Here is a 55,604-nt window from a genome sequence, read left to right on the forward strand (position 1 = left end):
GTGAACCGCTTCGACGCCAAAACAGAAGCGGACAGATCATGTGCTACCAAACCGGACAACTTGATTAGCTACCGACATAGCAGGCGGCAATCCCGGATGTCGCAGGGCCAGAAAAACCGGCATGTGCGGCGATAGGACTCCGTGGTTCCCGGAAACCAGGCCTTAACCACCATGACAGGTTGTATGGGGTTGCGGCCCCGGCATCAACCGCCGATTCATCATGTCTGGCGCAAAAAGCGGCATCCCGCTGTCAGCAACGGGCTAGGCATTTCCGGGGGTAAGGATGCTTCTCAAGAAATTCTGGCGCTCGAAAAGCGGCAACTTCGCGCTTTTGCTCGGGATCGGCTTGCCGGCCATCCTGTCGGCGGTGGCCTTCGCAGCCGATGTCTCCACCATCATGCGGGCCAAGAGCAACCTGCAGAATGCGCTCGACGCGGCAAATCTCGCCTCCTCGCATCTCGGCGATCTGGACATCACCCGCACCGACGCCTTCAACCGCTATTTCCAGGCCAACGTAGCCGGACATGGCGAACTCACAAATGCGCGGGCCACGTTGACGGTCGACAGGGGCGTCAACTTCGTCAAGACGAAGGCCGTCGCCTCGGCTGACGTCGATTTGAACTTCGCCTTCCTGCTCGGTGAGAGCAGGCACATCGTGGTCGATGCCTCGGCGGTCGAATCGAACAACCAGCTCGAAGTCGTGCTGGTTCTGGACAACACCGGCTCGATGGCCGGCGCCAAAATTGCTGCCCTCAAGACAGCGACGGACAATCTGCTCAAATATCTGGAAGCGGCGCAATCACCGACGCGCAAGGTCCGCGTGGCGCTGGTACCCTTCGTCACGGCTGTCAATGTCAACGGCGACGGGTTCGACCCGTCCTGGATCGACATGGACGGCAAGTCATCCACCAATGGAATCAATTTCCCCGTCATCAACGACAAGCGTCCCAATCATATGGCGCTGTTCAGGCAGTTGATGAAAGATCCGGCCTCTGCCGCCAAATTGACGGGGTGGAAGGACGGCAAGGGGGAGGATACGGGTTGGAAAGGCTGCGTCGAGGCGCGGCCTGGTGTCCTTAATATCGCCGATACGCCGCCTGATCCACGTTACCCTGACACTCTGTTCGTGCCTTATTTCGCGCCGGACAGTCCGGGAAAGGGGACGAGACCTTCCAGCGGCTATTCAAACGATGCCTATCACTACAACAATTCCTTTATCGACGACGCCCCTGATGAGGCCAAACTTGCTCGGAATGGCGGACTGAATATTCTCGGAATAGACCTGAGCGGCTTGCTTGGAAGTGCTGCCGGGCTTTTGCGGGGTGATCTTGAAACAGTCGCCAAATATGTGGCGCCGCAGAACACCGCCATTGCCACCGCGGTCACAAACGATCCAAACGCCTTGCAATTGACGGTGGGGCCAAACCGGTCCTGTCCCTCGCCAATCGTCCCCTTGACCGAAGACTTTACAAAACTTCGCAACGAGGCCGCCAAGATGCTTGCATGGGCGGGGTCCGGCACCAATGTTTCCGAGGGCCTGGCCTGGGGCCAGCGGGTGTTGTCGCCGGGTGCGCCATACGCCGAGGGTACGCCTTGGAAGACGCCTGGGGTGAGCAAGATCGTCATGTTGCTCACCGACGGCGAGAATGTCGTCTACGGCGCCAGCAACGAGACGACCAAGTCAGACTATACGTCCTATGGTTTTCTCGCGGGCTCAACCTATGGCGCTGCCGGTCGGCTTGGATCGGACAATCAGACCACCGCCGCGCGCAATGTCGACGGATGGACCAAAAGCGTCTGCACGCAGTTGAAGAAGCAGGGCGCCGAAATCTACACGATGGTGCTGCAATCCGATACCGCCGCCAACCGCACGCTTTACAGCGCCTGCGCCTCGGATCCCAGCGACTACTACGCCGTCAACGATCCAAACAAATTGCCGAACGTGTTCCAGCAGATCGCCAACAAATTCTCGAAATTGCAACTGACGAATTGAACGCTCGACCCCGCTGGGCGGCATCCTGGAAGGATGCCGCGAATTTCAGCTCATATGGGCGACGACCTTGTCCACCGTTTCGGGGAAGAAGTCGGGCGCCGCGTGGCGTTTGCCGAACATCATGTCGTATTGCAGCAGCCGGAAGTCGCGGATCGCCGGGTCGATCTGCTTTTGCCGCGCCCAATCGGGCGTGGCTTCTCCCGCCGGCGTCAGCAGCAGATTGCGGTCGACCACGCGGTAGCGTTCGCGCATCTCGCCCAGGAAGCCGGTATAGTAGGGGTGGGTGATGCCGGCCGTTTTCAGGATGTGATAGGGCAGGAAGGCGGGGCTGACGGCGCCCATGTCCTTGGCAGGGCCTGTGCGGTTCGACCAGATGACCAGTGGCGTCTGATGATGCTCCAGCGCCGCCTCGGCGGAAGCCTCCTTGCGCGGCGCGACATTGTCCTTCATGAACCCGGTCTCTACATAGACCGGCCCAAGCGGCGGCAGATGGTCGCCGAAGAAGGCGATGACGGTGGGGCGAGAGCGTTTCTTTGCCCATTCGATCAGGCGTTCGAGACCGCGGTCCGCGTCGGCCGAGCCCTCGGTGTAACTCAGCAGCGATTCACGCGCCCATTGGCTGATCGGCGCCTGCACGGTGTGGGTCGGGTTGTAGTAGCGGTTCGGCTCGTAAGGGCCGTGGTTCTGCAGGCTGACGGCAAAGAAGAACACCGGGGCATCGCTGGCATCGGCCTCGCTGATGATCTCGTCCGTCATCGCCGCGTCGGATGCCAGCGGCCCGCGCTTTTGCATCGGCGGCAACGTCTCTTCCGATCTGAAGTCGTCGAAGCCGAAATCGGCATAGACCGCGCCGCGGTTCCAGAACCAGTTGGTGCCCGGATGGATGGCGCGCGCCCTGTAGCCCTCCCTCTTCAGGAAGGTCGCCAGCGACGGCGTCGGCGTGCGCACATATTGCTGGTAGGGGATGCTGCCGGCCGGCAGGAAGGCGTTGGAGAAGCCGGTCAGTGCCTCGAACTCGATATTGGCGGTCATGCCGCCGAATTCGGGTGAGAACATGGAGCCCGAACGCAGCGCCCGCACGTTGGGGATCGGATCGGGCGTGATGGTGACCCCGGGCAGCTTGGTCGGATCCCAGAAGGATTCGCTCATGACGACGATGATGTCGGGCTTTTCCTGGGGCACCGAGGCGGTCACCTGCGGCCTGTCGATGGCCGCGATCGCCTTTTCCGAATAGCCTGGCGGCGCCGAGACATGCGCCATCGGCACGTTCAGCGCGAAGGCGAGCGCAAAGCCGTTGGAGGCGTAATTTTCCTTCTGGTCCCACATAATCGGGATGATCTGCAGCCGGTCCCGGGTCCAGGAGAAGGTGGCATAGTCCATGATCGAGACGAAGAAGGCGAGCAGCGGCACGGCCAGCGTCAGCCGGGCGAGACGGCCCTTGCGGCTGAGTATGGGCACTTTTCGACGCCAGACCCGCCAGCCATAGATGAGCAGCGACAGGCCGGCGACGATGCCGACAATCATGGCAAGGGCAGTCATCGGACGGTCACGCACCAGAAGCGGCAGCAGCGCCACGATCTGGCGGGAGTAGAGGAAATCGGTCGGGTAGAGGGGATCGCCGAGATAATGCGATTTCTGGTGACCGATGAAAGCCAGCGAGAGCGTCAGCGGCGCGACGATCATCAGGCTTTGATAGCTGCGGCCGAAAACGGCATCGAGGCCGACCAGAACCAGTGCGAACACCACGATCGTGGTCCAGCCCGGCTTGAGCGGCTGCAGGAAGAAGGAAACCGTGCCGGCGAAGTCGCCGCGCACGATCAATTCGATGGCGAACACCAGGACGGCCGCGATCAGCAGGCTGGTCAGCCCATAGCGTATGGTCGGCCACTTCCGTCCCGGCAGGTAGCCGGTGGAAGGATCGTCTTCCAGAAACTGTGGCGCGGCTTTGCCTGCGCCTTTCGAAATCCTAGCCACTTTAACTTCCCCACCCAGCGACAGACCCGTCACTCGATTGTCATGGAATTGTCACGCAAAGCTAGCGCCTGTGGCGGAAATAAGAAGAGCCAGCAAACGATTCGTGAGCGGTTTTCATCAGGAGTGATCGCCAAAAAGCCTTTTGGAACAGGCACTCGGCCGGCAAAGCTGCCAAGGGGCCGGGTCGAACCGGGCTTGACTTGGCAGGCCGCGTTGCGTCACAGGCAGGAAAATTCGTGTATCAGGCAAGCAGAACCGAGCTTTGGGAGCCCACACATGGCCGTTGCATTCACCTTTCCGGGACAAGGCAGCCAGGCTGTCGGCATGGGCAAGGACCTCGCCGATGCCTTCCCCGAGGCGCGTAGGGTTTTTAGCGAAGTCGACGACGCGCTCGGCGAAAACCTGTCGAAGCTGATCTGGGAAGGGCCGGAAGAGACGCTGACGCTCACCGCCAACGCGCAGCCGGCGCTGATGGCCGTATCGCTGGCCGCGATCAGGGCCTTGGAAGCGCGCGGCTTCTCGCTGAAGGACAAGATTACCTACGTCGCTGGCCATTCGCTGGGCGAATATTCGGCGCTTGCCGCCGCCGGCTTCGTCTCGGTTGCCGATGCCGCCAGGCTGCTGCGCATCCGCGGCAATGCCATGCAAGCGGCGGTGCCCGCCGGCGAAGGCGCCATGGCGGCGATCATCGGACTGGAGCAGGCCGATGTCGAAGCCGCCTGCGCCGAGGCTGCCAAAGGATCGGTCTGCCAGATCGCCAACGACAATGGCGGTGGCCAGCTGGTGATTTCCGGCGCCAAGGCAGCGGTCGAACTGGCCGCCAAACTGTGCACGGAAAAAGGCGCCAAGCGGGCGCTGATGCTGCAGGTCTCCGCGCCCTTCCATTCGGCGCTGATGGCGCCTGCCGCCGAGATCATGCGGGAAGCGCTGGCCGGGGTAACAAAGAACGCGCCTGTCGTGCCGCTCGTCTCCAATGTCACGGTCACTCCGACCAGCGATCCCGAAATCATTGCGCGCCGTCTGTTCGAACAGGTGATCGGCCGCGTGCGCTGGCGCGAGACGGTGGAGTGGTTCGGCGCGAACGGCGTCACCACGCTCTATGAGGTCGGCGCGGGAAAAGTGCTTTCAGGGCTGGCCCGGCGCATAAACCGCGACATCGCCACGACATCGGTCGGAACCGCGGCGGAGATCGAGACCGCATTGGCGGCGCTCGGGTGAGGCGCCGCGTGTGAATTTGATGGCGCGGCTTGTATCGCTGAAGATATTCCGTTGGTGATGGCAATCGGATACCGGCGCGACGTATACAGATAAGGTTGCTCGCTGAGCTTCCGAAACCAAAGAGGAAAACACATGTTCGAACTGACCGGCCGCAAGGCACTTGTCACCGGCGCGTCAGGAGGCATCGGCGAGGCGATCGCCAGGGTGCTGCATGCGCAAGGCGCCATCGTCGGCCTGCACGGCACGCGCGTCGAGAAACTGGAGGCGTTGGCCGCCGAACTCGGCGACCGGGTGAAGCTGTTTCCGGCCGACCTATCGAACCGCGACGAGGTCAAGGCGCTCGGCCAGAAAGCGGAGGCCGATCTCGAGGGCGTCGACATCCTGGTCAACAATGCCGGCATCACCAAGGATGGGCTGTTCGTGCGGATGTCGGACGCCGACTGGGACAGCGTGCTCGAAGTCAATCTGACGGCCGTGTTCAGGCTGACGCGTGAGCTGACCCATCCGATGATGCGCCGTCGCCACGGCCGCATCATCAACATTACCTCGGTGGTCGGCGTCACCGGCAATCCCGGCCAGACCAACTACTGCGCCTCCAAGGCCGGCATGATCGGCTTTTCCAAATCGCTGGCGCAGGAGATCGCCACCCGCAGCATAACCGTCAACTGTGTCGCCCCGGGCTTCATCGAATCGGCGATGACCGACAAGCTCAACGACAAGCAGAAGGAGGCGATCATGGCCGCTATCCCGACGCGCCGCATGGGCACCAGCGCCGAAGTGGCGTCCGCCGTCGCTTATCTTGCCTCCAACGAGGCCGGCTACGTCACCGGCCAAACCATCCATGTGAACGGCGGCATGGCGATGATCTGATCGGGTCGGCCAAAGCATGCATTTCGGGCCGGGCCCGGGCATTCGCGGTGGCTTTGAGACGGCGACAGGCAACGCCTGGGCGGGCTGTGAAAAGCGACCATTTCGGCTTGGACGCCCACGATTTTTCGTGTAATGCGGCCCGCAACCCGGCGGTTCGGGCAAAAACCGGTCTGCGGCCATTGCGTTTCCGGCGGGACCATCTTTCAGCTTGATTAGCGGCATTCCGCCCGCTAACGAAGACAGACAACCAAAAGACGAGGATGCCCCAAATGAGTGACACCGCAGAGCGCGTCAAGAAGATTGTCATCGAGCACCTGGGCGTCGATGCCGACAAGGTGACGGAGCAGGCGAGCTTCATCGACGATCTGGGCGCCGACAGTCTCGACACGGTCGAACTCGTCATGGCGTTCGAAGAAGAATTCGGCGTCGAGATCCCCGATGACGCGGCTGAAACCATCCTGACGGTGGGCGATGCCGTGAAGTACATCGACAAGGCTTCGGCCTGACGCTTTCCGCAGTCATCACCGGGGAGGACCTGCGATGAGGCGTGTCGTCGTCACGGGCCTTGGGTTGCTGTCGCCGTTCGGCATGGGCTTCGAGCACAGCTGGAAGGAACTTCTGACCGGCCGCAGCGCCGCCAAGCGCATCACCGAGTTCGAGGTGGAGGATCTTGCCTGCAAGATCGCCCATGTCGTTCCGCGTGGTGACGGCAGCAACGCCACCTTCAATCCCGAGGCGGTGCTCGAGCCGAAGGAACTGCGCAAGATCGGCGACTTCATCCTGTACGGGATCGCAGCCGCCGACGAGGCGCTGAAGGATTCCGGCTGGCAGCCGAAGACCCATGCCGAGCAGTGCGCCACCGGCGTTCTGATCGGTTCGGGCATTGGCGGCATCGAAGGCATCGCCGAGAACGCGATGATCCTGAAGGAGCGCGGCCCGCGCCGCATCAGCCCCTTCTTCATCCCCGGCCAGATCATCAATCTCGTCTCCGGCCAGGTTTCGATCCGGCATGGGCTGAAAGGCCCCAACCATGCCGTCGTCACCGCTTGCTCGACCGGCGCGCATGCGATCGGCGACGCAGCCCGGCTGATCATCTGGGGCGATGCCGACGTCATGGTCGCCGGCGGCGCCGAAGCGCCGGTGACGCGACTGTCGATCGCTGGCTTCGCTGCCTGCCGTGCGCTCTCGACCGAGCGCAACGACGCGCCGCAAACGGCTTCGCGGCCCTATGACCGCGATCGCGACGGCTTCGTCATGGGCGAGGGCGCCGGCGTCGTCGTGCTTGAGGAACTCGAGCATGCCAAGGCGCGCGGCGCGAAGATCTATGCGGAAGTGACCGGCTACGGCCTGACCGGCGACGCCTATCACATCACCGCACCGGCTGAAGATGGCGACGGCGCATTCCGTTGCATGACGGCGGCGTTGAACCGGGCAAAGCTGACGCCCGCCGATGTCGATTACATCAACGCGCACGGCACTTCGACCATGGCCGACACGATCGAGCTCGGCGCTGTCGAGCGGCTGGTCGGCAATGCCGCATCGAAGATTTCGATGTCGTCGACCAAGTCGTCGATCGGCCATCTCCTCGGCGCGGCAGGGGCTGCCGAAGCGATCTTTTCGATCCTCGCCATCCGCGACAACATCGCGCCGGCGACCATCAACCTTGACAATCCGGAGCGTGAGACCGCGATCGACCTGGTGCCGAACAAGCCGCGTGCCCGCCAGATCGACGTGGCGTTGTCCAATTCCTTCGGCTTCGGCGGCACCAACGCTTCACTGGTCTTCCAGCGCTACAATGGCTGACCGTCCGCCTGCCGGACGGCGCTTCGGCGTGTCGTCAATTTTGCCATATTCGCCCCTACTCTGCCGCAGGGGATTCGTTGAGAGATCAAACGGTAGGGCGAAATGAACACAAATCCGGCCGGCAACGGAGAGTTCGGGCAAGGGCAGGCGACATCGGGGCCGATCGTACCGAAGACAGCCGCCGAAGCCTTGCGGCCGGAGGCCGGCACGCCGCCGCCGAAGCGCTCGCGTGCTTCGCGCAGTCAGGTCGTCGTGTTCATGAACTTCGTCATCTCCTTGGTGATGCTGATGGTTCTGGCGGCGGGTATCGCGCTTTACTTCGGCAAGCAGGAATTCACCGAGCCCGGCCCATCGGCCAATGGCGACACCTTCCTGGTCAAGCCGAACACCGGCGTCCAGGATATCGCCGACCAGCTCGAGCGGCGCGGCCTGATCAGCGACGCCCGCATATTCCGTCTTGGCGTTAGGGCCTTCGGTAATGATTCGGCGCTGAAGGCCGGCGAATACGAGATCAAGCCCCGGGCGTCCATGCGCGACATCATGGAATTGCTGAAGAGCGGCAAGTCGGTCATGTACTCGCTGACCATTCCCGAAGGGCTGACAGTCGAGCAGGCGCTGGCGCGCATCGCAGGCGAGCCCGCCTTGAGCGGCGACATGCCGGCCACCGTGCCTCCAGAGGGCAGTCTCGCCACCGATACGCTGCGCTTCACGCGCGGCGCCACGCGCCAGCAGATGATCGACAAGCTGCTGGCCGACCAGAAGAAGCTGGTCGAGGAGGTCTGGCAGCGGCGCGCCGCCGACCTGCCGCTCGCCAGCATTGACGAGTTCGTCACGCTGGCCTCGATAGTCGAGAAGGAAACAGGCAAGGGCGATGAGCGCTCGCGCGTCGCCGCGGTCTTCCTGAACCGGCTGGCCAAGGGCATGCGCCTGCAATCCGATCCGACCATCATCTACGGTCTGTTCGGCGGCAAGGGCAAACCCGCCGACCGGCCGATCTATCAGTCGGACATCCAGAAGCCGACGCCCTACAACACCTATGTGATCAACGGCCTGCCGCCGACGCCTATCGCCAATCCCGGCCGCGCGGCGCTGGAGGCGGTAGCCAATCCATCAAAGACCGACGACCTCTATTTCGTTGCCGACGGCACTGGCGGACACGTCTTCGCCGCCACGCTTAACGAGCACAATGAGAACGTTGCGCGCTATCGAGCCCAGCAGAAGAAGCAAGTCGACGACGCGGCCAAGGCTGATGCCAAGGTGGAGGGGCAGACCGACGCGCCCATTGACGGCGACGCGGGGGCGGCCCAGTAGCGGCGCACGGTTTTTCCAGCTCGTCCACGCTATCGGTTGAAGACAGGAGCGTTTGGATTTATCGGGGCGCCTCGTAAGCCGATTGGCAGGCGGGCATTTCGGCTTTCTGAAGGTGCGCGAGGCCGGATCAAGCAGTATCCGTAATACGCGCCAGGGGGTATGCAGGCACCATGAATTTGCAGAGCATGACCGGGTTTGCGCGTGCTGTCGCCGAGCATGACGGCACCTCGATTGCCTGGGAGGTCAAATCCGTCAACGGCAAGAGCGTCGAGGTGCGGCTGCGGCTGCCGCAGGGCTTCGAGCGGCTGGAGCCGGCCATCAGGCAGACGCTTCAGAAACGTTTCGCGCGCGGCAATTTTCAGGCGACGCTGACCATCACGCGCGCCGCCGGAATGCAGTCCCAGCCCGTTGTCAACGAGGCCTTCCTCAAGGACCTGGCCGGGCTCGCCAAGCGGATCGAGGAACAATTTGGTGTTGCTCCTGCGACCGCCGACGGATTGTTGTCGCTGCGCGGCGTGCTCGATATTCCCGAGACCACCGAAACCGAGGATGTGCGCACGGCGCTCGACAACGCCGTCATGGCGGCCCTCGATGTGGCGCTGGAGGGGCTGGAGCGGTCCCGCGAGGGTGAGGGCGCGGCACTTCGCACGCTTCTGCTGGGCCACATCGACGCCATCGAGGCGCTGACGCTGGGCGCTGAAGCGGATCCGTCGCGCGAACCGGCGGCCATCCGCGAGCGCCTCGCCGAACAGGTGCGGCTCTTGATGGATGCTTCGGCCAACCTCGATGTCGGCCGCTTGCACCAGGAAGCCGCCTTCCTCGCCACCAAGGCCGATATTCGCGAGGAGATCGACCGCTTGAAGACGCATGTGACGTCCGGTCGTGCATTGCTTTCCGGCGGCGGCGCCATCGGACGCAAGCTCGATTTTCTAGCACAGGAATTTAACCGCGAATCGAATACGCTGTGCTCGAAGTCGAACGCTGCCGCGGTCACCGCCATTGGACTGGAACTGAAGGCCGTGGTCGATCAGTTCCGTGAACAGGTCCAGAATCTGGAGTAGCCGATGGTCGCCAGGGATTTAGGGTCCCGCATTCGCCGCCGGGGCCTGATGCTCGTGCTGTCGTCGCCGTCGGGCGCCGGCAAGTCGACAATTGCGCGCAACCTTCTGGAGAGCGATTCCAGCCTCGAACTGTCGGTCTCCGTCACCACCAGGCCGCGCCGCGGCTCGGAGATCGAAGGCGTTCACTATCATTTCCGCACCATGCGCGAGTTCGAGCGGCTGCGCGATTCGGACGCCCTGCTCGAATGGGCGGAGGTGCATGGCAATTGCTACGCGACACCGCGCGAACCGGCGGAACTTGCGCTCGCTCAAGGGCGCGACATGCTGTTCGACATCGATTGGCAAGGCGCCCAGCAGCTCAAGGAGAAGATGCGCGCCGACATCGTCTCGATCTTCATCCTGCCGCCGTCGATGAAGGAGTTGAAGGCAAGGCTGAAGCGCCGCGCCGAGGATCAGGAAGCGGTGATCGAGACGCGGCTGAAGAACGCGCGCAACGAGATCGAGCACTGGAAGGAGTATGATTTCGTCATCGTCAACGATGATCTCGATCGCGCCTTCGCCGAAGTGCGCGGCATCGTTGTCGCCGAGCGGCTGCGGCGCGATCGTCGGCCCGGCTTGTTCGATTTCGTCTCGGGACTTTTGGACGAGAAGACGAGCTAGCACTTTGCTTTGCCCACGAAGATGGGCCGGCGGACAAGCCGAAGGCCGGCAGCACCAAACGATGTGCCCGGGCAGGCGCCTGTCCTGCAAGATGCGCTTTTCGGCGCCATAAATCAGACAATTGACGAAGAGGGCAACGCCCCTAGTTTCTCCCGCACGAACGCGTGCGCGGCGCCGGTAACGGCCGGGGCGGCAGCGTTTCAGCGTACCGCCATGAGGGAGAGCAGATCTTGAAACGCTTCTGGCTGGGCGTTCTTGCCATCGTCATTGTCTGCGGCGCCGGATTTTTCGCCTATGCCTGGAAGCCGGCAATCGATCCTGTCGAGCCGCCGCAACGATCGTCGTTCGACCCGGCGTTGATCGAGAAAGGCGCTGTGCTGGCCTCGGTCGGCAATTGCACCTCCTGCCACACCAGGCCCGGTGAAAAGTCCTATGCCGGCGGGCTCGCCGTGCCGACGCCGTTCGGCACCATCTATTCGACCAACATCACGCCAGATCCGCAGACCGGCATAGGCCGCTGGTCGCAGGCAGCCTTCAACCGCGCCATGCGCGAAGGCGTCGACCGCGAGGGCAGGCATCTCTACCCGGCCTTCCCATTCGATCATTTCACGCGTGTCTCCGATGAGGACAACCGCGCGCTCTACGCCTATCTGATGACGCGCCAGCCGGTGAACAACCCGCCGCCTCCGAACGAGTTGCCTTTCCCGCTCGATATGCGCCTGGTGCTGGCCGGCTGGAAGCTGCTGTTCTTCGACAGGGGCGCCTATCAAAACGATGCTTCACAAAGCGCGCAGTGGAACCGCGGCGCCTATCTGGTCGATGGGCTCGGTCATTGCGGCGCCTGCCACACGCCGCGCAATCGGTTCGGCGCGGAAGAGAAGGGGTCGCACATGGCCGGCGGCGAGGCCGAAGGCTGGACGGCCTTTGCGCTCGAGGGCACTTCACCGGCGCCGATACCGTGGACGCATGACAGCCTGTTTGCCTATCTCAGGCAAGGCTGGCATGCCGACCACGGCGTCGCCAATGGCCCGATGGGCGAAGTGACGGGCAATCTCGGCCGGCTTCCCGATGCCGACATCGACGCCATGGCCACTTACGTCATGTCGCTCATGGGCGAACCATCCGCCGAACGGACGGCCGCCGCGCAGGCCATCCGCGGCCGCGCCGCGGCCGACCCGGCGTCGACCGCCGGCGTGGCGCCGACATCCGCAGATACGCCGGCGGCGCGTGGAGCCGTCATCTACCAGGCGGCATGCGCCACCTGCCACGACGGCAGCCGTCCGCCGCCTTTCGGCGGTATCAATTTCCATCTGTCGAGCGCGGTCAACGCGCCAGATCCGCAGAACGTCATCAACACCGTGCTGTTTGGCCTGCCGGCGGCGAGTGGGCGCCCGAGCGCCATCATGCCGGGATTCGCGGCGACGCTGAAGGACGACCAGGTGAATAACCTGCTGGCCTATCTGCGCGATGCCTTTGCCGGCAAGCCGGCCTGGCAGGATGCGGCCGCCAGGATCGCCGACACCAGGAGCGGAAAATACCAAGTCAGCGTCCGGCCCTCGGACGGCATCGAGCGCGGCCCGGACAATGTAGGAGCGAAGGACAGATGATCAATCTCAACGTCAACGGCATCTCCCACCACGTCGACGTCGATCCCGCGACGCCGCTGCTTTACGTGCTGCGCAACGATTTGAAGCTGAACGGCGCCAAGTTCGGCTGCGGCCTTGGCCAATGCGGCGCCTGCACGGTGATGGTGGACGGCAAGCCCGTCTTCTCCTGCCTGACGCCGGCGATGCTGGTGGAGGGCCGCGAGGTCAAGACCGTCGAGGGCTTGGGCACGATCGAGAACCCGGGTCCGATGCAGAAAGCGTTCATCGAGGAGCAGGCGGCGCAATGCGGCTATTGCATCGCCGGCATGATGATGCGGGCGCAGGCGCTGCTCGAGGCCAAACCCGATGCCGGTGACGCCGATATCAGGCAGGCGCTGGAACCTAACCTCTGCCGCTGTGGCACGCATATGCGCATCCTGCGGGCAGTGAGCCGCGCGCGCGACCTGATGAAATCGAAATCGGCCGGCTTGGCGCCGGCCGCGGCCGCGGGGAGGGCATGATGAACGCGCCAACCTTTCCCGAGCTGACACGACGCGGCTTTCTCGCCGGGACCGGCGCGCTGGTCGTGTCCTTCACCATTCCCGTGCAGGCTCAGGAGCCCGCGCCCACGGCGCAGACGCCCGCGACGCCGGCGCCGGCCAAGAAACTGCCGGGCAGCCTTGCCGATACGCCCTCGCTCGACGCCTGGATCAGGTTGGATGCCGACGGTTCGATCACCGTCTTCACTGGCAAGGCCGAACTCGGTCAAGGCACCAGGACGTCGCTGCGCCAGATCGCCGCCGAAGAACTGGAGGTCGAGCCGGCTTCCATCAAGCTCATCACCGCCGACACCGCGCTGACGCCGAACGAGGGCTATACCGCCGGCAGCCAGACGATCCAGAACAGCGGCACCGCCATACGCTACGCCTCGGCACAGGTGCGCCAGATCCTTATCGCCAAGGCCAGCGAAAAGCTCGGCGTTCCGGCCGACCAGCTCAAGGCGGCAAGCGGCAGGATCACCGGGTCGGACGGGAAGTCCGTGGGCTATGGCGAACTCGTGGTGGCGGATTTGCTGCATGTGGACGCATCGGCCGACACGGCGCTGAAATCGCCGGACAGTTATCACGCGATCGGCAAGCCGTTTAACCGCGTCGATATTCCGGCAAAGGTGACGGGCGGCGAGGCCTATGTGCAGGACATGCGGCTTCCCGGCATGGTGCATGCCCGCGTCGTTCGCCCACCAAGCTATTCGGCCAAGCTCGTCAGCGTCGACGAGGCCGCCATCAAGACGATGCCGGGCGTGCTGGCGGTGATCCGCGACGGCGACTTCCTGGCCCTGGTGGCCAGGCAGGAATTCCAGGCGGTCCAGGCCATGCGCGCCATGGCCGCCAAGGCGAAGTGGCAGGAGCAGCCGGCCTTGCCGGACCAGGACAATATCCCCGCCTTCCTCGAACGCTCGGTCGCCGAGGTCGGCACCGTGACCTCGGTCGGCGCGGACACGGCAGCCGGCGCAAAGACGCTGCAGGCGCAGTTCACCCGAGCCTACCAGATGCACGGGTCGATCGGCCCCTCGGCTGCCGTTGCCCTGTCGGACAAGGGTCTCATCACGGTGTGGACGCACACTCAAGGCGTTTATCCAGACCGCAAGGCGATCGCCGAGATGCTCGGCGTCGGACCGGAAAAGGGGCGCTGCATCCACACCGAGGGATCAGGCTGCTACGGCCACAATGGCGCCGACGACGCGGCGGCCGACGCCGCGCTGATCGCGCAGGCGCTGCCCGGCACGCCGGTGCGCGTGCAGTGGATGCGCGATCAGGAGCATTTGTGGGAGCCTTATGGCCCTGGCATGCTGACGCGCGCCAGCGCAACGCTCGACGCCAGCGGCAAGATCGTCAACTGGCACTATGATCTGTGGAGCAACAGTCACGGCACGCGGCCGGGAACGGCAGGTTCGCTGATCGCCGGCCGGCTGGTGGCGAAGCATTTCCCGCCCGATCCGGCCAAGCTGCAGATCTCGCCGCTCGGCAATGGCGACCGCAATGCCATCCCGCTATACGACGTGCCGAACCAGCGGGTGAACTGGCATTTCGTCGCGGACATGCCAGTGCGCGTCTCGTCGCTGCGCGGTCTCGGCGCCTACTGCAACGTCTTCTCGATCGAAAGCTTCATGGACGAGCTGGCGCTCACGGCCGGCGCCGACCCGGTGGAATACCGGTTGAGGCACATGAAGGACCCGCGCGCCAGGAAGGTGATCGAGGTTGCGGCGCAAGAATTCGGCTGGAGCAATGATCCTATGCCGGAGGGCCGCGGCCGGGGGTTCGCCTTCGCCAAGTACAAGAACCACGCCGCCTATCTCGCAGTCGCGCTTGAAGCGGAGGTCGATCGCGACAGCGGTGCCATCGCCATCTCGCATGTGGTCTCGGCGGTTGACTGCGGCGAAGCGGTGGCGCCGGATTCGATCGTCAACCAGACCGAAGGCGGTATCCTGCAGTCAATGAGCTGGACGCTCTACGAGGCCGTCCATTTCGACGACACCCGCATCCTGAGCGCGGATTGGTCGGCCTATCCGATCCTGCGCTTCAGCGCCGTTCCCGACAGCGTGGAAGTGCATGTCGTCGACAATCCCGGCACGCCCTATCTCGGCGTCGCGGAAGCAGCGCAAGGCCCGACCGCCGGCGCGATCGCCAACGCCTTCCGCCATGCGGCGGGAAAACGCATTTATGACCTGCCCTACACGCGCGAGCGCGTTAAAGCGGTGTTGGGCGTGTAGTTCGAATTGTGCGCTCGACACGGATCAAATTGCGCGGCGCTTCCATGGCCGGCGGTGTTACACCGCGTTGGTCAGCCGCACGAACTCCTCGACATCGAGCGTCTCGGCGCGCCGGGTCGGGTCGATCCCGGCGCGTTCGAGCAGGGCCTCGCCGCCGAGGCTCTTAACGCTCTGCCGCAGCATCTTTCGGCGCTGGCCGAAGGCGGCTTCCGTGACGCGGCCGAGTTTTTTCACGTCGGCGCATAGCGGTGTCGCGCGCGGCTCGAGATGCACCACGGAGGAGGTCACCTTGGGCGGCGGTGTGAACGCCTGGGGCGGCACGTCGAACGCTATCCTGGCCTGCGTGCGCCACCCCGCCAGCACGCCGAGCCTGCCATAGACCTCGCTGCCAGGCGCGGCGACGATCCGCTGGGCCACCTCGCGCTGGAACATCAGGGTCATCGAGGCATAGAAGGGAGGCCACTCCGCGACGGTCAGCCAGCGGACCAGCAGTTCCGTGCCGATATTGTAGGGCAGGTTGGCCACGATCCTGACCGGACCGCCGTCACCGGCGGTCGCGGCAAGCGTCGGGAAGTCGATCTTCAGAGCGTCGCCGGAAACGACCTCCAGCCGGCCGGGGTAATGGGCCGATATCTCGGCAAGGGCCGCCAGGCAGCGTTCGTCGCGCTCGATGGCGACGACCTTGCGCGCGCCGTTGAAAAGCAGGGCCCTTGTCAACCCGCCAGGGCCAGGGCCGACCTCGATCACCGTCGTCTCCGCCAGGCTGCCGGCGGCGCGCGCTATCTTGCCGGTCAGGTTGAGGTCGAACAGAAAATTCTGGCCCAGTGCCTTCTTTGCCTGCAAGCCGTGGCGCTCGATGACCTCGCGCAGCGGCGGCAGCCCATCCATGCTCATGAGTTGAGCCTCATTGCGTGACAAATTTGGCGTCGGTGTCGGCCAGCTGCCGTGCAAGCCGCAGCGCCGCCATCAGGCTGTCGGGCCGGGCGATGCCCTTGCCGGCGATATCGAAGGCGGTGCCGTGGTCGGGCGAGGTGCGGATGAAGGGCAGGCCGAGCGTGACATTGACCGCTTCATCGAAGGCCAGCGCCTTGGCCGGTATCAGCGCCTGGTCGTGATACATGCACAGCGCCACGTCGTAGCCGGCCCGGGCCCGGGCATGGAACAAGGTATCCGCGGGCAACGGCCCGAACGCGTCGATGCCTTCGGCTCGCAGGATCTCGATTGCCGGTCGGATGATGCGCTGGTCCTCCAGGCCCATGGAGCCATCCTCGCCCGCATGCGGGTTGAGGCCGGCGATGGCGAGCCGTGGGTTGGCGATGCCAAAGCGGTCCCTGAGGTCGGCGGCGGTGACCCGCGTCGTGGCGAGGATCAGGTCGGTGGTCAGCGCCTTCGGCACTTCGGCCAGCGCGATGTGAATGGTGACGGGAACGGTGCGCAGGTCGGGGCCTGCCAGCATCATCACCGGCATCGCTTCCACGCCGCTGTGCTGCGCCGCCAGATACGCCAGATATTCGGTGTGGCCGGGAAAGCGGAAGCCGGCGTCGTAGAGCGGCTTCTTGGCGATCGGGCAGGTGACGACGGCCGCGGCGTCGCCGGCGAGGCTAGCGGCCACCGCCCGATCGATCGCTTCGATGATACCCGCCGCATTGGCCGGGTCCGGCTGGCCGGGGCTGTCGATGAAGCGGGCAGCCAGCGTAACGACCGGCAGTGCGTGGCCAAAGACCTCGGTTGCCTGCGCTGGCGTCGTTTCCTCGATAGGCAGCGAAACGCCGAGGCGGCGCGCCCGCGAGGCGATCAGCGCGGGATCGGCGAGGAGATAGAAGGGCGGAAGGGCTGCGGCTGTACGCGCCAGAAACGCGGCAATCGCGATTTCCGGCCCGATGCCGGATGGATCGCCGACGCTCAACGCCAGCGCGCGCATCGCCCTGTCCACCTCAGCGCTTGACGATGCGGGCTTTTGCCTTCAGCTCGTCGACATATTTCTTGCTGAGATCGTCGGCCGCCTTGTCGTTGGAGCCTTCGCTCTGGAACACCATCTGGGCGACCTTGTCGTCGGACACCTCGCGCGACGAACAGATGCCGATGAACTCGACACCGCGCTCCGTTTGGCGGGTAGGCGTGGCGCCGCCAACCTTGGTGGCCTTGATCTGCTCGGCCCAGTCCGGCGGCAGTTGCGGCGCCAGCACCCGGCCGAGATCGCGAACCGTGACGTCGATCAGGCCCTTGGCGAACTGCCGCGTCGTGTTGCAGCCGTTGAAGCGGGCACGCATGGCGTCGGCTTCGCGCTTGCGCTTGCCCAGCGTCGCGCTGCGTTCGGCCGCCGGCACGACGAAGATGACCTGCTGGAGCATGTATTCAGTGGCGCTCGGCTTGGAGCCGCCCTTGTCGAGCATGCGCCTGACCGCGTCCTGCTCGGTCACGCTGCCGCCCTCGCCGGAACGGTACCGCGCGCTCAAGGCCTGATTCCAGGCCATCTGGGCGCGGATGAACTCCTTGAAATGGCCCTTGCTGACGCCGGACTTTTCCATGACGCCGTCGAGCTGGCTGAGCTGCATCTTGTTGCTCGAGGCAAAGCGCTGGTACGCGGCCTCGACCTGCGCGTCGCTGATGTGAATCCCAAGCCGTCTGGCTTCGGCCATGCGCAAGGTCTGATCGATCATTTCCTGGCCGGCGTCGCCCTTCTTGCGCTGCAGCTTGAGGAAGGCGGCGCGATGCGCGATGTCGCCGCTGGTGATCGGTATGTCGTTGACGACGTACTTGATCTCGCTGGCGAAAGCCGGCGGCGTGATGACGGTCATCGACACGGATGTCGCCACCACAAGCAGCGCCAACCCTGCTGAAAAGAGGTATTTCCTCATCGCAAACATCCCAATTCTATCCCGGTCCCGCCCAACTTCATCCTTCTTCGGGGTTTGTGAAGTCCCTGCCAGCCCTATGCGGCGAAACGATGTCGCGGACTACTGGGTGGTGTCGAAGGCGCTGCTCGACGATCCGAAATCGCCGAGGGTGCGGAACGACAGGTTGAAGCCGACACTCTGCGTCACCTCCCTGGTGTGCAGGTCGCGCGACTGCGAGTACGTCATCAGATAGGTGAAGCAGGAATCATTGTAGGCGAAACCGACCCCGTCCTTGACCAGCAGGCTTTCCTCGAGGTCATAGGTTCCCGTCCCGAACACGCGCCAGTTCTCGGCAAGATGCGTGGACGCGCCGAGCGTGACCTCGTGGCGGTCGGTGGTGAAACCATAGAGCGGCTGAGCCTGGATGAAGGCGTATTTGGCGCTCAGCGACACCGGTAGGCCGGAATAGGCGGCCTTTACCTCGGCGCGGCGAACCTCGAAGCTCTGCTCGTCGAAACGGCCGCTGACCGAGGCGGCGAACCCGTTCGGGCTGCTGACGCCAAACAGGCCGACATAGTCCGACTTGGTGTTTTCGAGGCCCGAATAGGCGCCGACATTGACCAGGTCCGGCGCGTCGAAGGAGTTCTCGCCGCCGATCTGGTAGGACTGGCCGAAGATGGCGTTGGTGCCCCAGCCGTTGATGTAGGAACCGGAATAGCGAAGGCCCACATTGGCGCGCGAGCCGCCTTCGATGCGGTCATAGCCAGAGAACTTGTCGCGCTCGAACAAGGTGCTCGCGTCGAAAACCATGCTCTGCGCATCTTCGTTCGGGACGGCAAGGCCGCCGACATATTGTTCGTTCGGGCGCAGGAAGACCTGCGCCATCGGCTCGAACACATGACTGGAGCCGCTGGCCATCGAAAACAGCAGCGGCCAGCTCATCTCGAGCCCGGCGGTTGCCATATAGCGGGCGAAAGACGAGCGCATGTCATCCTGCTCGCCCAAATTCGTCGCCATCTGGTTGACGGCTGCGAGTGAAGCTGATGACGCGTTGACATAGTCGACGTCGCCCTGCAGCGCCAGCAAGGGTGTCAGCACCAGCCCGTTATCGGTGACAAATGACCGCTTCCACTCTGCCTCGGCGGTGAGCCGGCCGGATTCGCCCTCAATGCCGCGCACACGTTGGGTGCCTGAAGGGGGGAAGTAGGGGGTGAAATAGGTCTCGTCGAGGTCATCGCGGCGGATGACGCGCGAATTGACGTTGAACGACAACTGGCCGCCTGCGACCGACGTATCCGGAATGTAGGCATAGTCAAGCGAGGGCAGCACCCAGGGCTGCTGGCCGCTTCGCGCAGCGATATTGCTGTCCAGCGTGTCTTCCTGCACCTCGAAATGCATGGCGCGCAGGTCGAAATAATTACGGCCGTCGAGCCCCGTCAGGTAAACCGACGACTGGTGAACGGACCCGTTGTATTTGTCGATGGCGTAGGTATTCGAGAAGTTCTTGTCGGTCTGCAGCAGCACGTCCCAGCCGAAATTCCAGCGCGAATTGATGGCGAACTGGCCTTGTGTGCCCATCATGCCGCGGAATTTGTTGGGATCGCCGGCCTCGCCCGAATCGATATTGCGGCCGGCGGCGTCGATGAAGGCATCGGGATCTCGCTGCTGAATGCCCGCGATCTTCAGGCTGTATTCGCCATTGTTGAAGCGCTGGCGCCACTCGGCCTCGCCAAGAAAGCCCTGCTTGGTAAAGCCGGTGCCGGTGACGGTCAGGTCGTAGGTCGGCGAGAGCGCGAAATAATAGGGGACCTTCACCCCCACGCCCAGATCGCTTTTGAAGACGATGCCGGGGATCAGGAAGCCGCTCTTGCGCTTCACCGTCGGGTCGGCGATCTCGAACGCCGGCAGGTAGGCGAGCGGGAAGCCGAAGAATTCGAAATTCGCGTTCTCGAAACGGACCGTCTTCTTTTCGCCGTTCCAGATGATCTTCCTGGCCTTCACGCGCCAGGTCGGCGCCTTGTCGGGCTTGTCCTCGCAAGGTTCGCAGGCAGTGTAGACGCCATTGTGGAAGGTGGTCAGCACGCCGCCCATGCGTTCGGCGCTTTCGGCGGCGAAATAGGCCTTGTCGATGGTTTCGACGCGGAGCGCGTTGACGAAACCGTCGGCGAAGTCGTCGGTGATGTCGATATGATCCGAATTGATCTTGGTGCCGTCGCTATTGATCACCTCGACATTGCCGCTTGCGACCATGCGCTTGGTGTTGCGGTTGTACTCGACCTTCTGCGCGACAAGTCGGTTGCCGCCATAGTCGATCTGCACGCCGCCGACGGCGGTCACGGTCTGATTGTCGTTGTTATAGACCAGCGTATCGGCCGCCAGTAGCATCTGCGAGCCGGACGGCACCTTGGTCGCCATGTCGCCGACATCCTGCGCGATTGCAGGCAGCGGAACCGCGCATGCAAACAGGCATGCCAAGGCGGTCGCCGCATAAAGGCGCGCCAAACCGGCCTGCCTGTTACTGGGCAAAAAGGCCTCCCTCACTAGCCGTCTTCCTTGTATAGCAGGAAAGTCACCCCGAAGAACATAGCTACCACGACCGGCACCCAGGCAGCTACGACAGTCGGCACGAACCCCGCCACGCCGAATGCCTTCACCAGCACCGAAACGACATAAAGCAGAAACCCGGCAACGACGCCACCCAGAATCATCGTTGCCGATTGCCCCATCCTCGCAAATCGCATTGAAACTGTTGCCGCAATCAGCGTCATGGCGACGAGCAGGAACGGCAACGCCACCAGCGAATCGAACTGCATGGCGAAGGCATTTGCCTTGAGGCCGAAGGAACGGGCAACCTCGATTTTTCCCGGCAGATCGTAGAATGGAATGGTCTCCGGGCGCGCCAGCCGCTCCTGCACGATTTCGGGCTTCAGATTGGTTGGCACGCGATCGTTTGCCGCAGGCTGGATGGTGCCGTTCCTGAAGGTCTTAACGTCCTGCAATTCCCAGTAGCCGTCCCGCAGGTAGGCGCGCGCGGCATCCTTGCGCTCGACGATATCGCCTTGCGGGTCGAGGATGAAAAAGACAGCGTCAGCCATCTCCAGGCCCTGATTGAGGATGGCGCGCGCTCCGATGATGGTGTCTCCGGAGCTGGTTTTCTGCCGGATCCAGGGCGCGGCGTCGGCCGACACCGTATTCGACTTGCCCGAGCGCAACTGGGTTTCGATCTGTTCGGACCAGGAAAAGGCGTGCGCTGCGAGCGGGTTGATGAGACCGACCGACAGGACGCCGAACAACAGCGCTCCGATGCAGCACGGCAGAAGGAACTGCCAGGCCGAAACGCCGGCTGAGCGCGCTATGACCAGTTCATACCTGCGGTTGAGCGAGACCAGCGTCGCCATCGCCGAGAAGAGACCGACAAACGGCACGGTCTGCAGCATGATCATCGGCATCCTGAGTCCGGAAATGGCCAGCGCCGTTCCATAGGTGAAGCCGGGCAGGCCGGTCGTGCGGCCGGAAAGCTCGGTGAAATCGATCAGGAACACCAGCGCAAGCAGGCCGATGAAGAACCACACGGTGATCGTGACATAGCGGAAGAAGAAGTAGCGTCCCAGCGTCCAGCCCATTAGCTGACCCCCTGGCCCGAGGCGCTGCGCCGGGACAGGCGCAGCTTGACGGCATTCCAGCCGTCAGCCATCCGGCTGGCGAGATTCGTCAGCCAATCTGCCCAGGCCACTGGCAGTTCCATCGTCCGGTTGGATGCGATGAACCAGATTGCCATCGCCGACGACACGATGGGCACGCCGTAGACCATATACGCATATTGCGGAACCTCATCGGCCTTGCTGGCGGCGAAAAAGCCCAGCCAGCGCACGAACAGCGATATCGCGATGGCCGTGATCAGCGGATTGACGCGCGCCTCGCGATGCGAGCGTGCGTCTCCGGCGACCGCCAGTGCGATCAGCGCGAAGACCATGGAATAGAGCCATTCCGAGAACCGCTGGTCGACCTCCGCCCGGTATTCGTTCGGGCGCTGCTGGTAGACCTTGTCGTTGGCACTCGGGTTGAGCAGGTACTGGGTCGTCTGGTCTTTTGGCATCAGCGTCACCTCCGACGCTGCCGCCATGAAGGCCGACATGTCGAAGGCATAGGAGGTGAAGCGGATAACCGAGAGGTCGCCGGTCAGCGTCTTTCGATGGATGACACCGTCATTCATCATCAGCACCTTTTCGCCGCCGCGTTCGACGATGCTGCCGGTCTTGGCATAATAGACGAGGTTGACGCCTTCCTCGCGCGAATCCGCGACGAAGATGCCGCCCAGCCGGTTGTCGGGAAGCCGCTCGCCGATCTGCAGGAACAGCCCATCATCGATCTTGCGGAATGTGCCCTCCTGGATGATCAGCGACAGAAGATCCGCGCGTGACTCCGCCACCAGCATCCGGTTCTTCTGGCGCGCGTAAGGGTCGATGCCGTTGTCGACGGCGAAGGAAAAGACGCTGGCCGCGGCCGCGAGAATCATGATCGGCCGCACGATGGTCCAGCGCGAGGCGCCCGCTGCGTTGACGACGGCAAGCTCCGAATCCGAATTCATGACGCTGAGCGTCTGGGCAACCGCCACCACGAGCGCGAAGGGCACCACGATCGGAATGATCGAGGGAAGAATGAGGGCCGCAACCTCGAAGAAGGTCAGCGCCGACTGGCCGCTGTCGGTGACGAGGTCGATCTTGGCCAGCACCTGCGTCGTCCAGACAATGGCCAGCGTCCAGGCCAGCGCTGCAATAAAGACCACGAAAGTGCGGCGCATGATGTAGCGTTCAACGACCTTCATGAAGGCTTTTCTCAATTTTCTCGAACGGCATCATGCCACCGGATAAGGGTAGCCGTCCGGCGACGCCCGCACAACTGGCTGCGTCGGGCTCTGTCAGGCAGACGATCCGGTTCCCGTCCCACATCGCGCGCCAAGTTGGGCCGGAGTGTCGGCGGGATTGGATAAGAAAGGGCGAACATCGATGGTTAACAACAGGTTGCGGCCAAAAAGCGGAGCCGTGCCGCGACGAATCGCCGTCGATTCATGTGCCATATGGGGAGCCCGTTTGGCAAAGTCTTGCCAAATGCCGGAAAACGACCAAATGTCGCGGATCGCTTCCAACCGCTTCGCGCGAGCCGCGCATTCCCCGAAAGCAGGACATGATGAACCAGAGACCCTCGATCGCCTTCGCAAAATTCGCCGCGCCGCAGACCGCCGCGAACAGGAAGGGGACGGTCTTCGTGCTGGCGGCGGATGATGGCGGCCTGAGCGAAACCGCCGCGGCGTATGATCCCGGCAAGACGCTGGAACGGGCCTTCCCTGTGGCCGAATTCACGGCCAAGTTCGCCAGCGTGGTGGAAGTGCTGACGCCACAGGCAAGCTCGCTCGACAGGCTGGTCGCGATCGGCGCCGGCAAGGTATCCGGGCTCGACGAATACGCCTGGACGAAGCTTGGAGGCACCATCGCGGGGTCGCTACGCAAGGCGACGGACGTGGCGGTGGTGCTCGACGTGGTCGGCGCCTCGTCAAGCGGTGCGCAGGCGGCCAGCCTTGCCGCGGGTATTCTTCTGCGCAGCTATTCCTTCGATAAGTACAAGACCAGGAAAGACAAGGACGATGGCCAAGGCGACAAGGCCGAGCCGAAAAAGCCGGCCAAGATAACCATCCACACCGCCGATCCGGCGGGTGCGAAGAAGGCCTTCGCCGAGACCGAGGCGGTGATCGACGGCGTGCTTTTGGCACGTGACCTCGTCAACGAGCCGGCAAACGTCCTGGGACCGGTCGAGTTTGCCGCCCGCGCCAAGGAACTGGAGGCCCTCGGCGTCAAGGTCGAGATCCTGGCCGAGAAGGAAATGAAGAAACTCGGCATGGGGTCGCTGCTCGGTGTTGCGCAAGGCTCGCCGCGCGGCGCCCGCATGGCCGTCATGCAGTGGAACGGCGGCAAGGCCAAGGACAGCCCGGTCGCCTTCATCGGCAAGGGCGTCACCTTCGACACTGGCGGCAATTCGATGAAACCGGCATCCGGCATGGAGGACATGAAGGGCGACATGGGCGGGGCCGCGGCTGTGACCGGGCTGATGCATGCGCTCGCCGGCCGCAAGGCGAAGGCCAATGTCGTCGGCATCATTGGGCTTGTGGAAAATGCCGTCGACGGCCATGCGCAGCGTCCCGGCGACATCGTTACCTCGATGTCGGGCCAGACCATCGAAGTGCTCAACACCGATGCGGAGGGGCGCCTGGTGCTGGCCGACGCGCTCTGGTACTGCAATGACCGCTTCCAGCCGAAGTTCATGGTCAATCTGGCGACGTTGACCGGCGCGATCATGGTCGCGCTCGGCCAGCACTATGCCGGCCTGTTCTCCAACAATGACGAACTGGCGGAACGCCTGGCGACAGCCGGGCAGTCGACGCAGGAGCGACTGTGGCGCATGCCGCTCGGTCCTGAATATGACAAGCTGATCGATTCCAAGAATGCCGATATGAAGAACATCGGCGGCCGCTATGGCGGCGCCATCATCGCCGCGCAGTTCTTGCAGCGCTTCGTCAAGGACACGCCCTGGGCGCATCTCGACATCGCAGGCACTGCCATGGGGGCGCTGTCGAACGAAATCAACCAGTCCTGGGGTTCCGGCTTTGGCGTGCGGCTGCTCGACCGGCTCGTGCGCGACCACTATGAGAGCTGATCGGGACCCATGGCCGACGTGCTGTTTTATCACCTGACCGAATCGACGCTGGAGGATGCGCTGCCCGGCCTACTTGAGCGCAGCGTCGATCGCGGCTGGCGCGCCGTGGTGCAGACAGGCACCGAGGAGCGGCGCGACGCGCTCGACCAGCATCTGTGGACGTTCCGTGACGATTCTTTCCTCGCGCACGCCACTGATCGCGAAGCCCATCCCGCTGAACAGCCGATCCTTTTGACCACCGGCGAAGGCAACCCGAACGCGGCGCAGATACGCTTCCTGGTGGACGGCGCTGCGCCGCCGGACCTTGGCGGCTACGAGCGCGCCGTGTTCCTGTTCGACGGCCACGATGCGGCCCAGGTCGAGGCCGCCCGCGGGCACTGGAAGACGATGAAAGACGCCGGCCACGCGGTGACGTATTGGCAGCAGACGCCCGACCGCCGCTGGGAACGCAAGGCCTGAGGGACGTCACCGGTGGCTGATCGCTACCCTGCTGGTATGTGGGGTCGCGATCATCGAGCCGGAAGAAACCTGTCGCTCGTACATGAGCAGCCTTATTTCTTCCCCTGCGGATGGATCGTCTCGCCGCGTTTGAGCATCTCGACAAAAGTCTCGATCTTCTTCCTGCGCCCGGCTTCGGTCTTCATGTTGTGGATACGGAAGGCGAGCGCGAAGCGGTTCTGCGCGCTGAGTTTTTCGAGCATTTGCCGAGCCTCTGGCTCGGCATCGATCGCGGCCTGCAGGTCATCGGGAATTTTCATGTCCTTGCCGCTGGCATAGGCACGCGCCCAGCGGCCATCGGCCTTGGCGGCTTCGACCTCGGCGAGCCCATGCCGCGTCATCCGGCCGTCGTCGATCAGCCGGGCGACATTGTCGATGTTGATCTGGCTCCAGATGCTTTTCTTCGTCCTCGGCGTGTAACGCTGCAGGAAGCTCTTGTCGTCGAGCCCCTTGCGCACCGCGTCGATCCAGCCCCAGCACAGCACGACCTCGATCGCCTCCTTTGCCGAGATCGACTTCAGTCCCGAGCCGGTCTTGTGGATTTTGATCCAGACCTCGGTTTCCCTGTCATGATGTTCACCGAGCCAGGTATAAAAGCTCTCGGCGTCCTCGAATTCGTGCACCTTGTCGGGGTCGACCTTGACCGGCGCCATTTGCGGCCTCGTCCATGCTTTGCGATTGCACTTTCAATGCGGCATTTCCCGCTGGATGACAATCGAAGGCGAAGATGATGGCTGCCCGATGACGGCGGTTCTGCGGTGGCCCGCAGGCGCGGACCACCGCAGGGTCGTTTCACTGCCCGCCCATTTCCTTCTTGAACGTGTCGAAATCGACCTGCATGCCATTGAAGATGGTGCTCCAATGGCGGGTCAGCGCCGCCATCGCCACCGCCTCCTGGATTTCCTCATCGGTAGCGCCGGCGCGCTTGGCGTTTTGCGTGTCCGACCAGATGCAGTAGTTGCACGGGATCTGCGCCGCCACTGCCAGCGAGATCAATGACTTTACCTTTGGCGGCAGCGCCGTCTTGTCGCTGAGTTCGATGGCCTTGACCTCGGCCCAGGCGCCGGGCAGACCGGCTTTGGGAAGTTGCTTCACAAAGCTCGGCACGCCGCCCATGGTCGACTGGATGTCCTTTATGGTTGCATCGTAGTCGTCGGCATAGGCAGGGGCCGCGGCGAGGACGCAGGCCACGGCGGTTAGAGCCAACGCACGATGGAGGGACGAATGCACGGATTTGGCAATGCGATGGTGTGACATGTTTTCCTCCTCTGGTCTTTGTTAGCCTTACTGTGTAAGGTGAAGTGAAAAATGAACCTTACGCTGTAAGTTGTCAAGCGCGGCCATGGACTCATCGATCAAAAAAAAGCGAGCACGCGGACGGCTATCCCGCGAGATGATCGAGGATGCCGCTTTCGAGGTGATCGAGAAGGAGGGCCTTTCCGGTTTTTCGATGCGCAAGCTCGCCGCCGTGCTCGGCTGCGAGGCGATGAGCATTTATCATCACTTCCCCTCGCAAGCGCACCTCTATGAGGCGTTGGTCGATCGCCAGGTCAGCGGGATGGTTATCCCCGACGACAGCATGCCGTGGCGCGACAGGATTCGGATGGTCATGCATGAGTTTCGCCGTGTTGCGAGGGAGCACCCGGCCTTTGCGCCATTCCTTGTCGTCTACCGGATGAATTCGCCGCCTTGCCTTGCGATGCTGAACGGCGTCATCGGCCTGTTCGAGGCTGGCGGTTTCGGCCCGGAACTCAGCGCCAGGCTGTTTCGCACCGCCAGCTATTATCTCATGGGCGCGATCCTCGACGAGACCGCGGGCTACGCCAAGGGCCCGTCGGCGGTGACCACCGTCGACGACGAGCAACTGGCGAAGGATTTCCCCAGTGTCATGGCGGCCGGGACCTATTTCGGCACCGGCGGTTTCGACAAGACATTCGAACTCGGCCTCGACATGCTATTGGACGAAATGGAGCGCCTGCGCGACAGCGCCAATGGAGGCTAATTGTCCGGCAACGTCCGATTACAAGGTGATTCCCTGAATGCGCTTTCTGTTCCTGTTGATCCTGCTCGCCGGCATCGGCGTCGGCGCCATCTATCCATGGGCGATGACTAATTTCTCCGGTCACCAGATCGGCAGCTGGCGGGTCTATGAGGGTGGCCGCTTCAGGCAGGTCACGGTGCCGCTTGCCGCGCGCGATGCGCCGGTCAGGGTGCTGGTCGACTTGACCGCGAGGGCCGAGCGCATCGTTTCGCAGCAGCGCACGGTGCTGACGCTGACAGCCGCCTCCGGCGGCCGCACGGTGCTTGCCTCGACGCTTCAGTTCAATCATTCCGACAATCCGCGTCAGGCGAGCCCGCAACTGCCCGACAAGATCTTCCGCGATGAGGCTGGCGTGATCCGGACCGTCGGCCCCGGCCCCTATGTCTTCACCGCCGGTCCCGGCGACGCCGACCACATCCCGATACGCGCGGTCGATCTTGTCTTGCGCTCCGGTGTGGGCGAGACCGACAGCCGTGCGCGACCGGTTGGCTTCGCGCTGATGGCGATCGGCCTGGTCGGCTTCCTGCTGTCCTTGCGTTCTGCCGGCGGGCGGCCGCAAAATCCGAATTCACAGCCACCGCCGCCACGTTGGGGCAGGGGTTCCACATGAACTATCGCCACGCCTATCACGCCGGAAATTTTGCCGACGTCGTCAAGCACGTCGTGCTGACGCGGCTGCTTGAATATCTGAAGCAGAAGGACAAGGCGTTCCGCGTTATCGACACTCATGCAGGCATCGGCCGCTACGATCTGTCCTCGCTCGAGGCGCAGAAGACCGGCGAATGGCAAGGCGGCATCGGCCGGCTGGTCGATGCTGCGCCCGAAGCCCAGGCCGCAATGCTGCTCGCGCCCTATCTCGACGCGGTGCGTGCGTGCAACGCAGACGGTCCATTGAAAAAATATCCGGGCTCGCCGCTGGTCGCGCGGCACCTTCTGCGTAAGCAGGACCGGCTATCGGCGATCGAGCTGCACCCGAAGGATGTCGCGAAGCTGAAGACGGAATTCGCCGGCGATTTCCAGACAAGGGTGATCGAGCTCGACGGCTGGCTGGCGCTCGGCGCACACCTGCCGCCGAAGGAAAAGCGCGGACTGGTGCTGATCGATCCGCCATTCGAGGAAGAGGGCGAGTTCGGCCGCCTCGTCGACGGGCTGGCGAAGGCGCACAAGCGCTGGCCGGGCGGCATCTATGCGCTGTGGTATCCGATCAAGGACCGCAAGGCGGTGATTGGCTTCCGCAAGGCACTGAAGGAAACCGGCGTTCCGAAATTGCTCGACATCGAATTCGAAATCCGGCCCGCGTCGCAAGAGCCCAGCCTCGACGGCAGCGGCCTGGTCGTGGCCAACCCGCCTTTCACGCTGGAAGGTGAATTGCGCATTCTCCTGCCGGCCCTGCACAAATTGCTGGTCTTGGAAAAGCCGGCGCACTGGACGCTGAACTGGCTGGCAGGGGAGTAGCAGCGGGATGCAGGCTGCGAGCGGCGTCCTTACAGATGCGCCAAGACAAACAGTTAAAGCGGGTCTGCGGCCGGCCCGGCTCCGCTCCGCTGGAATTGGTGGCCGGCTTCTGCCTCGCCATCGGCGCCGCGGTGCCCTATGCCGCCGGCGCGCTCATCCTGTTCACGGTGGCGGCGAACCTGCTCGTCCTGCCCTTCTGGCGCCATCACGGGCCGGAAAGGCAGGCGCTGAGGTCCGCCTTCCTGGTCAACATCGCCGTTATCGGCGGGCTGCTGCTGGCGGCGCGCCCCGGCTGATGGCCGGCGGCCAAAGTCGGCGGCCACGCCCTGGAAACCATTGTCAATGCAATCGCTTGACCGCCGCCCGGCGAATCCCGCACAGTGCGCGCAATCGACCTTGAGAGGCTGCCATGACTCGCTTCGCCCGCTCCGCCCTTGCCGCCCTGATCTCGCTCTGCACGCCATTTGGCACATCGCTTGGCTTCACCCAGGCGGCGCAAGCCGCCGATCTTGCCGTCTATTCTGACGAGGACAGCGGCATTTGCGGCGAAGCCTGGGTGCTGAACAAGATCACCAGCCGCTTCTCCTATCAGGTGCGGCACGTCCCGCACCTGCCGGATGTCGCGATCACCGATTTCCACCGCATCCACCAGCACCGCTACTTGCCGGCCAGCGAGGAATGGCCGATCGGCCGGCGCTATTGCGGCGCCACGGTCGCCCTGTCAGATGGCCGCGACCGCGCCATCTGGTACCTGATCGAGGAAGGCCAGGGCTTTGCCTCGATCGGCGACAATGTCGAATTCTGCGTCTCGGGCTTCGACCGCTGGATGGTCTACAACGGCCGCTGCCGCATCCTGCGCTAGCGGGCGGTTTCCAGTCTCGATTTCGTTAGAGCCTGCGGCTCAAGCCGCGGGCCTTTTCTGCGACTCGGGGTATCGGCCCTGACGAAAATATGTGCCGCGCGGCACGCGCCGACAATGTTTGCCAATCGCAGTGCTATTTCCTGCCTCGCGTCGCCTCGGCTTCACCGATGATCTTTCGAAGAAAGGCAACGTGACCGCGAAAAGCGCGGCGCCCGATCGTCGTTGCTTTGATCCGTGTCCGCGGCCGCCGCCCGACGAAAAGCTTTTCAACATCGACGTAGCCCGCTTTGGCCAGCGTATCGAGATGCGCGCCGAGATTTCCGTCGGTGGTTTCGATCATGGCTTTCAGTTGCGTGAACTCCAGCGCCTCGCGTCTTTCCAGCGTGTTCAGGGCGGCCATGATCCTGAGCCGTGTACCCTGATGGATGATGTCGTCGGCACTCATCAATGGCTCCAATGCTGCGGACCTTGAGCTGTCACCCTACGGCTCTGCAGCCTCGGGCAGTACTAACCATTCGCCTTTGTGAACGACATCGAACACACTTGCCAGAATACTCTGGCATACAGAGTAATCTGTCAATTCAGTGATGAAGCCAGGCTTGACAAGGTGATCTCCAGATCGGCGCATCGCATTGCACTTGTAATCCGAAGGGACCGGTCGCCTGCAAAAGATGATCATTCTCTATAAGCCGCAGCTCATGATATTCGCGGCCGAAGATCAATGCGCGAAGCTGCTTGCTGATCTTTGCAGCTTCATGGCAGGCGCGCCCACGCAGCGCATCGAGAATGTCGATGCCAAATTGCTGACGATATCGGAAGATAACGCCATATTTTTGCGATGATGAGTGTGATCATGTGTCGATCGCAACGAAAATTTAAGCTGAGAAAATCATATCATTGCTTCGCTGGCTAGCGAGGCGCGAGTCAGATAAGCATGACACGCCGGGCCATTAACGGTCGTCGGCATAACGCAAGGGGCATCGCATGGCTAAGCAGTCATCAAAAGCGCCGGCATCCAAGGCACCGGCAAAGAAAGCACCTGTAAAAGCGGCGGCGGCGAAAGCCGCGACCGCGGTCAAGAAAGCAGCACCCGCTGCCAAGCCGAAGGCGGCAGCGCCGAAGGCAAAGGCGGCACCGGCCAAGAAGCCGGCAGCCAAGACAGCCGCGAAACCGGCGGCGAAGAAGGCAGCGCCCGCCAAGGCCAGCGCCGCATCCGCAAAGAAGGCTGCACCGGCCAAGAAGGCCGCTCCGGCAAAGAAAGCCGCTCCGGCCAGGAAGCCGGCTGCCAAGGCCGCGGCCAAGCCCGCTGCCAAGAAGGCAGCCCCTGCCAAGGCTCCGGCCAAGGCTGCCGCGGCGAAGTCTTCGGCACCGGTGAAGAAGGCGGCGCCAGCCGCCAAGAAAGCAGCGCCGGCGAAGGCCGCGAAGAAGTAGTCACGTTTCTTCGCGCCGGGGACCGTGTCGGCAGAAATGAGGGCAGGTGCCGTTGAGGCCTCGCGCCCTCTGCTCTGGCATTGGGGCGCAACGAGAGGGGCGGACGTCAGATATCTTTCGCAGCTCCCAGGACTTCGCCGCAGGGCGAAGTCCGGTGGGCTTTTTGTTGCGCGCTATCGTGCGGCGGCGGAACGATCGTTGGTCTTGTCCGGCCTGTCGGAGTGTTGCCGTCATCACATGTGGCGCATCCTGATCAAGGCGTACAAGAGACCAGGGCATGCAGGAGTGGTCGCCGGCTGCTGGCGGCTGGTTTTTCCGCTTCTGGCTGTTGCGCGGGGAAGGGCGCCCGGTCAACAGTGACGGGCTGCCAACAGGAACCCGATCATGCCGAAGCTGCTTTACGCCTCCACGTCCCCCTATAGTTCCAAGGTACGAATGGCGGCCCTTTATGCCGGCATCGCGGTCGACCTGGCGCCTGTCAAGACCGAAGACAAGCCGGCCGAACTGATCGGCGCCAATCCGCTGGGCAAGATCCCCGTGCTGGTGCTCGACGACGGCCGCTCGATCCACGACAGCCGAGCCATCACCCAGCAGCTCAACCGGATGTCGAAGAGCGCGCTGTTTCCGCGCAATCCCGACAAGCGGCTGGAAGCGGAAGTGCTGGAAGCGTTGGCGGACGGCATCTGCGACTGTGCGCTGTCGATGGTTTATGAGCGCCGCACGCGGCCCGAGGAGATGGTCTACCAGCCCTGGCTCGATCGCCAGTGGGCGAAGATCACCGCCGCGCTCGATCTACTCAACGCCAATCCGCCGAAACTGCCGAAGAAGATCACCGCCGGCCAGATGGCGCTGCGCGCCTGCCTTGGCTACCTGGCGCTGCGTTTCGCCGGGAAATGGGAAAAAGGCCGCAACCGGCTGGTCCGCTGGGCCGCGCGCTTCGATGAGAAATTCCCGGACCTGAAACCCTGCGTTCCCGCGTGAGCGGCCGACAATAAAAAAGCCGGGCGCGAGGCCCGGCTTCTTCGTGTCGTGGCTTGAACGACTTAGAACTTCATACCGACGCCGAAGGTGACGCGGTTGTCGGTGGCCTTGACCTTGCCGATGCCATCGAAGTCCTTGCTGCCGAAGTCGGTGTAGCGGTATTCGACGCGGCCGAACACATTGTCGGTCAGCTTGATGTCGGTACCAAGACCGGCGGTCCAGCCGATCATGGTGGCGCGGTCGCTGGCGCCGAGGACGCTGTCCTCCACCTTCAGGCTCCTGCCGGCGAGACCACCGGTGCCGTAGAGCAGGATTTCCGGGGTCACAGCGTAGCCGAGACGGGCACGCAGCGAGCCTTCGAAGCCGGCCTTGGAATCGATGCCATTATCGTCGCCCTTGACGCCGTTGTAGCCGAGTTCGGCTTCACCGCCGTAGACGAAGTTCTCCTGCTGCCACTGATAGCCGCCGAAGACGCTGCCGATGAAGCCCTTGGTATCGGTTTCAACGTCGAAATCCTTTTCCTTGGTACGGCCGCTGAAGCCATAGCCAAGATTAAGACCGGCATAGGGGCCGGCCCAGGACGCGACGGGCAGTTCGGCGACCGGGGCAGGCGCCGGCGGCTCTTCCTGGACCACATCGGCGGCATAGGCAGTTCCACCGAGGGCGAAGAGCCCGAGCGCTACGGCCAGCGGCCGTGCGAATTTGAGATTGGCTTGCATTGTTGTTTACTCCTTAAGCCACAGGACACAGGCTTGTTCTTACGATCGCCCATCAACCCGTCCGGGGGGTGAAACGGATCTGGCGTTCGTCGGTTCCAAATGTCGTGTCGAAATACGGCTGAAGCGAACCTGAACTTGGGTCATTCCCCGGCGCGAATGAGGCAGAAATTTGGCGTTGCATCTTCGCAACAGCGAAATGTCAGCAGATTGGCCGTGCTGCACCGCAGGTGGCTTGGTGCAAGGAGTCCAGCCTCCTATATTGTGTTGAGGCCGGCTCATTGCCGGCCGGCTCGAGATGCCGAACCGGCCGTTTCGCCACAATGTTGCCGCAGCTGCGAACGCCATTTAACGGGTGGCGGGCCATAATTTGCCGGCGCCCTCCTTCGCGCCGAAACCGAGGATTGACAACAGATGAGCAAAGCCACCGCGGCGCTGGTGACGGGCGGGGCAAAACGGATCGGTAGCGCGATTGTCGAGGATCTCGCCGCCCACGGTTTTGCCGTCGCCATTCACTGCAACCGCTCGCGCGATGACGCGGATGCGCTTGCCCAGCGGATCAACCGCGCCGGCGGCCACGCCGCCGTGGTCGCCGCCGATCTGACCGACATGGCCGAGGTCGGCGACCTGATCGGCCGCGCCGAAGCCGCGCTCGGGCCGATCTCGCTGCTCGTCAACAACGCTTCGCTGTTCGAGGACGATTCGGTTCTTGATTTCGACTGGCAGGGCTGGGACCGCCACTTCGCCATTCATGTGAAGACCCCGGCACTGTTGACGCAGAACTTTGCCCGGGCCCTGCCGGACGGGCAGGAGGGGCTGATCGTCAACATAATCGACCAGCGTGTCTGGCGGCCGACGCCGCGCTACTTCTCCTATGCGCTGTCGAAGTCCGCCTTGTGGACGGCAACCCAGATGATGGCGCAGGCGCTCGGCCCGCGCATCCGCGTCAACGCCATCGGTCCCGGCCCGACCTTGAAGAACGCGCACCAGGACGACAGTGACTTTGCCGCGCAACTCGCCGGTCTCATTTTGAAACGCGGCCCGCAATTGCCGGAATTCGGCGCCACAATCCGCTATCTCTGGGAAGCCCGCTCGGTTACCGGGCAGATGATCGCGCTTGATGGCGGCCAGCATCTTGCATGGCGCACACCTGATGTGACAGGCATGACGGAATGAGTCCCGCAGAGCAGAAACACAAGATGCGTGGCGGCGCCGACGATCTGCCACCCGAAATCGACCTCGAGGACGAGGCGGCGGAGGAGATCGTCGAACCGGCCGGCCCGGACGTCGCCTTCACCGCCATCGACTGGACGCCGCATGCCGGCGATGCCGACGGCATGGTCGGCGCCGAAGTGATCCAGACGCTGGTCAAGCGGCTGCCCAATGCGCCGGGCGTCTACCGCATGATGAATGCCAATGGCGACGTGCTCTATGTCGGCAAGGCCCGCAGCCTGAAGAAGCGCGTCACCAATTACGCGCAAGGCCGCTTCCACACCAACCGCATCGGCCGCATGGTGCGCGAGACCGCGACGATGGAGTTCGTCGTCACCCGCACCGAGATCGAGGCGCTGCTGTTGGAGGCCAACCTCATCAAGCGGCTGCGGCCACGTTTCAACGTGCTGATGCGCGACGACAAGTCGTTTCCCTACATTCTCTTGACGGGCGACCATGTCTCGCCCGGCATCTACAAGCATCGCGGCGCGCGTTCGCGCAAAGGTGATTATTTCGGCCCCTTCGCTTCCGCGGGCGCGGTCGGCCGCACCATCAATTCCTTGCAGCGCGCCTTCCTCCTGAGGAGTTGCACCAACTCCTTCTACGAGAACCGCACGCGGCCTTGCCTGCTCTATCAGATCAAGCGCTGCGCCGGTCCGTGCACCGGCGAGATTTCGCATAGCGACTATGCCGAGCTGGTTGCCGAGGCGAAGGATTTTCTTTCCGGCCGCAGCCAGAAGGTGAAGACCGAGATTTCGGCCGCCATGCAGCAGGCCTCGCAAGACCTCGATTTCGAGCGCGCCGCCATCTATCGAGACCGGCTGGCGGCACTCTCGCACGTGCAGAGCCACCAGGGCATCAATCCGCAGACCGTCGACGAGGCCGATGTCTTCGCAATCCATCAGGAGGGCGGCCAGGTCTGCATCCAGGTGTTCTTCTTCCGCACCGGCCAGAACTGGGGCAACCGCGCCTATTTTCCGAAGGCCGATCCGGCGCTGGAAGGGGCCGAGGTGCTGGGCTCGTTCCTGGCGCAGTTCTATGACGACAAGCCGACGCCGCGCGCCGTTCTGCTGTCGCACGCCGTGGAGGACCAGGAACTGTTGGCCGAGGCGCTCTCGACCCGCGCCGGCCGCAAGGTGTTGATCTCGGTGCCGCAGCGCGGCGAGAAGAAGGACCTGACCGACAACGCGTTGCAAAATGCCCGCGAGGCGCTCGGCCGTCGGCTGGCCGAAACCTCGACGCAGGCCAGGTTGCTCGCCGGCTTCGCCGAGACCTTCGGGCTCGAAAAGCCGCCGGTGCGCATCGAGGTCTACGACAATTCGCACATCATGGGCACCAACGCCGTCGGCGCCATGGTCGTCGCCGGGCCGGAAGGTTTTGTGAAGAACCAGTACCGGAAATTCAATATCCGCTCGACCGAGATCACGCCCGGCGACGATTTCGGCATGATGCGCGAAGTGATGGAGCGGCGGTTTTCACGATTGCTCAAGGAGCATGGCGATGTGACACCCAATGATGCCGCGGCAGGCGAGGCGGACAGCGATGAGGGCGACATGTCGGGCGGCTTCCCTGCCTGGCCCGACGTCATCCTGATCGATGGCGGCCAGGGCCAGATGAGCGCCGTGCGCAAGATCCTCGCCGATCTCGGCATCGAGGACCGGGTCGTGGCCATCGGCATCGCCAAGGGCCAGGACCGCGACGCGGGCCGCGAGCGCTTCTTCGTCAAGGGCAGGGACTCGTTTTCGCTGCCGGTACGCGACCCGGTGCTCTATTTTGTCCAGCGCCTACGCGACGAGGTTCACCGTTTCGCCATCGGCTCGCACCGGGCCCGCCGCAAGAAGGAGATGGTCAAGAGCCCGCTCGACGAGATCGGCGGCATCGGCCCCAGCCGCAAGCGGGCGCTGCTGATGCATTTCGGCACCGCCAAGGCGGTCGGTCGCGCGGCAATCGAGGACCTGGTAAAGGTCGAAGGCATTTCCGAGCAGGTGGCCAGACTGGTTTACAACCATTTCCACGAGAACTGATGCATGTCGCCCGAAAGCGACCGTCGGCTCCCGGGCGAAGCAAGGAGCGGCGCGGCGTAGCCCGCGAGATGACAAGATTGGCCTATTTTTGCTGGCCAATCGATTTTGGCCTGTTGACCCCCTACATCAGCTTCTGATTTGAGTACGCAGGCAGAAAGAGTTCCCCCGGATATGGCTCAGCGCGCGTTCAACCTTCCGAACATCCTCACCTACGCCCGCATTATCGCGGTGCCGCTGGTGGTGCTGTGCTTTTTCCTCGAGGGACATCTGAAGTCGAGCGACTTCGCCCGCTGGTCGGCGCTGATCATTTTCCTGCTGGCGTCCATCACCGACTATTTCGATGGCTATTTCGCCCGCGCCTGGAAGCAGACCTCGAACATCGGCAAGATGCTCGACCCCATTGCCGACAAGCTGCTGGTCGCGACATGCCTGCTGCTGCTTGCCGCCGACACCGACCGCCATGCCGGCATTGCCGGCTGGTCTCTGTGGGCGGCGATCATCATCCTGTGCCGCGAAATCCTGGTTTCGGGCCTGCGCGAATATTTGGCCGCGCTCAAGGTCTCCGTGCCGGTGACGCAGCTTGCCAAATGGAAAACCACTATCCAGATGGTCGCCATCGCCTTCCTGCTCGCCGGGCCGGCCGGCGACAAGATTTTTCCGCTCACCACACAGACCGGCCTGGTGCTGTTGTGGATCGCTGCCCTGGTCACGCTTTACACCGGCTATGACTACTTCCGCGCCGGCCTCAAGCACATCATGGACGAATAGGATGACGAAGCTCATCTACTTCGCCTGGGTGCGGGAGCGAATCGGCAAGCCGGACGAAGACGTGGACTTGCCGCATGGCGTCGAGACGGTCGCGGACCTCTTGCGCTGGCTGAAGTCGCGCGGCGAGGAATACGACCATGCGCTGCAATATCCCGACGTGATCCGCGTCGCTATCAACCAGGAACATGTCGAGCACGGCGAAAAGATATCTGGCGCGCGCGAGATCGCGCTGTTTCCGCCGATGACCGGGGGCTGAGATGGCCGGCGCGGTCGTACCTGTCGTGCGCGTCGAGGCGCAGGATTTTGACGTCGCCGCCGAAATCGCCAGACTGACGCAAGGCCGCGCCGACATCGGCGCTGTGGTCACCTTCTCGGGCCTGTGCCGTGACGAGCAGGGGACGCTCTCGGCCCTTGAGCTCGAGCATTATCCGGGTATGGCAGAGGCCGAAATCGCCCGCATCGCGGCCGAAGCGGTTCAGCGCTGGCCGCTGCAGGGCATCACCGCCATCCACCGTCATGGCAAGATCCGGCCAGGCGAGAACATCGTGCTGGTGGTGGCGGCCTCCGTGCATCGGCAAGCCGCGTTCGAGGCGGCGAATTTCCTCATGGATTATCTGAAGTCGCAGGCTCCCTTTTGGAAAAAGGAGCATCATGCCGACGGCTCCGAGGGCGGCTGGGTCGAGGCCAAGGAGAAAGACGAGCAGGCGGCAGGGCGCTGGAAAAGGCCACCGTCCGAATAATTTTGCATCAGCCACGCATTGACCGCAATCCTTTGGCCAATTCGTTGTTGGTCAGCCTGGGCTGTGGCCAGCCCGGGGAAGGGAGATGGTCGTGCTGGACAGGATAGCGGAGTTCTTCGTCTTCGGTTTCGTGCCTCTGGTCGTCGGTATACTGGCCGTGCCGGAACTCTCCGTGGCCGCCGAAAAAGCCCTGAAAGGCGAGGTGACCTACCGCGAGCGCATCGCCTTGCCGCCCAATGCCGTGCTCTCGGTCCAGCTTGCCGATGTCTCGTTGGCCGATGCGCCCGCCAAAATCGTCGGCGAACAGAAGCTGACGCCGGCAGGCCAGGTGCCGATCAGTTTTACGGTCAAATTCGATCCGTCCCGGATCCAGCGGCGGATGACCTATGCGTTGCAGGCCCGCATCACCGTCGGCGACAGGCTCCTGTTCATCTCGGATGAGCGCCATCAAGTCGATCCGCTGACCGATGCGCCGCAAACCATCATGCTCAAGATGGTGACGCCAAGCCCCGAGCCCACTGCTTCCGTTCTCGATCAGCTTTGGCTTCTCGATTATGTCGACGGCGTAGCCATCGCCGCGCCGCAAGCGACATTCCGGGTGAGTGAAGCAGGCAAGGCCGGCGGCAACGGTCCCTGCAACAGCTATTTTGCCACCGCCAACCTCGATGGCCAGAAGATCGCGATCAGCGACATCGGCTCGACCTACAAGGCCTGCGCGCCCGAGGTAATGGCGGAGGAAAAGGCGCTGTTCGAGGCTCTGGCAAAGGCGGCTTCGTATAAAGTCGATGCCGGCAAGTTGACCATCGCCGACGGGAACGGCCGCGAAATCCTGCGTTTCAGCGCCGCGAGCTGATGCCGTGAAACGGCTGTCGGCGGAGGTCAGCCGCTCATTTTTTCGAACACGGCGCCATAGTGGTAGGGCGGCACCTCGACCAGCTCGATGAATTTGAGGCCGGCCGCCTCGACGGCCGTGATGGTCTGTTCCGGCGATATCCTCAATTCGGTCTTCGGTCCGCGGGGCTCGCCGAGCACCGTGGTTTGTTCACGCGGCTGCTGATGCCAGTTGACGACAACAAAGCGTCCGGCAGGGACGAGCGCTTCGCTAACGGCTCGCGCCAGCCGTGGCCGGTCCGGCACGCCGTGGAAGGCGTTTGCCATGAAGATGAAATCGACGGGGCGGGATATCAGGCTCGCGAGTTCATAGGCATCGCCCGCTACGAGATCGAAATTCCTCGTGCCGTTTTCATTGAGCCGGCGACGGGTGACGTCGAGCAGGTCGGTATCGATATCGATGCCGACGACATGGCGGGCGACCCTGGCGATGGGCAACGTAAACCAGCCGTCGCCACAGCAGAGGTCGGCCACCTCCATGCCCGGCTTCAGTCCCGTTGACGAAAGCACGGCACCGGGGTCGGGCCACAGCACCTCCCACCAGCCGCTCGATGGCATCTCGGTGCCCTGGAAGAAGCCGGGAATGGTGCTGGTCATGCTTCGCCGGCTCCCTGTGCCTGACCGACTTTAGCGCGGGCAAGGGTTCAACGGCAGTGCCGGATCGATCCGTTTCAATGAAAAAGGCCGGCAATCCGCCGGCCTTTTTCGGTCACAATGCCAGGGTCGGCTCAGCCGACGATCTCGGTGTCGGAGAACCAGTACTTGATCTCCTGCGCAGCGGTTTCCGGCGCGTCCGAACCGTGCACCGAATTCTCGCCGATCGACAGCGCATGCACCTTGCGGATGGTGCCTTCGGCGGCGTTGGCCGGGTTGGTGGCGCCCATCACCTCACGGTTCCTGGCAATGGCGTTCTCGCCTTCCAGCACCTGCACGATCGTCGGCGCCGACGACATGAATTCCACCAGCTCGCCGAAGAACGGACGATCCTTGTGGACGGCGTAAAAACCTTCCGCCTCACGGCGGCTCATCCAAACGCGGCGCGAAGCGATGACGCGCAGACCGGCATCTTCCAGCATCTTGGTGATAGCGCCGGTGAGATTGCGCCGCGTTGCGTCCGGCTTGATCATGGAAAAGGTGCGTTCGAGCGCCATTGGGTCGTCCTTGTCTGGTTGGATTGGGAGTGGCGGGCTCTATACAAGCCGGCCGGCCCATTGCCAAGAGGAAGTCGACAGAGGAAGTCGACGGGGGAAGTCGACGCCATGCGCGTTTGCGTGCCGGGCCGATATCGGCGATGCCGCCAGCCCGAGATCGGACGGCTGCAATATTAGGCTTTGCTTGCTATAGTCACATGTCGGCGCCGCGCTGAGGTCGGCCCGGATGGAGACCATGACCATGACAGACGATCGCCAGGAGCGCATTCGCAGCCGCGCACATCATATCTGGCAGGAAGAAGGGCAACCGGCCGGACAGCATGAGCGCCATTGGCAACAGGCGACAGCCGACATCGACCAGGAGGATGCAGGGTCATCCGGGTTGAAGAAGCCAGCAAGAAAGGCGGCCGTCGCCGGCAAGGCAAAAACCGCGCCCAAAGAGGCCAAGACCGCGGCCAAGCCCGGTAAGCCAAAAAAGGCGGCCAAATAAGACCTGGCCATATCGGAGCCGATGGCTCGTCGTTAGCCCTGCCGCAAGATCAGGCGCTACGGTTCACGCGGCCGCCGCAACCGTTCGACCCAGCCCGCCATGCAGGTCGAGGCAGCGGGCGAACCACTGCGCCACGACATCGTGGTCGTCGAGCAATGGGTAGGGCGAGGCGACGCGTGCCCATTGCAGCGCGCCGAACACGATATAGTCGGCGAACAGGGGCGAATCTCCGCCGATGAATGGCTGATAGGCGAGCATCGAGCGCAGCGGCTCCAGCGAAGCCCTGAAATTGCCAAGCCCGGCATCCCGCGCGGCCATCACCTCTTCCAGGCTCTTGCCCAGGCGCTGCTCCCGGCTCTGGCGGAAATAGGCGGCGTTCTCCGTATCCTGCATGGCATAAAGGTCCATGATCGCGGCGGTGGTCACATAGGGATGGATGGTCAGTTGCGACCAGCGCTCGATGAAGCGCGCCATGGCCTTGCCGCCTTCGCCGCCAAACAGCGACGGCCGGTCCGGATAGGTTTCGTCGAGATAAAGCGCGATGGCGAAGGAATCCGCGACGACCGTCTCGCCGTCGCGGATCACCGGCACGAGTTTCGATGCGCCGCCCTCGACGCGGGGCACTTCGAGAAAACGTGTCGGCACCGCGCTGATCTCCAGCCCCTTATGAGCCAGCGCCATCGTCGCCTTCCAGCAATGCGGGCTGAACGGGCGGGTGGCGTCGCGTCCGACGAGATCATAAAGCAGAATGGTCATTGGCGGCGGCTTCCTTGCGGTTTAGGTATCCCGCAACGCCTCGACACAGGCCGGCGGGAGAAAAGATGAAACGGCACTTCATGATGTTTGCGGCCTATAATCAATGGGCCAATGGCCGCATCTACGATGCCGCCGCCGATCTCGACGAAGAGGAATTCAATCGCGACGTCGGCGCTTTCTTCGGCTCGATGAAGGGCACGCTCAACCATCTCCTGGCCGCCGATCGCATCTGGATGAAGCGCTTTACCGGCGAGGGCGATGCGCCGACGGCGCTGGACGCCATACTGTACCAGGCGTTGCCGGGCCTGCGCATGGCGCGCGAGGCGGAGGACCGGCGGATCGTCGACTGGGTTGGCGGTTTGAGCGACAAGGCGCTGTCGGGCCGCTTTATATACATGACGGTATCGGACATGCGCACCGTCTCGCAACGGCTGGCTCCGGCGCTCGACCACGTCTTCAACCACCAGACCCACCACCGCGGCCAGGCCCATATGATCCTGACGGTTCTGGGCCGCCCTTCCGTGCAGCTCGACCTGGCGCATTTCCAGCGCACCGAGGAAGGGCGCGCATACGCCTGATTCGGCCGCCGGCTGCGATAGAGCAGTTTTCACCGTTTCACGGAAACTGCGAACTGAGGGCCGAAAGACGTTGGAGCGCGTTATGACCGACGGCGCGTGTTTTACAGATATTGGCCTTCCAACCGGGCCGCCTAAGTCTGCCGACCCGAAAAATTAGCTTTTCTAGTTTGCACGGAGCCGATTTCCCTAAAAAATATTTGACTGCAAGTCTTGATTCGTTTTGAGATTTGCTGGTCCGTTTGGGGGACGCGGTTAAATAAATGCATCGACGAAATTCTTCTCTGGGGTAGATGATTTTGTCGCAAATAGGGTGAAAGATTTGTCAAATATCGAGGATAAGACCGTTATCGAGCTGACCGCTGACATTGTCTCGGCCTATGTCGGCAACAACCCGCTGCCGGTTTCCGGCCTGCCTGACCTGATTGCCAGCGTCAGTGCCTCGGTGCGAAAGCTCGGAGGTGCCGTTGTCGCGGAAAGCCCAAGCCTGGTTCCTGCGGTGAACCCGAAGAAGTCGGTTTTTCCCGACTACATCGTCTGCCTGGAGGACGGCAAGAAGTTCAAGTCGCTCAAGCGGCACCTCAGGACGGACTATGGGCTGAGCCCGGATGAGTATCGCACCAAATGGGGCCTGCCGCCCGACTATCCGATGGTCGCTCCGAACTACTCAGCGACACGGTCAGCGCTGGCGAAGTCGACGGGACTTGGCCGCAAGCCGGCAGCGCCGGCCCCCGTGGCCAAGGCGACAAAGCGCGGCAAAGCCAGCGCCTGAGCGCGGCCGACCGCAGCCGGAAGCCTCTGAGCTGCGATGTTGACGGCGCCATTTCGCGCGCCGTTTTCATGCCTTGCGTGGCCAACCGGCCCGCAAGGTCTTGCGAAGCGCCGGTCTCCCGTGCAAAAGCGCGGCCATGCTTATCATCAACGACCTCTCGCTGCGCATGGCGGGGCGCTTGCTTCTCGACCATGCCTCGCTGACCTTGCCGGCCGGCACCAAGGCCGGACTTGTCGGCCGCAACGGTACCGGCAAGACCACGCTGTTCAAGGCCATAACAGGCGATTTCCCTTCCGAGACGGGCTCGATCAGCCTGCCGAAGAACACGCGGATCGGCCAGGTGGCGCAAGAAGCGCCCGGAACCGAGGAGCCGCTGATCGAGATCGTGCTCAAGGCCGACCTCGAGCGCACGGCGCTGCTCGAGGAGGAAAAGACGGCGACCGATCCGCACCGTATTGCCGACATCCATATGCGGCTGGCCGATATCGACGCGCATTCGGCCGAGTCGCGCGCCGCCACCATCCTGGCCGGTCTCGGCTTCGACGACGCCGCGCAGCGCCGCCCGGCCTCCTCGTTTTCCGGCGGCTGGCGCATGCGCGTGGCACTCGCTGCCGTGCTGTTTTCCGAACCCGATCTTCTGCTGCTCGACGAGCCGACCAACTATCTCGATCTCGAAGGCACGCTGTGGCTCGAAAACTATGTTTCCAAATATCCGCACACGGTGCTGCTGATCTCGCACGATCGCGACCTGCTTAACCGCGCCGTCAACTCGATCGTCCATCTCGACCAGAAGAAGCTGACCTTCTGGCGCGGCGGCTACGACCAGTTCGAACGCCAGTACACCGAGCAGAAAGAACAGCAGGAAAAGGGCCGCATCAAGCAGGAAGCCGCCCGCAAGCATATGGAATCCTTCGTCGAGCGTTTTCGCGCAAAGGCATCCAAGGCAAGACAGGCTCAGTCCCGCATCAAGGCGCTTGAAAAGATGAAGCCGATCACGGCCATCGTGAACGACACGGTGCGGCCATTCTCTTTCCCGGAGCCGGTGAAGACGGTGGCCTCGCCGATCGTCGCGCTGAACAATGTCAATGTCGGCTATACACCCGGTGAGCCGATCCTGAAGAAGATGACCTTGCGCATCGATGCCGACGACCGCATCGCGCTGCTTGGCGCCAATGGCAACGGCAAGTCGACCTTTGCCAAGCTTCTCTCCGGCCGCCTGAAGCAGGAGACCGGCACCATGACCGTGGCGCCCGGGCTGAAGGTGGCGATCTTCGCACAGCACCAGCTCGACGATCTCAGGCCTGAGGAAAATGCCTACGAGCATGTTCGCAGGCTGATGCCCGAAGCGCCGGAATCGAAAGTGCGCGGCCGTGTCGCCCAGTTTGGGCTCACGACCGAAAAGATGAATACGGCGGCGAAAGACCTGTCCGGCGGCGAGAAGGCGCGGCTGTTGATGGGTCTGTCGGCCTTCGAGGGGCCGAACCTGTTCATCCTTGACGAGCCGACCAATCATCTCGACATCGATAGCCGCGAATCCTTGATCCATGCGCTGAACGAGTTCCCCGGCGCCGTCATCCTGATCTCGCACGACCGCCATCTCCTGGAAGCGACGGCGGACCGGCTGTGGCTGGTCAAGGATGGCGCCGTCAACCCCTATGACGGCGACCTCGAAGATTACAAGACGCTGGTCACAGGCGTGTCCGGCGACCGGCGCGAGCGGCGCGAGGCGGAAAAAGCCTCGAAGGCCGACCGCCGCCGCGAGGCGGCCCAGCGCCGCGCCGCCTTTGAGCCGCTGGCCAAGGAAATTCGCGCCACCGAAGCGCTGATGGACCGCATCCGCAAGCGCATCGACGGCATCGAGGACGAACTGGCCAACCCGGCGATCTACGAAAAGGATCCGTCGACGGCGACAAGGCTGGCGAAGGAGCGATCGCAACTCGCCCAGACGCTCGCCGGCCACGAGGAAAAGTGGCTGACCATGTCGGCCGAATACGAGGAAGGCACGGCGGAGTAGTTACCCTCCCCCTTGTGGGGAGGGTCGATCCGCGAAGCGGAGCGGGGTGGGGGTCTGCGCCACAACCCACCCCGGCGCTACGCGCCGACCCTCTCCTTCAAGGGGACGGTCAGATCTGGCCCTACACGCCTTGCCCGAAACCCGCTAAACAAACCCCATGAACCAGCACGCCAGCCTTCGCATCGGCCATTCGGCCTGTCCGCATGATTGCCCGTCGACCTGCGCGCTCGAGGTCGAGTTGCTTGACGGCAACCGCATCGGCCGCGTCCATGGTGCCAAGTCCAACAACTATACGGCCGGCGTCGTCTGCGCCAAGGTTGCTCGTTACGCCGACCGCGTCCACCATCCCGACCGCTTGCTGAAGCCGCTGGTGCGCAAAGGCGCCAAGGGCGAGGGCGCCTGGCAGGAAATAAGTTGGGAGGCGGCGCTGGACCTCGTCGCCGAAAAGTTCATCGCGGCCGAGGAAAAATACGGCTCGGAGACGGTCTGGCCCTATTTCTATGCCGGCACGATGGGGCTGGTGCAGCGCGACGGCATCGAGCGGCTGCGGCATGCGAAGAGATATTCGGGCTTCTTCGGCTCGATCTGCACCAACCTGGCCTGGACCGGCTGGATGATGGGGGCGGGCGCGCTGCGCGGTCCCGACCCGCGCGAAATGGCCAAGTCCGATTGCGTGGTGATCTGGGGCACCAATGCCGTGGTGACCCAAGTCAACGTCATGACCCACGCCATCAAGGCACGCAAGGAGCGCGGTGCCAGGATCGTGGTCATCGACGTCTATGAGAACGCCACGATGAAGCAGGCCGATATGGGCCTTGTCCTGAAGCCTGGCACCGATGGCGCGATGGCTTGCGCGGTTATGCATGTGCTGTTCAGGGAAGGCTTGGCTGACCGCGCCTATCTCGAGAAATACACCGATGACCCGAAAGGTCTGGAAGCGCATCTGCGCACACGCTCACCCGAATGGGCGGCCGCGATCACCGGATTGACTGTGGCCGAGATAGAGAGTTTTGCCCGTCTCGTCGGCACGACCAGGAAAACCTATTTCCGCCTCGGCTACGGCTTTGCCCGCCAGCGCAACGGCGCGGTCAACATGCATGCCGCCTCCTGCATCGCCGCCGTCACCGGCGCCTGGCAATATGAGGGCGGCGGCGCCTTCCATTCCAATTCCGGCATCTTCAAGCTCAACCAGGAGGTGCTGGAGGGCACGCGCATGCGCGATCCCTCGATCCGCTTTCTCGATCATTCGCGCATCGGCCCGGTGCTGACGGGGGCGCCGGATGCGCTCTATGGCGGGCCGCCGGTGACGGCGCTGCTCATCCAGAACACCAACCCGGCCAATGTCGCGCCCGAGCAGCGACTGGTGAAGCAGGGTTTCTTGCGTGAGGATCTGTTCACCTGCGTGCACGAGCAGTTCATGACCGACACGGCCAAGCTCGCCGACGTCGTGCTGCCGGCAACGATGTTCGTCGAGCATGACGACATCTACAAGGGCGGCGGCAACCAGCACATCACGCTCGGCCCGAAGCTGATCGAGCCGCCGGAAGGGCCGCGCACCAACCATTTCGTCATCGAGCAATTGGCTGAGCGCCTCGGAGTCGCCGACAGGCCGGGCTTCGGCCTCACCGAACAGCAGCATATCGACATCATCCTGGGCAAGCGCGGGTTGGGCAGCTTTGCCAGCCTGAAGGAGCAGAAATGGGTCGACCTGCAGCCGGATTTCGAAACCGCGCATTTCACCAAGGGCTTCGGCCATGCGGACGGCAAATTCCGCTTCCGCGCCGATTGGACCGGACAAGCCGCCCCCAATAGGCCGCCGAAAAGCATGGGCCTGTTCGGCCCGGTGGAGCAGTTGCCGCAATTTCCTGATCATGTCGACCTGATCGAGGTTGCCGACGAGGCGCATCCGTTCCGGCTGGCTACGTCGCCGGCACGCAACTTCCTCAACTCGACCTTTTCCGAAACGCCGGTGTCGAAGGCCAAGGAAGGCCGGCCGGAATTGCTCTTGCATCCCGACGATGCCGCCGCACACGGTTTGGCAGAGGGCGATCGTGTCGAACTCGGCAATGCGCGCGGCGAGGTGGTGCTGCATGCGAGGCTGTTCGACGGCATCAAGCGCGGCGTGGTGATCGCCGAAGGCATCTGGCCGAACAGCGCGCATGAGCGCGGCGAGGGCATCAACGTGCTGACTGGCGCCGATGCACCCGCACCCTATGGCGGCGCGGCATTCCACGACAACAAGGTGTGGCTGCGCAAGGCAAGCTGAGCGGCCTCAGCTCATACCGGCAGGGTTTCGGCCGTCCTTTTTCTGTTCTGCCGGAGACGAATGTCGTCGGCGATCGCCTGGGCTTCGATTCCGATTTCGCGCAGCAGGCCGGTGACCGAATTGTGGAAGCCGACGAGATAAAGACCGAGTTCCGAAGCGCGCGCATTGACGCCGCTGGCGCCAGGCTCGACGCCGGGCTGGAGGAATTTGGCATAGGCTGGGCGGTAGCCGGTGGCGAAGATGATCGCGTCGAAGTCGCTGTGACGACCATCGACGAAACGGGCGCCGCCCTCTGATATCTCGGCAATGTCGGGCGCGACCTTGATCGCGCCTTCGCGGATCTTGCCGATGGTGCCGACATCGATCACCGGGATGCGCGACGCCAGGGATATCTGCTCCAGCAATCCCTGCTTGGGCCGTTTGAGCCCATATTTCTCCAGCCTGCCCAACACCAGATCGAGGATGATAGGGAACGCGGCGTCATTGACGCGTCGCGGCCCCAGGCGCGTCGCCATGCTGACGACCTGGATGGGCACCCCGAGCAGTTCGCGCGGCACGATATGGACGCCGCCGCGCACGGAGATCGTCGGATGCGCGCCGCCTTCCGCCAGGTCGAGCGCGATCTCGGCGCCGGTGTTGCCCATGCCGATGACCAGCACCGACTGGCCGGCAAACGGCGTGTTGTTGCGGTAATCCGCGCTGTGCAGACTTTTGCCCTTGAAACTGCCGGCGCCGGCGAATGCCGGCATCAGCGGCTCGGCATTGTATCCCGAGGCAATCACCACATGGGAAGCGCGCACGGTGCCTGATGTCGCTTCGACGCCCCAGCTTCTGCCCTGTCGGCCGATCGCCCGCACCGCTTCTCCAAAGCGGGGCCGCAGATCGAAGCGTTGCGCATAGGCATCGAGGTATTCGACGAACAGATCACGTGGCACATAGCGCGGATAATGCCTGGGGAAGGGCACGAAGGGCAGGGATGAATAGCGCTTGGTCGTGTGCAGGTGGACGCGCTGGTAGTGGCGCCGCCAGGCGGGAGCGGGCTGCTGCTCTTTTTCAAGCAAGATGAAGTCGACCCCGGCCTGCCGCAGGCACGCGGCAACGGCCAGGCCCGCCGGCCCGGCACCGATGATCGCAACCGGGTTGGTGTCGTGCAAGCGCGCCTCCCGCCGCTAATTCGCGATGCGGAGAATGGCGAAAGCATGCCAGACATGCAACCTGATCGCTCATCCCGGCAGCGGCACCGTCAGGCCGACCTTGACGCGGTCCATGGCCACGAAGGTGCGGAATTTGCGGACATTGTTGCTGCTGTTGAAGAACAGGCGCCGCGTCAGCGCCTCATAGGCGCTCATGTCGGCCACCGTGATGGCCAGGATGAAGTCGGCCTCGCCTGTCACATAGTAGCACTGCTGGACTTCCGGCGCCGCCAGGAATTGCCGCTTGGCCGCGTCGATCAGTTCGGTGCGTTCGCTTTCGAGTTCGACCTCGACGAAGATGGTGATGGGCTGGCCGACCGCCGCCGGTTCGATGACCGCGACATTGGCCGCGATGACGCCGGTCTGTTGCATGCGCTTGATACGGCGCTGCACCGCCGGCGCCGACAGGTTCACGGCCTCGCCGATCAGTCGCTGCGGCGTCGTGTTGTCCTTCTGCAGCACGGCGAGAATGGCGAGGTCGAAACTGTCGAGCGAGGCTGGCAAAGCGGGCAATGGCATGTCCTGAAGAAACAAACTTGCATTTCGGCACCTTGAATACAGCGCTTTTTGCGCCTGCCTTGCAATATAGTCTCGTCGTCAGCCAAGGAGGCCTTGATGTTCCTGCTCAACCGCAATGCCTTGCACGGCAGCCCACTCGATCCGGTCGACGCCGAAACGCTCGGGGTTGCGGGGGCCGACGCGGCCGAGCGTTTCCTGTCCCATCGCGACAATCATCAGGAGACGCCGCTGCATGCGCTGCCGGCGCTGGCCTCCGAACTGGGCATTGGCGCCATCCACCTCAAGGATGAGGGTTTTCGCCTCGGCCTCGGTAGCTTCAAGGCGCTTGGGGGCGCTTATGCCGTCGTTCATCTGGTGCTGGAGGAAGCCGGCCGCCGGCTTGGCAGGCCGCTCGGCATCGCCGATCTCGATCAGCCCGATGTCAGGGCGGTCGCCGCCACCATGACGATGGCTTGCGCGACCGACGGCAATCACGGCCGCTCGGTGGCACAGGGCGCGCGGCTTGTCGGCGCGAGGGCGGCGATCTTCGTCCATGCCGGCGTCAGCGACGAGCGCATCACGGCTATCGCCCGCTACGGCGCCGAGATGATCCGCGTCGACGGCAACTACGATGATTCGGTCAGGCAAGCCGCACGCGTCGCGGCGGACAAGGGCTGGACCGTCGTGTCCGATACGTCGTGGCCGGGCTATGAGCGCATTCCAGGCCTCGTCATGCAAGGCTACACCGCGATCATGCGCGAGGCGCTGCGCCAGCTCGGCGAACCGCCCACCCACATCTTCGTCCAGGCCGGGGTCGGCGGCATTGCCGCTGCCGTGGCTGGCCATCTCGCCATCGTGCTCGGTGATGCCAGGCCGGTCTTCACCGTGGTCGAGCCCGCACGTGCCGCTTGCATCCTGGGCGCCGCCAGGGCTGGCCATCCTGTCAAGATCGCGCATGGCGAAGCGACTGTCATGGCGATGCTCGAATGCTACGAGGCGTCGCCTGTCGCCTGGCGCGTGCTGGCGCGTGCCGCCGATGCGTTCATGACCGTCGACGAGGAGGATGCGGTCGCTGTGATGCGGAGGCTTGCGCGGCCGGCCGGCGGCGATCCGGCCATCGTTGCCGGCGAAAGCGGCGGGGTCGGCCTGGCCGGATTGGTCCGGGCGCTGGCCGACAACAGGGGCGAACTCGGCCTCGACAGGCTCTCGCGGGTGCTGGTCGTCAACACCGAAGGTGCAACCGATCCCAAGCGTTATGCCGAACTCGTCGGCGTGGCCGCCGCGGATGTACTTGCGGGCAAAGTACTTTCTGGAGCAACGCCATGATCTCGGTCGACGCGCAGCGGCTGCTTGACCGTATTCGGGACCTCGGCGCCATCGGCCGCGACGGCGAGGGCCGGCTGGTGCGGCTTGCCGCCTCGGACGCCGACCGGCAGGGCCGCGACCGCTTCGTCGGCTGGTTGCGCGAGGCGGGGCTCGAAGTCGCCATCGACCGCATGGGCAATATCTTCGGCATCTGGCGGACGCCTGGGAATGCCGGGCAGGCGCCGATCCTGATAGGCTCGCATATCGATACGGTCATAGATGCCGGCATTTATGACGGCTGCTACGGCGTGCTGGCCGGGCTGGAGGCAATCGAGACACTGAAGGCGTCAGGCTTTGTCCTGTTGCGCCCGTTGGCCGTCGCCGCCTTCACCAATGAGGAAGGCGTGCGCTATTCCCCCGACATGATGGGCTCGCTGGTTCATGCCGGCGGTGTTGCGATCGACGAGGCGCTGGCGGCCGTGGGGACGGACGGCAGCGTGCTCGGGCAGGAACTGGCGCGCATCGGCTATGCCGGCGACGAGCAGCCGGGCTTCCTCAAGCCGCATACCTATCTCGAACTGCATATCGAGCAGGGCCCGGTGCTGGAGCGCGAAGGCGTGCCGATCGGCGCGGTGGAAAACCTGCAAGGCATCTCCTGGCAGCGCATCACCATCGACGGGGTCGCCAACCATGCCGGCACCACGCCGATGTCGATGCGCAGCGACGCCGGCCATGCGGCCGCCCGTGTCGTCGCCTTCCTGCACGATCGTGCCAAGGCTTCGAACACGCCGACCGTCGCCACCGTCGGCACGATGCGTTTCGAGCCCAACGCCATCAACGTCATTCCCTCGCGAGCGGTCTTCACCATCGACCTGCGCGATCCTTTCGAGCACCGGTTGCAGGCGGAGGAAGCAGCACTCGCCGCTCACCTCGAAGAACTCGCCGCCGCCGAAGGCGTGACGATCTCGGTCGAGCGGCTGGCGCGCTTCGAGCCGGTGATCTTCGACAGCCGCATCGTGGAGCTGATCGAGGCCGCTGCCATCAGTCGCGGGCTGGTTTCGAAGCGCATGACGTCCGGCGCCGGCCATGATGCGCAGATGATGGCGCGTATCGCACCTGCCGCGATGATCTTCGTGCCGAGCGCCGGCGGCATCAGCCATAATCCGCGCGAATACACCGAGGATACCGAGCTCGTCGCCGGCGCCAACATTCTGCTCGATGTCGTCACCCGACTTGCAACCTAGTTTGAGAGGGGCGGAGAAATGGCCAAAATCGATCTCGATGCCTTGAAGCAGGAGATGACCGGCTGGCGGCGCGATCTGCATGCCCATCCGGAATTCGGGTTCGAGGAAAAGCGCACCGCGGCCTTCGTCGCTGCCAAACTGCGCGAATTCGGCCTCGACGATGTGACCGAGGGCGTCGGCGGCACCGGCGTCGTCGGCACGCTGAAGCGCGGCAGCGGCAACAGGGCGATCGCGCTCAGGGCCGATATGGATGCCCTGCGCATCACCGAGCAATCGGCTGTGGCCTATGGCTCGCAAAATCCCGGAATCATGCACGCCTGCGGCCATGACGGCCACACCACCATGCTGCTCGGCGCGGCGAAGCTGCTGGCCGGGGAGGGCGGGTTCAACGGCACGGTGCGCTTCATCTTTCAGCCGGCCGAGGAGTGGGGCAGGGGCGCGCTGGCCATGCTCGACGATGGGTTGATGCGCCGCTTTCCCTTCGATGAGATTTTCGGCCTGCACAATCTGCCCGGATTGCCGATTGGCCATTTCGAAACCCGCCCCGGCCCGATGATGTCGGCCGAGGATATCTTCGAGATTGTTCTGAGAGGCCTCGGCGGCCACGCTGCCGGGCCGCAGGACGGCCGGGAGACACTGGTCGCCGCTTGCGCGCTGGTCACCAATCTGCAAACCATCGTCTCGCGCCGGCTGAGCCCGGCCGACATATCGGTGGTCTCGGTAACCGAGCTGATCACCGACGGCACCCGCAACGCGCTGCCCGGCCTTGCCCGTATCCTGGGAGACGCCCGCAGCTTTCGCCCCGAGGTCAGCGCCGAGATCGAGAAGCAGATGCGCACCATCGCCGCCGGCACCGCCGCCGCCTACAACGTCACCGCCGAGGTCGCCTACAGCAGGGAATTCGTGCCGCTGCACAACGACGCCGAATTGGTCGACGAGGCCTTTGCAGCCGCCGGAAACGTGTTCCTGCCCGAAGGCGTCGCCGTCGCCCGCGAGCCGATGACCGGCTCTGAGGATTTTGCCCGTTTCCTCGCTCACGTGCCCGGTTGCTTTGTCTTCCTCGGCAATGGCGACACGGCGCCGCTGCACAATCCGAGCTACGACTTCAACGATGACGGCCTGCTGTTCGGCACGAATTTCCATGCCGCGGTCGTCAGACGGCGATTGGGAGCATGAACGGCGCGGTCGTTCCGGAATTTGGCGGGAAGCCAAAGGGGTGGAATCCCCATGACGCTACGGCAAGACTCAGCTAACATCCACATTGCGGCGGACCTGATATCCGCCTGGCCGGCGCTATCAGGCACCTCCCAAGCGGCGCCGGCCGTCCTCTCCAGGCTGTGCTTTGTGCTGTCCCGCCGTGGTCCGCGGCGTTGCTGCACGCATGTCAACTCATTTGCCGGTCTTATCGGCTACAGGATTGCCGTCGGTGTGCGGGTTTTCCGCTGCCGGAGCCTTGGTTGGCGGGACGTTGTTGTCGCAGGCCGACACGGCCAGAACGATCAGCAGAAGGCCTAGGGAGAGCTTCTTCATCGCTACCTCCTCTCGTCTGACAACGAGACGACCTCCGTTTGGTTGCGACGATCAAGCCGAGGAACAAAAGCTCATGTCTCCGGTTGGATCAGGCAAAGGAGGACTGCTGGATGATCCGTCTGCTCTTGGCCTGCACCATCGCCTTCGTCACTTACCGCCTCGCGCGCAAGCTGATCGAGGACGTACCCGACACCGTCGATCCCCTGTTGCTGCCAGTCCCGAAGAATGATCGGGAGGCATTGCGCAGGCAGTCTGCGGCGATGGGTGTCGATCCGGAACGCTGACCTGTCGACGCTGAGCTCGCCGCGCCGCTTCCTTGTTGCGAACAAAGCGGAAACGATGCTTGATGGGCGATGAACCTTGCCGCTCATGATTCGACATTTCGGGAACCGACCGACCAGCCTGCTTATCTCGCAAGGCTGAACGACGCCCAGCGCCAGGCTGTCGAGCATGGCGACGGCAGGATCGCCGGACCGCTGCTGGTCATTGCCGGCGCCGGCTCGGGCAAGACCAACACGCTGGCGCATCGCGTCGCCCATCTCATCGTCAAGGGCGCTGATCCGCGCCGCATCCTGCTGATGACGTTTTCACGTCGCGCCGCCTCCGAAATGGCCAGGCGCGTCGAGCGCATCGCTGGCGAGGTGCTCGGCCGTGACGCCTCGATCGTCACTGACGCGCTGACCTGGGCCGGCACCTTCCATGGCATCGGTGCACGGCTACTGCGCGATTACGCGCAGGAGATCGGCCTCGATCCGGCGTTCACCATCCACGATCGCGAGGATTCGGCCGACCTGATGAACCTGGTGCGGCACGAACTCGGCTTCTCGAAGGCGGAAGCGCGCTTTCCCACCAAGGGCACCTGCCTTGCCATCTATTCGCGCGCCGTCAACGCGCAGGCGCCGCTCGGCGAGGTGCTGGGCTCCGCCTTTCCGTGGTGCGCCGGATGGGGCGAACAGCTGAAGCAGCTGTTCGCCGGCTATGTCGAGGCCAAGCAGGCGCAGAACGTGCTCGATTACGATGACCTGCTGCTCTACTGGGCGCAGATGACGGCCGAACCGGAGATAGCGATGCATCTGGGCGGGCGCTTCGACCATGTGCTGGTCGACGAATACCAGGATACCAACCGGCTGCAGGCCTCGATCCTCATGGCGCTCAAACCCGATGGCGCCGGGCTGACGGTGGTCGGCGACGATGCGCAATCGATCTATTCGTTCCGCGCCGCCGAGGTGCGCAATATCCTGGACTTCCCAAACCAATTCGCGCAGGCCGCCGATGTGGTGATGCTGGAGCGCAACTACCGCTCGACCGAAACCATTTTGGCCGCCGCCAATGCGGTGATCGGCGAGGCCTCGGAACGCTTCACCAAAAATCTGTGGTCGGAACGCAAATCCGCCGCCAAGCCGAGGCTGGTGACTGTACGCGACGAGGTCGAACAGGCCAATTTCGTCTGCGAGGCCATCCTGGCCGAGCGCGAGGCCGGCACGGCGCTGAAATCGCAGGCGGTGCTGTTTCGCGCCTCGCACCACAGCGGGCCGCTGGAAATCGAGCTGACGCGGCGCAACATTCCCTTCGTCAAGTTCGGTGGGCTGAAATTCCTCGATGCCGCTCATGTCAAGGATGTGCTGGCGGTGCTGCGCTTTGCCGAAAACCCGCGCGACCGCGTCGCCGGATTTCGCGTGCTGCAGCTTTTGCCGGGCATCGGCCCCTCGGCCGCGGCGCAGGTCGTGGAGACGATGACATCGGCGCTGGACGAGGCGATGGGCCTTGCCGGCTGGCGGCCGCCGCAGCGCGCGGCGGATGACTGGCCGGGCTTCGTCTCGCTCTACTCCGGCCTGCGTGCCGGCGCCAAATGGCCGGCCGATCTCGAACAGGTCAGGCTCTGGTACGAGCCGCATCTCGAGCGCATCCACGAGGACGCAACCACGCGCCGGGCCGACCTTCTGCAGCTCGAGCAGATCGGATCCGGCTACGCTTCGCGCGAACGGTTCCTGACCGAGCTGACGCTCGATCCGCCGGACGCGACCAGCGACCAGGCCGGGCCGCCGCACCGCGACGAGGATTATTTGATCCTGTCGACCATCCACTCGGCCAAGGGCCAGGAGTGGAAGAACGTGTTTGTGCTCAACACTGTCGATGGCTGCATTCCGGCCGATCTCGGTGTTGGTACCAGGGAAGATATCGAGGAGGAGCGCCGGCTGCTTTACGTGGCGATGACAAGGGCCAAGGACAGCCTCAACCTGGTCATGCCGCAGCGCTTCTTTCCGCATGGCCAGGCGGCGCGCGGCGACCGTCATGTCTATGCCTCGCGCACGCGCTTCATCCCGGCTTCCCTCCTAGCGGCATTCGAACAGACGGTATGGCCGGGCGCGCAAGCAGCACCGGGCAGGGCGCCCCGGCCGGAGATACGCGTCGACATTGGCGCGCGCATGCGCGGCATGTGGAAATAGTCGCGGCGATGGCGCCAGTCAGGATCGCAATTGCCGGTGCGCTCGGCCGCATGGGGCGCCAGATGGCGGACGCCGTGCAGGCCGACTCGCGGCTGGCGCTTACTGCCCGCTTTCATCGACCGGGCGTCGTCGGCGATGGCCTGGTCAGTCGCGACGAGGCGCTCGGCCTGGCCGATGTGGTGATCGATTTCACCACGCCGGCGGCATCGGCCGATCTGGCGAGAGCCTGCGCCGGCCGTCGCGGGCCTGCCATGGTCATTGGCTCGACCGGTTTCGGTGACGCTGAATTGGCAGCCATCGCCGATGCCGCGAAAACCGTTGCCATCGTGCGCTCCGGCAGCTTTTCGCTTGGGCTCAACATGCTGGTCGGATTGGTCGAGCAGGCGGCGAGAGCGCTCGGTCCCGCGGACTGGGATGCAGAGATTTATGAGGCGCATCACCGCCACAAGATCGATGCGCCATCGGGCACCGCCCTGATGCTCGGCCAAGCCATTGCCGACGGACGCGGCGTCGAACTCAATGCGATGGCGAGGCGTGTTCGCGATGGTGCCACTGCTGCGCGGCCTGCCGGCGAGATCGGCTTCGCGATGCTGCGCGGCGGCAGCATCGTCGGCGAGCACAGCGTCAGCTTCTGCACCGGGGGCGAGATCGTCACCCTGTCGCATGCGGCCGAGGACCGCGTCATGTTCGCCCGTGGCGCCATCGCCGCAGCCCTCTGGGTGGCCGGGCGACCGCCCGGTCAATACGGTATGCGCGACGTCCTTGGCTTTGGCGCTTCTTGACGGGCCAGAACCCGCCGCTTTCCATTTCTCCAGTCGGCAAAATGACTGAAAGCTTGCGCCTGCCGCGACCGGAGGCGAAGCCTCCGCGTGGAGAATGCGGCGCGCCTCTTGGCGCGTCCTTCAGCCCGTTTGCAAGCGACAATGTCGACCCAGCCGCAAAGCAAACGCCCG

55 protein-coding genes are annotated in these 55,604 nt (G+C 63.7%); 38 read left to right on the forward strand and 17 right to left on the reverse strand.

Annotated elements, in window-relative coordinates; all coding sequences use genetic code 11:
- Positions 1 to 283: 283 nt before the first annotated feature.
- Complete coding sequence (locus tag FJ426_RS26425) at positions 284 to 1,993, forward strand: pilus assembly protein (RefSeq protein ID WP_140517845.1); 1,710 nt, start codon at positions 284 to 286, stop codon at positions 1,991 to 1,993.
- Between the two features lie 45 nt (positions 1,994 to 2,038).
- Here FJ426_RS26425 and FJ426_RS26430 read toward each other — a convergent pair whose 3' ends face one another.
- On the reverse strand, positions 2,039 to 3,967 hold the full coding sequence (locus FJ426_RS26430; RefSeq protein ID WP_224646406.1) for an LTA synthase family protein: 1,929 nt from the start codon (positions 3,965 to 3,967) through the stop codon (positions 2,039 to 2,041).
- 276 nt (positions 3,968 to 4,243) lie between these two features.
- Here FJ426_RS26430 and fabD point away from each other — a divergent pair, with 276 nt between their 5' ends.
- From fabD to FJ426_RS26480, 10 genes are all read left to right on the forward strand, one after another.
- Entirely contained in the window at positions 4,244 to 5,185 is a 942-nt protein-coding gene (fabD, locus tag FJ426_RS26435) for an ACP S-malonyltransferase (RefSeq protein ID WP_140561833.1), read from the forward strand.
- 132 nt (positions 5,186 to 5,317) lie between these two features.
- On the forward strand, positions 5,318 to 6,055 hold the full coding sequence (gene fabG, locus FJ426_RS26440) for a 3-oxoacyl-[acyl-carrier-protein] reductase (protein WP_140561835.1): 738 nt from the start codon (positions 5,318 to 5,320) through the stop codon (positions 6,053 to 6,055).
- Between the two features lie 269 nt (positions 6,056 to 6,324).
- Positions 6,325 to 6,561, forward strand: a complete 237-nt coding sequence (locus FJ426_RS26445) for an acyl carrier protein (RefSeq protein ID WP_006203723.1) — start codon at positions 6,325 to 6,327, stop codon at positions 6,559 to 6,561.
- Positions 6,562 to 6,595: 34 nt separating this feature from the next.
- The gene (gene fabF, locus FJ426_RS26450; protein ID WP_140494455.1) at positions 6,596 to 7,858 is read left to right on the forward strand and encodes a beta-ketoacyl-ACP synthase II; all 1,263 of its coding nucleotides are present in this window, start codon (positions 6,596 to 6,598) and stop codon (positions 7,856 to 7,858) included.
- A gap of 102 nt (positions 7,859 to 7,960) precedes the next feature.
- Complete coding sequence (gene mltG / locus FJ426_RS26455) at positions 7,961 to 9,169, forward strand: endolytic transglycosylase MltG (RefSeq protein ID WP_140494453.1); 1,209 nt, start codon at positions 7,961 to 7,963, stop codon at positions 9,167 to 9,169.
- 170 nt (positions 9,170 to 9,339) lie between these two features.
- Positions 9,340 to 10,230 (forward strand): YicC/YloC family endoribonuclease, encoded by an 891-nt coding sequence (locus FJ426_RS26460; RefSeq protein WP_140555752.1) that lies wholly within the window; start codon positions 9,340 to 9,342, stop codon positions 10,228 to 10,230.
- Positions 10,231 to 10,233: 3 nt separating this feature from the next.
- Positions 10,234 to 10,890 (forward strand): guanylate kinase, encoded by a 657-nt coding sequence (gmk, locus tag FJ426_RS26465; protein ID WP_140494448.1) that lies wholly within the window; start codon positions 10,234 to 10,236, stop codon positions 10,888 to 10,890.
- A 230-nt stretch (positions 10,891 to 11,120) separates the two neighbouring features.
- Positions 11,121 to 12,497 (forward strand): c-type cytochrome, encoded by a 1,377-nt coding sequence (locus FJ426_RS26470; RefSeq protein ID WP_140561836.1) that lies wholly within the window; start codon positions 11,121 to 11,123, stop codon positions 12,495 to 12,497.
- Positions 12,494 to 12,997 carry a (2Fe-2S)-binding protein gene (locus tag FJ426_RS26475; protein ID WP_140520646.1) on the forward strand — a complete coding sequence of 168 codons (504 nt, stop codon included), beginning with the start codon at positions 12,494 to 12,496 and terminating at the stop codon, positions 12,995 to 12,997. The genes FJ426_RS26470 and FJ426_RS26475 overlap by 4 nt, the downstream gene beginning before the upstream one ends.
- Positions 12,997 to 15,246, forward strand: coding sequence for a molybdopterin cofactor-binding domain-containing protein (locus tag FJ426_RS26480; protein WP_140825651.1), 2,250 nt, complete (start codon positions 12,997 to 12,999; stop codon positions 15,244 to 15,246). Before FJ426_RS26475 ends, FJ426_RS26480 begins: the two co-directional genes overlap by 1 nt.
- 57 nt (positions 15,247 to 15,303) lie before the next feature.
- On the opposite strand, the gene rsmA is transcribed toward FJ426_RS26480, so the two are convergent.
- From rsmA to lptF, 6 genes are all read right to left on the reverse strand, one after another.
- Complete coding sequence (gene rsmA, locus FJ426_RS26485; protein WP_140561839.1) at positions 15,304 to 16,140, reverse strand: 16S rRNA (adenine(1518)-N(6)/adenine(1519)-N(6))-dimethyltransferase RsmA; 837 nt, start codon at positions 16,138 to 16,140, stop codon at positions 15,304 to 15,306.
- A 10-nt stretch (positions 16,141 to 16,150) separates the two neighbouring features.
- Positions 16,151 to 17,167, reverse strand: a complete 1,017-nt coding sequence (gene pdxA, locus FJ426_RS26490; protein WP_181172276.1) for a 4-hydroxythreonine-4-phosphate dehydrogenase PdxA — start codon at positions 17,165 to 17,167, stop codon at positions 16,151 to 16,153.
- Positions 17,168 to 17,180: 13 nt separating this feature from the next.
- Complete coding sequence (locus FJ426_RS26495) at positions 17,181 to 18,113, reverse strand: peptidylprolyl isomerase (RefSeq protein ID WP_181165136.1); 933 nt, start codon at positions 18,111 to 18,113, stop codon at positions 17,181 to 17,183.
- Positions 18,114 to 18,203: 90 nt separating this feature from the next.
- A complete protein-coding gene (locus tag FJ426_RS26500; RefSeq protein WP_181172803.1) occupies positions 18,204 to 20,624 on the reverse strand; it encodes an LPS-assembly protein LptD in 2,421 nt (806 codons plus the stop codon).
- Positions 20,624 to 21,706, reverse strand: coding sequence for an LPS export ABC transporter permease LptG (lptG, locus tag FJ426_RS26505; protein ID WP_140561841.1), 1,083 nt, complete (start codon positions 21,704 to 21,706; stop codon positions 20,624 to 20,626). Before lptG ends, FJ426_RS26500 begins: the two co-directional genes overlap by 1 nt.
- Positions 21,706 to 22,908: an LPS export ABC transporter permease LptF gene (gene lptF, locus FJ426_RS26510; protein ID WP_140561843.1), complete on the reverse strand. Its 1,203-nt coding sequence runs from the start codon at positions 22,906 to 22,908 to the stop codon at positions 21,706 to 21,708. Before lptF ends, lptG begins: the two co-directional genes overlap by 1 nt.
- A gap of 362 nt (positions 22,909 to 23,270) precedes the next feature.
- On the opposite strand from lptF, the gene FJ426_RS26515 reads away from it, so the two are divergent.
- Together FJ426_RS26515 and FJ426_RS26520 are read left to right on the forward strand one after the other, a co-directional pair.
- On the forward strand, positions 23,271 to 24,791 hold the full coding sequence (locus FJ426_RS26515) for a leucyl aminopeptidase (protein WP_140517857.1): 1,521 nt from the start codon (positions 23,271 to 23,273) through the stop codon (positions 24,789 to 24,791).
- 9 nt (positions 24,792 to 24,800) lie between these two features.
- Complete coding sequence (locus FJ426_RS26520; RefSeq protein WP_140494426.1) at positions 24,801 to 25,250, forward strand: DNA polymerase III subunit chi; 450 nt, start codon at positions 24,801 to 24,803, stop codon at positions 25,248 to 25,250.
- Between the two features lie 92 nt (positions 25,251 to 25,342).
- On the opposite strand, the gene FJ426_RS26525 is transcribed toward FJ426_RS26520, so the two are convergent.
- Entirely contained in the window at positions 25,343 to 25,942 is a 600-nt protein-coding gene (locus FJ426_RS26525; RefSeq protein WP_140520638.1) for a YdeI/OmpD-associated family protein, read from the reverse strand.
- A 139-nt stretch (positions 25,943 to 26,081) separates the two neighbouring features.
- Positions 26,082 to 26,546, reverse strand: a complete 465-nt coding sequence (locus tag FJ426_RS26530; protein ID WP_140494422.1) for a carboxymuconolactone decarboxylase family protein — start codon at positions 26,544 to 26,546, stop codon at positions 26,082 to 26,084.
- 136 nt (positions 26,547 to 26,682) lie between these two features.
- Here FJ426_RS26530 and FJ426_RS26535 point away from each other — a divergent pair, with 136 nt between their 5' ends.
- The 5 genes from FJ426_RS26535 to FJ426_RS26555 all read left to right on the forward strand — a co-directional run bounded on the left by FJ426_RS26535 (position 26,683) and on the right by FJ426_RS26555 (position 29,647).
- Positions 26,683 to 27,291, forward strand: coding sequence for a TetR/AcrR family transcriptional regulator (locus FJ426_RS26535; protein ID WP_246671778.1), 609 nt, complete (start codon positions 26,683 to 26,685; stop codon positions 27,289 to 27,291).
- 37 nt (positions 27,292 to 27,328) lie between these two features.
- The gene (locus FJ426_RS26540; protein WP_140517861.1) at positions 27,329 to 27,940 is read left to right on the forward strand and encodes a hypothetical protein; all 612 of its coding nucleotides are present in this window, start codon (positions 27,329 to 27,331) and stop codon (positions 27,938 to 27,940) included.
- Positions 27,937 to 28,785, forward strand: a complete 849-nt coding sequence (locus FJ426_RS26545) for a 23S rRNA (adenine(2030)-N(6))-methyltransferase RlmJ (protein WP_140494416.1) — start codon at positions 27,937 to 27,939, stop codon at positions 28,783 to 28,785. Before FJ426_RS26540 ends, FJ426_RS26545 begins: the two co-directional genes overlap by 4 nt.
- Positions 28,786 to 28,820: 35 nt before the next feature.
- Positions 28,821 to 29,081: a DoxX family protein gene (locus FJ426_RS26550; protein ID WP_181165134.1), complete on the forward strand. Its 261-nt coding sequence runs from the start codon at positions 28,821 to 28,823 to the stop codon at positions 29,079 to 29,081.
- 113 nt (positions 29,082 to 29,194) lie between these two features.
- Positions 29,195 to 29,647 carry a hypothetical protein gene (locus FJ426_RS26555; RefSeq protein ID WP_140494414.1) on the forward strand — a complete coding sequence of 151 codons (453 nt, stop codon included), beginning with the start codon at positions 29,195 to 29,197 and terminating at the stop codon, positions 29,645 to 29,647.
- A gap of 133 nt (positions 29,648 to 29,780) precedes the next feature.
- Here FJ426_RS26555 and FJ426_RS26560 read toward each other — a convergent pair whose 3' ends face one another.
- On the reverse strand, positions 29,781 to 30,092 hold the full coding sequence (locus FJ426_RS26560; protein ID WP_140494412.1) for a transcriptional regulator: 312 nt from the start codon (positions 30,090 to 30,092) through the stop codon (positions 29,781 to 29,783).
- Between the two features lie 226 nt (positions 30,093 to 30,318).
- On the opposite strand from FJ426_RS26560, the gene FJ426_RS31525 reads away from it, so the two are divergent.
- The 3 genes from FJ426_RS31525 to FJ426_RS26570 all read left to right on the forward strand — a co-directional run bounded on the left by FJ426_RS31525 (position 30,319) and on the right by FJ426_RS26570 (position 32,059).
- Entirely contained in the window at positions 30,319 to 30,489 is a 171-nt protein-coding gene (locus tag FJ426_RS31525; RefSeq protein ID WP_181172804.1) for a hypothetical protein, read from the forward strand.
- A gap of 142 nt (positions 30,490 to 30,631) precedes the next feature.
- The gene (locus FJ426_RS26565; protein ID WP_140494410.1) at positions 30,632 to 31,078 is read left to right on the forward strand and encodes a histone; all 447 of its coding nucleotides are present in this window, start codon (positions 30,632 to 30,634) and stop codon (positions 31,076 to 31,078) included.
- A 384-nt stretch (positions 31,079 to 31,462) separates the two neighbouring features.
- Entirely contained in the window at positions 31,463 to 32,059 is a 597-nt protein-coding gene (locus FJ426_RS26570; RefSeq protein WP_140494408.1) for a glutathione S-transferase family protein, read from the forward strand.
- A gap of 62 nt (positions 32,060 to 32,121) precedes the next feature.
- On the opposite strand, the gene FJ426_RS26575 is transcribed toward FJ426_RS26570, so the two are convergent.
- Positions 32,122 to 32,778, reverse strand: coding sequence for an outer membrane protein (locus tag FJ426_RS26575; RefSeq protein ID WP_140494406.1), 657 nt, complete (start codon positions 32,776 to 32,778; stop codon positions 32,122 to 32,124).
- Positions 32,779 to 33,189: 411 nt separating this feature from the next.
- Between FJ426_RS26575 and FJ426_RS26580 the strand changes: the two genes are divergently transcribed.
- The 6 genes from FJ426_RS26580 (at position 33,190) to FJ426_RS26605 (ending at position 38,372) form a co-directional block, all read left to right on the forward strand.
- Complete coding sequence (locus FJ426_RS26580; protein WP_140561845.1) at positions 33,190 to 33,951, forward strand: SDR family oxidoreductase; 762 nt, start codon at positions 33,190 to 33,192, stop codon at positions 33,949 to 33,951.
- On the forward strand, positions 33,948 to 36,011 hold the full coding sequence (gene uvrC / locus FJ426_RS26585; protein ID WP_140561847.1) for an excinuclease ABC subunit UvrC: 2,064 nt from the start codon (positions 33,948 to 33,950) through the stop codon (positions 36,009 to 36,011). Before FJ426_RS26580 ends, uvrC begins: the two co-directional genes overlap by 4 nt.
- A 171-nt stretch (positions 36,012 to 36,182) precedes the next feature.
- A complete protein-coding gene (pgsA, locus tag FJ426_RS26590; protein ID WP_140494400.1) occupies positions 36,183 to 36,779 on the forward strand; it encodes a CDP-diacylglycerol--glycerol-3-phosphate 3-phosphatidyltransferase in 597 nt (198 codons plus the stop codon).
- 1 nt (position 36,780) lies between these two features.
- Entirely contained in the window at positions 36,781 to 37,035 is a 255-nt protein-coding gene (gene moaD / locus FJ426_RS26595; protein WP_140520631.1) for a molybdopterin converting factor subunit 1, read from the forward strand.
- 1 nt (position 37,036) lies between these two features.
- Complete coding sequence (locus FJ426_RS26600; RefSeq protein ID WP_140517865.1) at positions 37,037 to 37,519, forward strand: molybdenum cofactor biosynthesis protein MoaE; 483 nt, start codon at positions 37,037 to 37,039, stop codon at positions 37,517 to 37,519.
- A gap of 85 nt (positions 37,520 to 37,604) precedes the next feature.
- Positions 37,605 to 38,372, forward strand: coding sequence for a YbaY family lipoprotein (locus FJ426_RS26605; RefSeq protein ID WP_224656004.1), 768 nt, complete (start codon positions 37,605 to 37,607; stop codon positions 38,370 to 38,372).
- Positions 38,373 to 38,398: 26 nt separating this feature from the next.
- Here the strand turns inward: FJ426_RS26605 and FJ426_RS26610 are convergent, their stop codons facing one another.
- Positions 38,399 to 39,007 carry a class I SAM-dependent methyltransferase gene (locus tag FJ426_RS26610; RefSeq protein WP_140520628.1) on the reverse strand — a complete coding sequence of 203 codons (609 nt, stop codon included), beginning with the start codon at positions 39,005 to 39,007 and terminating at the stop codon, positions 38,399 to 38,401.
- A gap of 131 nt (positions 39,008 to 39,138) precedes the next feature.
- Positions 39,139 to 39,561, reverse strand: a complete 423-nt coding sequence (gene ndk / locus FJ426_RS26615) for a nucleoside-diphosphate kinase (protein ID WP_010915217.1) — start codon at positions 39,559 to 39,561, stop codon at positions 39,139 to 39,141.
- A gap of 241 nt (positions 39,562 to 39,802) precedes the next feature.
- Between ndk and FJ426_RS26620 the strand changes: the two genes are divergently transcribed.
- Positions 39,803 to 40,051: a DUF2934 domain-containing protein gene (locus tag FJ426_RS26620; RefSeq protein WP_224680492.1), complete on the forward strand. Its 249-nt coding sequence runs from the start codon at positions 39,803 to 39,805 to the stop codon at positions 40,049 to 40,051.
- Positions 40,052 to 40,114: 63 nt separating this feature from the next.
- Here FJ426_RS26620 and FJ426_RS26625 read toward each other — a convergent pair whose 3' ends face one another.
- Positions 40,115 to 40,807 carry a glutathione S-transferase family protein gene (locus FJ426_RS26625; protein WP_140494385.1) on the reverse strand — a complete coding sequence of 231 codons (693 nt, stop codon included), beginning with the start codon at positions 40,805 to 40,807 and terminating at the stop codon, positions 40,115 to 40,117.
- A gap of 65 nt (positions 40,808 to 40,872) precedes the next feature.
- Between FJ426_RS26625 and FJ426_RS26630 the strand changes: the two genes are divergently transcribed.
- The 4 genes from FJ426_RS26630 (at position 40,873) to FJ426_RS26645 (ending at position 46,434) form a co-directional block, all read left to right on the forward strand.
- Positions 40,873 to 41,385 (forward strand): DinB family protein, encoded by a 513-nt coding sequence (locus FJ426_RS26630; RefSeq protein ID WP_140494383.1) that lies wholly within the window; start codon positions 40,873 to 40,875, stop codon positions 41,383 to 41,385.
- Positions 41,386 to 41,704: 319 nt separating this feature from the next.
- Complete coding sequence (locus tag FJ426_RS26635; RefSeq protein WP_140494381.1) at positions 41,705 to 42,154, forward strand: MucR family transcriptional regulator; 450 nt, start codon at positions 41,705 to 41,707, stop codon at positions 42,152 to 42,154.
- Positions 42,155 to 42,290: 136 nt separating this feature from the next.
- A complete protein-coding gene (locus FJ426_RS26640) occupies positions 42,291 to 44,168 on the forward strand; it encodes an ABC-F family ATP-binding cassette domain-containing protein (RefSeq protein WP_140494379.1) in 1,878 nt (625 codons plus the stop codon).
- A gap of 157 nt (positions 44,169 to 44,325) precedes the next feature.
- The gene (locus FJ426_RS26645; RefSeq protein ID WP_140558873.1) at positions 44,326 to 46,434 is read left to right on the forward strand and encodes a molybdopterin oxidoreductase family protein; all 2,109 of its coding nucleotides are present in this window, start codon (positions 44,326 to 44,328) and stop codon (positions 46,432 to 46,434) included.
- Between the two features lie 11 nt (positions 46,435 to 46,445).
- Here the strand turns inward: FJ426_RS26645 and FJ426_RS26650 are convergent, their stop codons facing one another.
- Together FJ426_RS26650 and FJ426_RS26655 are read right to left on the reverse strand one after the other, a co-directional pair.
- Positions 46,446 to 47,588: an NAD(P)/FAD-dependent oxidoreductase gene (locus tag FJ426_RS26650; RefSeq protein WP_140825652.1), complete on the reverse strand. Its 1,143-nt coding sequence runs from the start codon at positions 47,586 to 47,588 to the stop codon at positions 46,446 to 46,448.
- Positions 47,589 to 47,657: 69 nt separating this feature from the next.
- Entirely contained in the window at positions 47,658 to 48,146 is a 489-nt protein-coding gene (locus tag FJ426_RS26655; RefSeq protein ID WP_181172806.1) for an Lrp/AsnC family transcriptional regulator, read from the reverse strand.
- Positions 48,147 to 48,242: 96 nt separating this feature from the next.
- Between FJ426_RS26655 and FJ426_RS26660 the strand changes: the two genes are divergently transcribed.
- The 3 genes from FJ426_RS26660 to FJ426_RS26670 are packed head-to-tail and all read left to right on the forward strand — an operon-like array spanning position 48,243 to position 51,850.
- Positions 48,243 to 49,451, forward strand: a complete 1,209-nt coding sequence (locus tag FJ426_RS26660; RefSeq protein WP_140558875.1) for a diaminopropionate ammonia-lyase — start codon at positions 48,243 to 48,245, stop codon at positions 49,449 to 49,451.
- Entirely contained in the window at positions 49,448 to 50,674 is a 1,227-nt protein-coding gene (locus FJ426_RS26665; RefSeq protein ID WP_140558876.1) for a Zn-dependent hydrolase, read from the forward strand. The genes FJ426_RS26660 and FJ426_RS26665 overlap by 4 nt, the downstream gene beginning before the upstream one ends.
- 18 nt (positions 50,675 to 50,692) lie before the next feature.
- On the forward strand, positions 50,693 to 51,850 hold the full coding sequence (locus tag FJ426_RS26670) for a M20 aminoacylase family protein (protein WP_140558877.1): 1,158 nt from the start codon (positions 50,693 to 50,695) through the stop codon (positions 51,848 to 51,850).
- 213 nt (positions 51,851 to 52,063) lie between these two features.
- Here FJ426_RS26670 and FJ426_RS31530 read toward each other — a convergent pair whose 3' ends face one another.
- The gene (locus tag FJ426_RS31530) at positions 52,064 to 52,204 is read right to left on the reverse strand and encodes a hypothetical protein (RefSeq protein WP_181170994.1); all 141 of its coding nucleotides are present in this window, start codon (positions 52,202 to 52,204) and stop codon (positions 52,064 to 52,066) included.
- Positions 52,205 to 52,314: 110 nt separating this feature from the next.
- On the opposite strand from FJ426_RS31530, the gene FJ426_RS31535 reads away from it, so the two are divergent.
- The 3 genes from FJ426_RS31535 to dapB all read left to right on the forward strand — a co-directional run bounded on the left by FJ426_RS31535 (position 52,315) and on the right by dapB (position 55,433).
- Complete coding sequence (locus tag FJ426_RS31535; protein ID WP_181169231.1) at positions 52,315 to 52,488, forward strand: hypothetical protein; 174 nt, start codon at positions 52,315 to 52,317, stop codon at positions 52,486 to 52,488.
- Positions 52,489 to 52,557: 69 nt separating this feature from the next.
- Complete coding sequence (locus FJ426_RS26675; protein WP_140561853.1) at positions 52,558 to 54,651, forward strand: ATP-dependent helicase; 2,094 nt, start codon at positions 52,558 to 52,560, stop codon at positions 54,649 to 54,651.
- 8 nt (positions 54,652 to 54,659) lie between these two features.
- On the forward strand, positions 54,660 to 55,433 hold the full coding sequence (gene dapB, locus FJ426_RS26680) for a 4-hydroxy-tetrahydrodipicolinate reductase (protein WP_140561855.1): 774 nt from the start codon (positions 54,660 to 54,662) through the stop codon (positions 55,431 to 55,433).
- The last annotated feature ends 171 nt before the right edge of the window (positions 55,434 to 55,604 follow it).

This window comes from Mesorhizobium sp. B2-6-4 (genome assembly GCF_006441495.1).
In the GTDB taxonomy this organism is placed as follows: Bacteria; Pseudomonadota; Alphaproteobacteria; order Rhizobiales; family Rhizobiaceae; genus Mesorhizobium.

Excerpts from the sequence above, each read along its gene's own strand:
- FJ426_RS26610 (WP_140520628.1), bottom strand. The coding sequence starts at position 39,007 with ATGACCAGCACCATTCCCGGCTTCTTCCAGGGCACCGAGATGCCATCG.
- FJ426_RS26460 (WP_140555752.1), top strand. The coding sequence starts at position 9,340 with ATGAATTTGCAGAGCATGACCGGGTTTGCGCGTGCTGTCGCCGAGCAT.
- FJ426_RS26665 (WP_140558876.1), top strand. The coding sequence starts at position 49,448 with ATGATCTCGGTCGACGCGCAGCGGCTGCTTGACCGTATTCGGGACCTC.
- FJ426_RS26425 (WP_140517845.1), top strand. The coding sequence starts at position 284 with ATGCTTCTCAAGAAATTCTGGCGCTCGAAAAGCGGCAACTTCGCGCTT.
- lptF (WP_140561843.1), bottom strand. The coding sequence starts at position 22,908 with ATGAAGGTCGTTGAACGCTACATCATGCGCCGCACTTTCGTGGTCTTT.
- FJ426_RS26580 (WP_140561845.1), top strand. The coding sequence starts at position 33,190 with ATGAGCAAAGCCACCGCGGCGCTGGTGACGGGCGGGGCAAAACGGATC.
- FJ426_RS26475 (WP_140520646.1), top strand. The coding sequence starts at position 12,494 with ATGATCAATCTCAACGTCAACGGCATCTCCCACCACGTCGACGTCGAT.
- FJ426_RS26575 (WP_140494406.1), bottom strand. The coding sequence starts at position 32,778 with ATGCAAGCCAATCTCAAATTCGCACGGCCGCTGGCCGTAGCGCTCGGG.
- FJ426_RS26625 (WP_140494385.1), bottom strand. The coding sequence starts at position 40,807 with ATGACCATTCTGCTTTATGATCTCGTCGGACGCGACGCCACCCGCCCG.
- FJ426_RS26545 (WP_140494416.1), top strand. The coding sequence starts at position 27,937 with ATGAACTATCGCCACGCCTATCACGCCGGAAATTTTGCCGACGTCGTC.
- FJ426_RS26445 (WP_006203723.1), top strand. The coding sequence starts at position 6,325 with ATGAGTGACACCGCAGAGCGCGTCAAGAAGATTGTCATCGAGCACCTG.
- FJ426_RS26670 (WP_140558877.1), top strand. The coding sequence starts at position 50,693 with ATGGCCAAAATCGATCTCGATGCCTTGAAGCAGGAGATGACCGGCTGG.
- FJ426_RS26640 (WP_140494379.1), top strand. The coding sequence starts at position 42,291 with ATGCTTATCATCAACGACCTCTCGCTGCGCATGGCGGGGCGCTTGCTT.
- FJ426_RS26630 (WP_140494383.1), top strand. The coding sequence starts at position 40,873 with ATGAAACGGCACTTCATGATGTTTGCGGCCTATAATCAATGGGCCAAT.
- FJ426_RS26495 (WP_181165136.1), bottom strand. The coding sequence starts at position 18,113 with ATGTTTGCGATGAGGAAATACCTCTTTTCAGCAGGGTTGGCGCTGCTT.
- fabD (WP_140561833.1), top strand. The coding sequence starts at position 4,244 with ATGGCCGTTGCATTCACCTTTCCGGGACAAGGCAGCCAGGCTGTCGGC.
- FJ426_RS26645 (WP_140558873.1), top strand. The coding sequence starts at position 44,326 with ATGAACCAGCACGCCAGCCTTCGCATCGGCCATTCGGCCTGTCCGCAT.
- FJ426_RS31525 (WP_181172804.1), top strand. The coding sequence starts at position 30,319 with ATGATCATTCTCTATAAGCCGCAGCTCATGATATTCGCGGCCGAAGAT.
- FJ426_RS26530 (WP_140494422.1), bottom strand. The coding sequence starts at position 26,546 with ATGTCACACCATCGCATTGCCAAATCCGTGCATTCGTCCCTCCATCGT.
- FJ426_RS26560 (WP_140494412.1), bottom strand. The coding sequence starts at position 30,092 with ATGAGTGCCGACGACATCATCCATCAGGGTACACGGCTCAGGATCATG.
- pdxA (WP_181172276.1), bottom strand. The coding sequence starts at position 17,167 with ATGCGCGCGCTGGCGTTGAGCGTCGGCGATCCATCCGGCATCGGGCCG.
- FJ426_RS26570 (WP_140494408.1), top strand. The coding sequence starts at position 31,463 with ATGCCGAAGCTGCTTTACGCCTCCACGTCCCCCTATAGTTCCAAGGTA.
- FJ426_RS26525 (WP_140520638.1), bottom strand. The coding sequence starts at position 25,942 with ATGGCGCCGGTCAAGGTCGACCCCGACAAGGTGCACGAATTCGAGGAC.
- FJ426_RS26620 (WP_224680492.1), top strand. The coding sequence starts at position 39,803 with ATGACAGACGATCGCCAGGAGCGCATTCGCAGCCGCGCACATCATATC.
- FJ426_RS26655 (WP_181172806.1), bottom strand. The coding sequence starts at position 48,146 with ATGCCATTGCCCGCTTTGCCAGCCTCGCTCGACAGTTTCGACCTCGCC.
- fabG (WP_140561835.1), top strand. The coding sequence starts at position 5,318 with ATGTTCGAACTGACCGGCCGCAAGGCACTTGTCACCGGCGCGTCAGGA.
- rsmA (WP_140561839.1), bottom strand. The coding sequence starts at position 16,140 with ATGAGCATGGATGGGCTGCCGCCGCTGCGCGAGGTCATCGAGCGCCAC.
- FJ426_RS31530 (WP_181170994.1), bottom strand. The coding sequence starts at position 52,204 with ATGAAGAAGCTCTCCCTAGGCCTTCTGCTGATCGTTCTGGCCGTGTCG.
- FJ426_RS31535 (WP_181169231.1), top strand. The coding sequence starts at position 52,315 with ATGATCCGTCTGCTCTTGGCCTGCACCATCGCCTTCGTCACTTACCGC.
- fabF (WP_140494455.1), top strand. The coding sequence starts at position 6,596 with ATGAGGCGTGTCGTCGTCACGGGCCTTGGGTTGCTGTCGCCGTTCGGC.
- FJ426_RS26565 (WP_140494410.1), top strand. The coding sequence starts at position 30,632 with ATGGCTAAGCAGTCATCAAAAGCGCCGGCATCCAAGGCACCGGCAAAG.
- lptG (WP_140561841.1), bottom strand. The coding sequence starts at position 21,706 with ATGGGCTGGACGCTGGGACGCTACTTCTTCTTCCGCTATGTCACGATC.
- moaD (WP_140520631.1), top strand. The coding sequence starts at position 36,781 with ATGACGAAGCTCATCTACTTCGCCTGGGTGCGGGAGCGAATCGGCAAG.
- FJ426_RS26605 (WP_224656004.1), top strand. The coding sequence starts at position 37,605 with ATGGTCGTGCTGGACAGGATAGCGGAGTTCTTCGTCTTCGGTTTCGTG.
- FJ426_RS26660 (WP_140558875.1), top strand. The coding sequence starts at position 48,243 with ATGTTCCTGCTCAACCGCAATGCCTTGCACGGCAGCCCACTCGATCCG.
- dapB (WP_140561855.1), top strand. The coding sequence starts at position 54,660 with ATGGCGCCAGTCAGGATCGCAATTGCCGGTGCGCTCGGCCGCATGGGG.
- gmk (WP_140494448.1), top strand. The coding sequence starts at position 10,234 with ATGGTCGCCAGGGATTTAGGGTCCCGCATTCGCCGCCGGGGCCTGATG.
- pgsA (WP_140494400.1), top strand. The coding sequence starts at position 36,183 with ATGGCTCAGCGCGCGTTCAACCTTCCGAACATCCTCACCTACGCCCGC.
- FJ426_RS26515 (WP_140517857.1), top strand. The coding sequence starts at position 23,271 with ATGAACCAGAGACCCTCGATCGCCTTCGCAAAATTCGCCGCGCCGCAG.
- FJ426_RS26520 (WP_140494426.1), top strand. The coding sequence starts at position 24,801 with ATGGCCGACGTGCTGTTTTATCACCTGACCGAATCGACGCTGGAGGAT.
- FJ426_RS26550 (WP_181165134.1), top strand. The coding sequence starts at position 28,821 with ATGCGCCAAGACAAACAGTTAAAGCGGGTCTGCGGCCGGCCCGGCTCC.
- mltG (WP_140494453.1), top strand. The coding sequence starts at position 7,961 with ATGAACACAAATCCGGCCGGCAACGGAGAGTTCGGGCAAGGGCAGGCG.
- FJ426_RS26675 (WP_140561853.1), top strand. The coding sequence starts at position 52,558 with ATGAACCTTGCCGCTCATGATTCGACATTTCGGGAACCGACCGACCAG.
- FJ426_RS26480 (WP_140825651.1), top strand. The coding sequence starts at position 12,997 with ATGAACGCGCCAACCTTTCCCGAGCTGACACGACGCGGCTTTCTCGCC.
- FJ426_RS26535 (WP_246671778.1), top strand. The coding sequence starts at position 26,683 with ATGATCGAGGATGCCGCTTTCGAGGTGATCGAGAAGGAGGGCCTTTCC.
- ndk (WP_010915217.1), bottom strand. The coding sequence starts at position 39,561 with ATGGCGCTCGAACGCACCTTTTCCATGATCAAGCCGGACGCAACGCGG.
- FJ426_RS26600 (WP_140517865.1), top strand. The coding sequence starts at position 37,037 with ATGGCCGGCGCGGTCGTACCTGTCGTGCGCGTCGAGGCGCAGGATTTT.
- FJ426_RS26540 (WP_140517861.1), top strand. The coding sequence starts at position 27,329 with ATGCGCTTTCTGTTCCTGTTGATCCTGCTCGCCGGCATCGGCGTCGGC.
- FJ426_RS26555 (WP_140494414.1), top strand. The coding sequence starts at position 29,195 with ATGACTCGCTTCGCCCGCTCCGCCCTTGCCGCCCTGATCTCGCTCTGC.
- uvrC (WP_140561847.1), top strand. The coding sequence starts at position 33,948 with ATGAGTCCCGCAGAGCAGAAACACAAGATGCGTGGCGGCGCCGACGAT.